We start from the raw sequence: 55209 nt of genomic DNA, 5'->3' as shown, positions 1-55209 counted from the left end.
CCCCCACCAGCTCCTCGAGCAGGTCCTCGAGGGTGACGATCCCGTCGGTCCCGCCGTACTCGTCGACGACCACGGCGATCTGCTGGGCCTGGGCCCGCATCCGGTTGAGGGCTCGCAGCACCTCGACGGTGCCGGGGATGTGCTCGATGGGCCGGGCCAGGTCCCGCAGGCGCACGGCGCTCGGGTCGTCCACCAGCATCATGTCGCGCACGTGGGCGAAGCCCAGCACGTCGTCCACGTCCTCCCCGGTGACCGGGTAACGGGAGTAGCTGGTGGAGCGGATCTCCTCGCGCACCTCGGCCACGGTGTCGCCGCCGTTCAGGAAGTGCACCTGCGGGCGCGGCCGCATCACCTCCACCACGGTGCGCTCGGAGGCGTCGAACACATCGGCCAGCACCCGCGACTCGGCCTGGTCCAGGGCGTCGGAGGTGCGCACCATGGAGCGGATCTCCTCGGCGGAGACGGCCTCGCGGTCGGCATCCGGGTCACCGCCCAGGATCCGCACCACCAGGTTGGTGGAGGCCGACAGCAGCCAGATCACCGGGCGCATCAGCCTGCCGAACACGCTCAGCGGCGGGCCCACGATCCGGGTCATCGCCAGGGCGTTCTGCATGGCCAGCCGCTTGGGCACCAGTTCCCCGAACACCAGCGACAGGAACGCGATCACCAGCGTCATGCCGATCAGGGCGACCGTGCTCGCGGTGGATTCGCTCAGGCCCGCGCCCACCAGGGGCGGCACCAGGGAGGGGGCGATGGTGGAGGCGCCGTAGGCGGAGGAGAAGAATCCGGCCACCGTCACGCCGATCTGCACGGCGGAGAGGAACAGGTTGGGGTTGCGCACCAGGCGGGCGGTGCCCTCCCCGCGCGGACCGCTCTCCTCCAGCTGCTTGATCTGCGATTCGCGCAGGTTCACGATCGCCATCTCGGTGCCGGCGAACACGCCGCCGATCACCACGAACAGCAGCACGAGGGCGAAGTTGGCGAGAGCGGACCAGTCCATGCCTCAACCGTAGTCCCGTCGGATCCGTGCTCCCTCCAGGATCACCCCTTGATCGCCCCGAAGATGACGCCCTTGGTGAAGTGCTTCTGCACGAACGGGTAGACCATCAGGATCGGCACCAGCGCGAAGACCACGATCGCCATCTTCACCGCGAGGCTGGAGGGACGCTGCGCACTGCCCACACCGGCCGGGGTGAGCTCGGAGCCGGGCAGCTCCACGCCCTCCAGCACGTAGGAGCGCAGCACCATCTGCAGGGGCCACTTGCCGCTGTCCTGCAGGTACAGCATGGCGCTGAAGAACGCGTTCCAGTAGCCCACGCCGTAGAACAGCGCCACCACGGCGATCACGGCGGTGGACATGGGCAGCACGATGGTGGCGAGGATGCGGAACTCGCCCGCACCGTCGATGCGCGCGGCCTCCAGGATCCCGGGGTCGATGCCCATGAAGAAGGCACGCAGGATCAGGATGTTGAAGGCCGAGACCGCGCCGGGCAGGATCAGCGCCAGGTAGGAGTCGATGAGCCCCAGGCCCGAGACCACCAGGTAGGTGGGGATCATGCCGGCCGAGAAGAACATCGTGATGATGAACAGGAACAGGATCGGCCGGTGAAGCAGGGAGTCGGTGCGGCTGAGCCCGTAGGCCGCCATCACCGAGACCACGGTGGACAGCAGGGTGCCGACGGTGGTCACGCCGATGCTCACCAGGATCGACTTGGTGACCACCCCGCCGGAGAGGATGGAGCTGTAGGCCGCGAGGGTGAGCTCCCCGGGGATCAGCACCATGCCGCCGGCCTGGTTGATGGTGGCATCGCTGGACAGGGACGTGAGCACCACGGTGTACAGCGGCAGCAGCACGGCCAGCACGATCAGCCCCAGGACCAGTACCTTCCCGGCCTTCTCCAGGATCGTGGGCTCCTCGTCCCAGGCGGGGCGCAGCGCCTTGCCGGGACCCTTCTTCAGGGGGCCGCCACGCCGTCCCAGCCAGCCACCCGTGGTGGGCGCGGTGGTACGGCCGTCGGCCTCCTGTGCGAGAGGCGGGGACTGGTCGGCGAAGCCGGAACCGGGCGAGGTGGCGGTCATTTCGTCTCCCTCCGGTAGACGCCCGCCTCGCCGAAGGCGTGGGCGAGCTTGTTGGCACCCAGCACCAGCAGCAGCGAGACGACGCCCTTGATCAGGCCGGCGGCAGCCGCGTAGGACCAGTCACCGCCGATGACGCCCTGGTAGTACACGTAGGTGTCCAGCACCTCGGCCGCTCCGGGGCCGACGGCGCCGCGCTGGAGGATCAGCTGCTCGAAGCCGACGGTGAGGGCATCGCCCAGGCGCAGGATCAGCAGCAGGATGATGGTGGGCCGGATGGCGGGCAAGGTGATCGACCACATGCGGCGCCACTTGCCCGCGCCGTCCACCGCAGCCGCCTCGTACTGCGAGGGGTCGATGGTGCTGAGCGCGGCCAGGAAGATGATCATGCCCCAGCCGGCGTCCTTCCACACGGCCTGGGAGGTGACCAGCAGCAGGAAGGTGTCCGGGTTGGTCATGATCTCGATCGGCTCCATGCCGTTGGCGCGCAGGAGCCGGTTGATCAGGCCCGCCCCGCCGAGGATCTGCTGGAAGATCGTCACCACCAGCACCCACGAGAAGAAGTGGGGCAGGTACACGATGGACTGGATGGTGGTGCGGATCCACGGGGTCAGCACCGAGTTCAGCAGCAGGGCCAGAGCGATCGGCACCGGGAAGAAGAAGACCAGCTGGAAGCCGGTGATCATCAGGGTGTTGACCACCGCGTCCCAGAAGGCGGGGGTGCGGAACACGCGCGCGAAGTTGTCCCAGCCCGCCCAGGGGTTCTCGAACAGCGCCACGTACGGCGAGTAATGCTGCCAGGCGATGATGTTGCCGAACATCGGCACATACATGAACACGACCATCAGCGCGACGGCGGGCAGCACCATCATCAGCAGCGGCCAGTCCCGTCGCAGCCGCTTGGACAGCGGGATCTTCCGACGCTCCACCCCGCTGGAGGCCCCGCGGCGCCCCGAGCCGCGGCCGCCGCTGGCGGCTCGGCCGGGACTCGCCCCGCCGGGCCCCGGCGGGGCGGCCCCCGCCGAGGCACCGTGCGCGGTGCTCACTTGTCCAGCTCGTCGTAGACGCCCTGGTAGTACTCGCGCATCCGGTCACCACCGCTGCTGCGCCAGGTCTCCACCGCGGCGTCGAAGTCGTCCATGGTCTTGCGGCCGCGCACGATGTCCTTCTCCAGGTCGTACATCGGCTGGTCCAGGGAGGCGTACTCGGCGGGCTTGGGCACCTGGTGGCCGTAGAAGGGTCCCTCGACCATGTACTGGGTCTCGCCCTTCATCCACTCGCAGTACTCCTCCACGTGCCCCGGATCGGCGAAGTCGTACTTCGCGAGCGGCCCGGTGACCAGGGTGGACAGCACGCCGGGGTGCTCGGCGGCGAGCGCCTCGGTGGGCTCGGGGACCCCGCCGTCGCCCCGGTTGAAGTGGGTGCCCTCCACGCCGAAGTTCACCAGCTCCCACTCCTTCGTGCCGAAGGGGGCGGCCAGGTAGTTGGCGATGCCCAACAGCTCCTCGATGCGGGCCTCGTCGTCGGACTTCTTGAGGAAGCTGAAGAAGTTGGCGGCGCTGCCGGTGTAGCGGATCGGGTCCCCGCCCTTGGCGGACAGCCCGCTCATCGGCACCTGCCGGTAGTCGGGGTTGGAGGCCTGGACGCGCTTGGTGGCCTCACCCCACGCGCCGACGCCGTCGTAGTGGATGGCCACCTGGCCGGATTCGAAGCGCTGCTTGGCGTCCCCGGTGTCGGCGGCGACGTCCGGGTGGACCAGGCCCTTCTCGAACAGCTGGATCTGGAACTCCAGCGCATCACGGTACTCCTGGGTCTCCCAGCGGTAGATGAGCTGGCCGTCATCGACGCGCCAGTCCGGCGGGGCACCGAACATCAGGTTCGGGGCGCCGGTGTTGAGGTCGTTGGTGGCCCAGCGATTGGCACCGGGATCGGTGAGCTCCTCGCACACCGCCAGGAACTCCTCGGCGTTGGTGGGCGCCTCCAGGCCCAGCTCCTCGAAGATGTCACCGCGGTAGAAGATCGCGTCGGTGACAATCTCGCCGGGCACCGGGATGCCGTAGAGCTTGCCCTTGAACACGCCGAACTGCCAGGCGGCGGTGGGGAGGTTGGCGAGGTTCTTCCACTTGGAGATCTTGTCCCCGCCGATGAAGGGCGTCAGGTCCTGGAACACGGACTCGACGGCCTGGTCGAACCGGGCCGGGGGGTTCCAGCCGAACACCGAGACCCAGTCGGCCACGTCGTCCGGGGAGGCGAACACCGCGGCCTGCTTGTCGCGGTAGTCGTTGCCGGTGGTCATCTGGTACTCGAGCTTCGACCCGAGCGCTTCGTCCAGGGCCTGCGTGTACGCGTTGTTCAGCCCCGACTGCACCGCACTCCAAGTGGGCACCATCAGGGTGAAGGTGTTGCCGGAGCCCGGGGGCGCATCGACCGTCTGCGGGAGATCCTCCGGATAGGAGGTGTAGCCCGGGGTGGAGCCGTTCTCACCGGGTATGTCGGGCTCGACGGCCGTCTGCTCGGTGTAGGTGGGCAGCTCAACCTCGGCGTTGGAGGCGACGTCCTCCGCCGCCTTCTCCGCCGGGTCGCCGCCACCGCAGGCCGCGAGCGCGGGGAACGCCGCCGAGACGCCGAGGGCCCCCAGGAGCGCGCGACGCGACGGGGCGAATCGTTCAGGGTCGACCAGATGGTTCATGGGAAGCTCCTCCGTCACAGTCGCGGAACGGGCAACTCCGCCCGCTCCGGAGACCAGCAGAAACGCGGGGATGGGAACCCCCGCAGGTCACACCGTTGTTTACCGGTCCACGACTTCGTAGGCTAGGCGCAGGGCACACGGATGGTCAAGGATGGGCCTACCGGGGGGTCGAGCGGCGCCACCCCCGGGGCCGATGGGAGGGACCAGCCCCATGAGCAGCATTCGCGATGTGGCGGCGGCCGCGGGCGTGAGCCGGATGACCGTGTCCAATGTGATCAACGGTCGTCACCACAAGGCCTCCGCGGAGACGGTGGCCCGGGTGCTGAGGGCCATCGAGGAGCTCGACTACGTGCCGGACGCCCCGGCCCGCTCCCTGGCCGCCAACCGTTCCCGCATGATCGGCCTGGTGCTCCACCACCCCGGCCAGTCGCGCGCTCTGCTGGAGAACCCGCACGACGCCCTGCTGCTGGGGGCGGTGGGCCAGGCCGTGACCCGGGCGGGGTTCTCGTTCATCCCGGCAGCCAGCAGGGACGTGGTCCGGGCCGCCCGGCGATTGGGCTCGTGGCGGGTGGACGGGCTGATCGTCTACGGCTCGGTGGCCGACGAGATCAACGACCTCACCCGCACCCATCCCCGGCCGCTGGTGTTCCTGGACAACTACTCGCGCCGTTCCGAGGTCCCGGTGGTGGGAGTGGACGACGCGGGCGGGGGTCTCGCGGTGGGGCGGCACTTGATCGAGCACGGTCACCGGGCGATCGCCTTCGCAGGCCCGTTGACCGATGCCCCGGGCGTGGTGGCGCGCCGCTACGAGGGTGTGCAGCGGGCGATCCTGGAGCACGCCGCGACGGGCGACGGGCTGCAGGGCGCCGCCCATCTGATCGCGGTCCACGCCGACCACCACCCGGGCTCCGCGGTACGCGCGGTGGATGAGATCCTCGCGCATCCGGAGCGGCCCACGGCCGTCGTGGCCTCCAGCGACGTGCTCGCGGCGGAGATCCTGGGCGAGCTGCTGGACCGCGGCATCGCCGTGCCGGGTCAGATGTCGGTGGCGGGTTTCGACGACTCCCCCGTCACCCGGTGGGTGAGGCCGCAGCTGACCAGCGTCGCCCAGGACATCGAAGCCAAGGCGAGGGCAGCGGTGGCGATGCTGACGCGTCTGATCGACGGGGAGCAGGGTGAGCGCCCCGGCGGGGGGCCTCCCATGGTGGAGCGACTGCCCATGCAGCTGATGGCACGGGAGAGCACGGGACCGGCGCCGCGCCGCTGACCCCGCTCAGCAGCGCGTCACATATCCCCGCTCACAGCAGCGGCAGCAGTTCCTCCCACACGGCCCGCAGGATCTCGGAGCCGGGCTTGCCCTCGAGGTGCGAGGTGATCGCCACGCAGGCCTCCTGCTCCGGCAGCACCACCAGGAACTGGCCGAAGGCGCCGTCGGCCCGCCAGGACTCCCCCACCGAGCACTTCCACACCCCGAAGCCGTACTTCCCGCCCTCGGGGTCCGCCTCGCCGGTGGGGACCCAGGCGTCGGCGGCGTGCATGGCGCGGATCCACTCCCCGGGCACCAGGCGCGTGCCCGGCTCGGCGGCCCCCTCGGGGGCGATGCCCTCACCCAGCAGCAGCCCGCCGATCCGGGCCACCTGCGCGCTGGTCAGGTGCAGGCCGGTGGCGCCCCAGGTGAATCCCTGGCGGTCGGTGAACCACTGGGGGTTGAGGATCCCCAGCGGCTCGAACAGACGCGGCATCAGCCAGTCGCGCAGGCTCTGCCCGGTGCGCTCGCTGATCACGCGGGCCAGCATGAAGGTGGAGCCGTTGGAGTAGACGAAGCCGTCCCCGGGCTGGGCGGAGAGGTCGGTGCCCAGGAAGTGATCGGTGAGGCCGGGGTGCTCGCGCTCCTCGTCGGTGAAGGCGGTGACCGGGGAGCCCGAGGTCATGGTGAGCAGGTGCCGCAGGCGCACCTGGTCGATCCCCTCGCCGTACCCGCGGGTGGCGGCCCCGTCCGGCCCGGTGCCTCCGGTGGGGGCCGGCAGGTGGTCGACGAGCCGGTCGTCCAGATCCAGCAGACCCTCATCCCGGGCCAGGCCCACGGCCAGGGCGGTGACCGCCTTGGAGATCGAGTAGAGGTTCTCCGGGGCGTCGGACCGGAACAGGTGGGTGACGTCGGGCCTGCCCGGGCGGATCACGTGGAGGGCACGCACGCCCAGCTGCTGCTCGACGATGCGCTGGCGCAGCGGCAGCAGCAGCAGCGGATCGGGCACGGAGTCGGAGGAGCTCATGGATACGAGACTAGGGCGCAATCACGGACCGTGGTACGGCAAGGAGCGCACGAACTCCCTACCTCGGTCGGATGACCAGCGCCCCGCCACCGGCCACACTGTCCTCAGCGCAGCTATGTGCACCCTTTTCCGTTCGGCGGCGTCGAGATGCGCCCCCGTCCTGATCGAAAGGCCGCGATGGAATCCGTTCGCCGCTATGTCTTCCCCATCGTGTGGATGCTGATCTTCGCCGTGATAGCCCTGGCGCTGGCGAAACTGGCGTTCTTCCCCGCGAACGCCGAGGCCGGCGAGGGGGACGAGCTCTACCCGACCGCCGAGTTCGACCAGTACGCGACCGTGGTCCCCGAGACCGGCGACATCACCTCGACGATGGCCCTGGACGCGATCGTCCAGCCCGACGCCGGAACCCCGGTGCTCGCCAAGGCCTCCGGTGAGATCACCAAGATCTGGGTGAAGAACGGCGACACCGTCGCCAAGGGCGACCGGATTCTGCAGGTGCGGGTGCCGCAGGATCCGGTCGCGGTGGAGTCCGCGTCGGGGGACCCGGCGGCACCGGGGCCCGACGGAGAGCCCCTGCCCGCCCCGGCGCCGGACCCGGCTCCCGCCCAGGAGTACCTCTACCTGAACCTCACCGCCCCCGAGGCCGGCCGGATCACCGGGCTCACCCTGGCGGAGTGGCAGAGCACCACCGCGGGCCAGACGGTGGCGACCCTGTCGCCGGGCACCTACTCGATCGTCGCCGGTCTCAGCCCGGAGGAGCAGCTGCAGCTGCTGGACCTGGACATCGAGGCCACGGCGGAGCTTCCCACCGCGGCGGAGCCGGTGCCCTGCACAGCCCCGACGATCACCGAGGACGCCACCGTGCAGGAGCCCACGTCGCCCTCGGAGCCCGAGGCACCCCCGGGTGTCTTCGAGGAGTACCCCGGGATGGAGCAGGAGCAGAGCTCGGGCACCTCCGCGGCCCAGCTGCGCTGTCCCGTCCCCGAGGGAATCAAGATCGTGCCCGGGTTGTCGGTGAAGGTGTCGGTGGACCTGGGCTCCGCCAGCGGTGTGATGACCGTGCCGACCACGGCAGTGGAGGGCAACGGCACCGACGGCACCGTGTACGTGTTCGATGAGGCCACGGGCGAGCCCACCCCGGTTCCGGTCACGCTAGGCCTGCGTGGCGAGGGCGTGGTGGAGATCGTCGAGGGCCTGGAGGAGGGCCAGGAGATCCTGCAATTCGTCCCGGGGGTGGACAATCCCGAGGGCGCCATGGTCGGCGGTGAGATGTGGTGACCGCACCCCACGAGGGACGCATACCGCTGCTGGAGCTGCGGGACCTGACCCGCTCGGTGCGCCTGCCCAGCCGGGACATGCTGCACATCCTCCAGGGCATCGACCTGACAGTGGAGGCCGGGGACCATGTGGCCGTCGTCGGTCGCTCCGGGTCCGGCAAGACGACCCTGCTGAACCTGCTGGGACTGATCGACCGCCAGACCGGCGGCGAGCTGCTGTTCGACGGCAAGGACGTCTCCCGGTTGTCCGACGCCCGCCGTGCCCGCCTGCGCGGGGCCTACATCGGGTTTGTGTTCCAGCAGTTCAACCTGCTGGAGCGGCGCACCGCGCTGGAGAACGTGATGATGCCGATGATGTACGGCACCGCCCGGCAGTTCTGGCGCCGCGAGCGTTCGGCGATGGAGATGCTGGACCGGGTGGGTCTGGCCGACCGCGCCCACCAGCTGCCCACCCGGCTCTCCGGCGGTGAGCAGCAGCGGGTGGCGGTGGCCCGAGCGCTGGTGCGCCGGCCGCGCCTGATCCTGGCCGATGAGCCCACCGGCGCGCTCGACGTCACGACCGGCGAGGCCGTGATGGCGCTGCTGGACGAGATCGCCCGCGACTCCGATGCCGCCCTGGTCACCATCACCCATGACCTGCAGGTCGCCGCGCTCTCCCAGCGCGCGTACCTGCTGGACGAGGGCGTGCTGCACCCGGTCACCAGCAACCATGCCCGCGAGGCACTGTCGGCCACCGTGGGCATCCGCTCCGGCCGCCGCGAGGTGGAGGACCTGGCCGAAGCGGGTGTCGGAGCGTCGGCCCCAGCGAGCGCCGGGACGTCAGCCCCTGCCGTCGAGGCCAGCCCGCGCGCGAGCGGTGACGCGGCATGACCGGTCTGATCGCCCCCATCGTCGAGGCCTACGGCGAACTGCGGGTCAACAAGGGCCGCATCATGCTGGCGCTGATCGGCGTGGCGCTGTCGGTGTTCATCCTGACCGGCGTGATGGGCGCCGGCGGCATGCTGGGCAGCGCCCTGGAGCAATCGGTGGAGAAGTCTGCCGGCCGTGCCTCCGTGGTGGGTGTGTACCACGTGGGAGGAGGTGGGCCGGAACTCACGGCCGACGAGCGTGACGAGATCGTGCTGGAGCAGATCGACCGCCTGGGGATCGAGCACCGTACCCGCGTCATCAACACCCTCGTAAGGGCACAGACCCGCCAGGGCGTGCAGACGATCGAGCTGCAAGGCGTGGACCCGGACTACGCCGACATCTACCGGGTGCGCCCCAAGTCCGGACGGTGGATCGCCGACTCGGACCAGAACCGTCTGGCCCCCGCGATCGTGGTCAACCAGCCGGCGTATGAGCTGCTGGGCCGCCCCGCCATGGGAACCGAGCCCATCACCCTCTATGGGCAGGCAGGGAACCAGCAGGCCGTGCAGGCGGTGGTGATCGGGGTGCTCCCCGCTGATCCCACCACGGACTGGGGCCCCACCGCCTACACCGCTGCGGGCAGCATCGACGAGATGCCGGGGATGGACCAGCCTGGGGCCATCACCGCGGAGTACCGGGCATGGGTGCCCCCGGAGCAGGCCCAGGCCGTGTCGAACCGGCTCTCCCAGGTGCTGGCCGACACCCCGGCGGGGAGCTTCGAGGCGGCCCAGTACTCCGCCCCCATGGAGGGTTTCGAGGTGCTGCAGCAGGCGCTGATCGCGGTGGCGCTGGCGATCCTGGTGCTGGGCGCGGTGGGCCTGGTGAACATCTCTCTGGTGACCGTGCGGTACCGGGTGCGGGAGATCGGCATCCGCCGTTCCTACGGCGCGACCGGCGGGCGGATCTTCTTCGGGGTGCTGATGGAGTCGGTGGTGGCCACTGTGGTGGCCGGTGCGATCGGCGTGATGGGGGCCGTGGCCCTGGTCAAGGCCCCCTTCGTCACCGACTACTTCCGAGGCATCGGCCTGGTGGACCTGCCGCCGTTCCCCGTGGGCGCGGTGGTGGCCGGTCTTGCGGCGGCGACCCTGGTGGGCGTCCTGGCCGGTGCCCTGCCCGCGATCATCGCCACCCGCATCAAGGTGATCGACGCGATCCGGAGCTGAGGCGATCCCCCGCTGAGCTATGCCGCCACGTCGTACCGAGGCGGGGCCGAGAGCCGAGGCCCCGGGCCCATGACGGGCAACGGGCGACGGGCGACGGGCGATAAATCATGTGGCCGTGACGGCCACAGCTGGCTACGGTCAACGCATGGCGAACTCCCTGATGGTCCGTGAGCACAGGGCCGATCCGACGGAACTGGTCCACCTGCCCCAGCCGGTCGACCTTCGCGAGCTTCGGGAGCAGGACCTCGACGCGGCCGCAGAGGCATACTGGCTCAGCCATCACGGCTCCTCGTCCCAGATGACGATCGAAGAGGCCACAGCCGACGTGCGCGCTGCCTGGCAGGGGGAGTACGGGCTGTGGTTGCCGGACGCCTCGCTCGGGGCGTGGCGCGGGGACGAACTGCTCGGCGCGGTCCTCACCGTCAGGGACGCCCCCTGGGACGATGCACCACCCGGGCCGTTCATCATCGACCTGTTCGTGATTCCCGCCGTGCGTCGACAGGGGATTGCCCGTGCTCTCGTCACTGCCGCTGTCGGTGCCGTACGCGAGCCGGTGGCCCTCCGAGTGGACGACACCGCGCCCGCAGCGCGTGCCCTCTACCTGGACCTCGGGTTCCGCGAGGTGGGGTGAGGCTGCGCGTCCGTGGGGCGACGACGCGCGCCCCGGCGCAGTTCGGCCGGGCCGGCTCAGACCGCGACGATCGGCGGCAGCGGCTCGTCGGCCGCTCGGGTGACCGGCTCGGCGAGGGTGAGCCCGTCGCGTCGGCCGATGAGCACGCAGGCCACCGCGGTGCCCACGACCAGGGCCACGGCCCCAGCGATTCCACCGGCGAGCGCCGCGGAGGCGGGCGCGCCGCCGGCCAGGGCCGCGTTCGAACTGCCCGGGGCGGCTGACGCCGCGACCATCGCCGCGGCGCCCGAACCGATACCGGTGCCCACCGCGAGGCCGGAGGTGAGGATACCGACGACGGTCGTCGTGAGGGTGAGCAAGAAGGGCAGTTCGAGGCCGCCGCTCTTCCAGGCGAGGATGCCGGCGCAGGCGGCCAGGGTGAGGGCGGGAATCAGCACGGCGGCGCTCCATTCACGCCCGATCAGCACGATGCCCATCGCCGCGAGGATCGGGAGGACGGGGCTGCGCAGCCAGGTGCCGAGGGCCTGCATCACCAGTCCGCGCATCGTCAGTTCCAGGCCCGCCACCTGCAGGGGCGCAAGCACGGCGGTGACCAGTACCAGTGCGAGCACGGCACCGGTCGACGGGCCGGGCGCGTCAGGGCCCGCCTCCACCGGTGCGAGGGACCCGGCCAGCGCGGCCACGCCCACCGTGATCACGCCACCGGCGATGACGGCCAACGCTGCAGGGGTCGAAAGGACGCTGCGGCGGTGGGCGGCCACCGAGAACGCGGTGGCGATGGGACGCCACCCGCCCGCGCGCACGCCGATCAGACCGGCCGGCAGCCACAGCGCACCCATCGCCAGAGCGAGGCCCACGTCCAGCGGGCTGGCGGGGTCACCGCTGGTCACACCCAGGGCGACGTTGACCCCGGGCACCAGGGCCAGCAGCAGCACCACGGTGACCAGCAGCGCGGACGCCATGATCACGTACGACGCGAAGGCGGCGAACACGGTCAGCAAAGGCTTGGACCATGCCGACCAGGGCTCGCGCAGGGTGGCCATGCGGTGGTACGCGGTCATGCTGCGCGCCGCGATGCGAGACGCCGGGCGAGACGCTGGCGGCGCTGCTCGTGCTCGCGGGCCTGGGCCGCGTGCGCCTGGGAGGCCGCGGCCGACAGGCCGAGGTCATCGATGGTGAGCGCCTGGGCCAGCGGCCCGAAGGGACGCTCGCTGGTCATGGTCGCGCCGGGGCCGACGTGGATCAGCTCGCCCGGGTCCATCAGGCGCCAGCCTGCGTCGTCGTCCATCGGCTCGCTGGCGATCACCACGGAGCGCACGTCCTGCAGGTCCTCGCTGTCCACGCGCAGGGAGTCGGAGGACTGCTCGAGGGGCTCTCGGGGATCAGCCGCGGTGGCGGAGCGTTCCAGCACCCACAGCTCGTTGGTGGCGGGAAGCCGCACGGCGATCAGTTCGTCCCCGCGCATGGCGAGCAGGTTCACGGAGTACACGGGCACGTTGCGGGCGATCCAGTCCAGCGCTGCCACCACCCCGTCGTGCAGGTCGTCGCCGTGGGCGGCGACCTCGCCGGTGACCAGGGCGGCCATCCATTCGCTGTCGGTGGTGCCGTGCACGTGGTGGGCCGTGCCCAGCTGCCGCACGCGCTGCTTCATGCCGGAGGTGACCTCGAGGACCCCGTTGTGCGCGGAGACGATGCCGTCCTGCACGAAGGGGTGGGTGTTCTCAGTGGTGTGCTGGGTGCCGCTGGACAGTCGCACGTGCGCGATCATCGAACGGGTGCGCACCTGCTGCGCGATCCGGCCGAAGCGCTCGGAGCGGTAGGCGGCGATGGGCCGCTTCCTGACCTGCACCTGCCCCGTTGCCTCGTCCACCCAGGCGAGACCGGTGCCGTCGGCGTTGAAGCGGGACTGGGTCACCAGGGAGTAGGGGGCATCCATCAGCCACATCTGGGCGGTGACGGGCTGGTCGGCGTGGAGAGCGAAGAGTCGGCACATGTCGGCGTCGAGTGTAGGCCGGGTGGCGGCGATCTGCAGTGGCCCGTGAGACAGACGGGACGAAGTGCCTCACAGGTCACGTGGGCACCCGGGCCATCCAGGCTGCACCTCCGTTGCCCCGCACCGATGCCCCTGACCACCTCGCCCACACCGACACCCCTCGCTGACGCATCACACCCGGGAAGGAACCGGGGCCGGCGCACGTTGAGCACTGGTCGTGAGCAAGAGAATCCACCGCACCATCGGCATCCTGGGGGCGGGCAAGGTCGGCACCGTCCTGGCACGCCTGGCCGTCGCCGCAGGCCATGACGTCCTCATCGCCGGCTCCGGTGACCCCGGGAAGATCGAGCTGATCGTGCAGATCCTGGCCCCGGGAGCGCGCGCCACCACCGCCCGGGAGGCCGCCGCCCAGGCCGACATCGTGGTCCTGGCCCTGCCCCTGGGCAAGCACGCCACCATCCCGGCCGACGCCCTGGACGGCAAGCTCGTCATCGACGCCATGAACTACTGGTGGGAGACGGACGGCGAACACGAGGAGTTCTCCGCCCCCGCCGCCTCCACCAGCGAGTTCATCCAGGGCCAGCTGCCGGGTGCCACCGTGGTGAAGGCGCTGAACCACATGGGCTACCACGATCTGGAGGACCTGGCTCGGCCGCGCGGTGGGAGGGTTCCAGGTGCGGGCGGTGCGACCCCGCGCGCTGCCATCGCGATCGCAGGTCCCTCGCCGCAGGTGGATGAGGTCGCGGAGTTCGTCGACGAGCTGGGCTTCGACCCGGTGCTGATCGGGGGTCTGTCCGACGGGGTGCGCCTGCAGCCGTTCACCGAGGCCTTCGGCGCGACCATCGATGCTGCGGAGCTGCGCGCCATGGTGGCGCGATTCCCGGAGACGGACCGCGGCCGCGAGGTGCTCGCGGCACGCGAAGCCCGCACCGACAGCCCGAGGCGCGCTGCCGTTCACGAGGCCGCCGACTGATCCGGTGCCTCGGGAAGCGATCCCCTGGCGGTTCAGTCCCCTGATCCGGCACGGGCCCGCCCTGATCCGCGCAGTCGCTGACCGGTGCCCCTGGCCGGTTCCCACAGCCCCAGACCCTCGCGGCGGGAGTACCACCACCACAGTCCGGCGGTGATCAGCACCGTGGGCAGGGTCGAGGTGAGCAGCGCGATCGGCGGGACGGCGCCCTGCTCGAGCGGGCTCACCATCGTCGGTGCCAGCAGGAACAGGGACCAGTTGTTGGCCGCGTGCAGCAGGAAGGCGTACTCCTCGCCCGGCCTTCATCGGCCCCTCCCGCAGTCTCGCGTCGAGGTCAGCCGAACGGCCGATCCCGTTCGCCGTCGGTATCCCTACGCTGGCCCCATGCCCGTCCCCACCCGCGCCGGTGCCCCGGTCGCCCAGCCCGACGCCCCCATGTCGGCGGCACCTGTCCCCGATGCACCCACGCCCGGTGCGACCGCGGCACCCGCCTCCGCCATGGCGGTGGCACCGGCCCCCGCGTCACCCGGACCGGGCGCAACGGCACCCGGACCGGGCGCAACGGCACCCGGCGCGGCATCCCCCTCCCCGGGTCGGCCACGAGCCTGGCTGATCGCGGCAGGTGAATCCCTCGGCTGCGTGGCGACAGGACTGTTCATCCTGCTGATCACCTTCGGCATGGTGCTGACGGAGTTCAATGACCAGCCACCGACGGCGCTGGTGCTGCTGACAGGTGTCGATCTGCTGGTGGGTGCCCTGGCCGCGCTGGTGATCGGTCCATTGCGGTTCCTCTCTGCCACCCGCGTCGGGACGGTCCTCAACCTGGTCATCGCGACCCTGGCAGGTTTCAGCACGTGCGGGATCCCGGCAGGGCTCATCGCCCTGCATCGCCTGGGTAGGAAGCGACGGACAGGGCTGGACCTGCTGGCCGTCGGACTGCTCACCGGCGCCGCCATCGGCCTGATGGCCCTGGACGCCGCCGCTCGGTCAGCCTCGCCTGACTTCTCGTGGGTGGTGGCCGTGGTGCTAACGCTGGCCGTGAGCACCACCGCGCTGGTGCTGGGGCGTCTGTCCGGTACCAGGACAGCGCTGCTGGCATCCCTGCGCAGCCAGGCCGAGGCCGCCGACCGCGAGCGCATCGCCGCTGATCGCGAGCGCACCGCCGCCGAACAGGCACGTAAATCCGCTGAGCTCGCACGGGCCTCGGCCGAACGGGCACGAGAGGCTGCGGAGCAGGCCCGGGCATCGGCTGAGGCGCGGGTCCGAGCAGAGGAGCGCACCGCGATCGCCCGCGACATGCACGACAGCGTCTCCCACCACCTGGCCGCGATCGCCATGCATGCCGGGGCCATGAGCTACCGGGAGGACCTGCCGCCCGAGCAGCTGCAGCACATCGCCGGCACCGTGCGCGATGCTGCACAGAAGGCCAACGGGGAGCTGCGGCAGGTGCTGCTGGCACTGCGCTCCACGGACGGGCCCCAGCCGCTCCCCACTGCTCCCGCGCTGCAGGAGATCGTGGACGACGCCCGCGCCAGGGGTCAGGATGTGTCGCTGACCTGGGAGGGCACCGACTCCAGTGAGCTGGACCAGCGGGGCCGCTCCACGGTGGTGGCGCTGTCCCGGATGCTCGGCGAGATGGTCACCAACGCCGCGAAGCACTCCCCCGGTGCACCGCTGACCCTCACCCTGGCCCGTCGCCAGCAGCGCCTTGTGCTCACCGCGCGGAACCCACTGAGCGACGAGCACCCGGGCGGGGACCAGGAGGGGGCCGTGCCGTCGACCGGTCACGGACTCATCGGCCTGCAGGAACGCGCGCGACTGCTGGGCGGTGATGCCCGCTCCGGCTGCGATCACGACAGCTTCGAGGTGGAAGCATGGATCCCATGGTGAGCATCTCCGAGACCGGCAGCGACACCAGCGGCACAGGCGACGGGATCACCGACCAGCAGTCCCGCACCCGAGTGCTTCTGGTCGACGACGAGGCCCTGATGCGGGCCGGTCTGCGCCTGATGATCGACGGGGCACGCGGGATCGACGTCGTCGGCGAGGCGGCCGACGGCCGGTCGGGCCTGGACCAGGCCCGCGCCCTGGAACCGGACGTGATCCTGATGGACGTGCGGATGCCGCACATGGACGGGATCGCGGCCGTGCGAGCGCTGCGCGAGGAGGGCTCCCCAGCCCGGGTCGTGATGCTGACCGCCTTCGACACCGACGAGTTCCTGCTGGATGCGCTGCGCGCCGGCGCGGTCTCGTTCCTGCTCAAGGACTCCCCGCCGCAGCAGGTGGTCGAGGCCGTGCTCGATGCCCCCCAGGACCGGGCGCGCTTCTCCCCGGAGGTGCTGGCGCGCCTGGTGCGGCTGGCATCCGACGGGCAGGGCACCGGGCCCACCGATGCTGGTACCACCGGCACGGGTCCTGGCCGCGCCGCTCCTGCCGAGGCGCCGAGCACAGCCCCCACGGGCATCACCGAGCGGGAGTGGGAGGTGGGACGCCTGGTGGCGCGCGGCTTGACCAACCAGGAGATCGGCCAGCAGCTGTTCCTCAGCCTCGCCACCGTGAAGACCCACCTGGGGCGCCTGTTCGACAAGCTGCAGGTCACCAACCGGGTGCAGCTGGCCATCAGGGTGCTGGAGCTGGGAGGCTGAGGCCATGACCCCCAGTCCGTCCATGGACCTCGATGCCGCCCTGAGCCGCGCCCGGATGCTGTTCTCGATGCTCTCCTCCCCGAAGCTGCGCGCCGCCCTCGGTGCACGGCTCACCGGACGGGAGCAGATCGACATCGCGGATCGTGCCACCGGTGCGGAGCATCGCAACGGCACCAGGGATGCCGCCCACACGCGGAGCAGCAGCACCGATGCTCCTCTGGACCGCATCGACTGGTTGCGGGCCGACGGTCAGGTCGATGCCCCGATGCTGCGCGAGGTGGTCGATGCCCTCAGCCTGATGCGCTCCTCGGACGCCATCCTGGAGGTGCCCCGGCTGGAATCTCTCCCTCCACGGGAGGTCGACCGGATCGCAGCCTCGGGCCGCATCGCCCGCATGGTGTTCGAGCGACTCGGAGCCGACGGTGCACTCAGCGAGGCGGAGCTGAACGCAGGGATCTCGATGATCGCGCCGGACCCGGCGCTGGTGCGGCGGGATGCGGTGGACTCCGGGGTGCTGGAGCGGACGGCCGACGGGAGCCGCTACCGCCTCGCGCAGTTCCTGCAGCCCCCGGTCCCCCTGCCCCCGGGGAGCCCGGCCCTCACCAGCCCAGGGGCTCGCTGAACGCCTTCGCCAGGGCGATCATCCGCCCGTGGAAGTGCGCCGCGGCGGGGAACTGCGCAGCCCATACGGCGTTCACGGTGAGTCGCACCAGCGTCCAGGCCTGAACCCGGTCCAGGTCGAGGCCGGCCTCATCGGCCACCACCTCGGCCCGCAGCCGCACATGGGTGCGGAAGGAGTGGGCGCGTTCGGCCGCGTCCTCGCGGTTCCACACGATCGGCGCCACCGCATACGCCCATTCACCTGCCACGGGCTTGGGGTCGATGGCGAGCCAGTCCCCTCGTTGCGGATCGAGAGGGGCGAGCACGTTCATGTCGTGCAGGTCCTCGTGCACCATCCGGGCCTGCGGAGCATCGACCAGCAGGTCATCGAGGACGGACAGGGCCTGCTCGGTGAGCCGGCGCGGCACTGTGGGCCGGGCCTGCGCGAGCTCCCCGCGCCACTGCTCCGCCTTGGCTGCGACGGTGTCCAGCTGCGGCAGCGCCGGATGGCCCAGCACCCTGAACAGGCGGCCGATCTCCTCGCACGCCTCGAGTATCGGGACGGTGGTGAGGTCGCGGTCGCCGTCCAGTCGCTCCAGCAGCAGTGCACGGTCTGCGGGGGATGCGGCCAGCATCCTGACGGCGCCGCGCCCGGCCCAGGCCCGCAGCGCCAGGTGCTCGGTGGTGGCCTCACGGTGCGGCCAGGTGAGCTTCAGTGCGGCCCGCTCGTCGTCGTGCCGGCGGACCGGGATGACCAGCGCGTTCTCCCCGTACCAGGAGTCGCCGTCGAGTCGCAGGTCCCAGCTGTCCAGGCAGCGGTCGACCAGGGCCGGCAGGTGGGCGAGCCACGTGTCCCCGTCGACGCCGTCGGAGCCGCTGCGGTCATCGGCCGGGCGTCGAGCGATGCGGGTGCTGAAGCCTTCGGGGATGCGCATGATCGGCCCAGCCTACGGGCTCGTCATCGGGCCACGGTCGGGAGCTAACCCCCTTGGGGCTCGCCGTTCAGCGCGCGGGGCAGGCGTTTCTCATCGACGGAGGGAGCGCAGGATGGACCGCACCATCTTCACCACGGTGGTGACCACGAAGACGCCGAAGACCAGGATGAAGACCGAGGGGGCGCCACCGACCCCGCCCGACGTGCCCAGGATGCCGAAGAAGGTGATCGCGACGTAGCCCAGGACCACCAGTGAGATCACACTGGTGACGATCCCCCCGATGGAGGTGGCCCCGCCCCGGGATCGACCCTCCTCGGCATCGGCAGTGCCGAAGCTGCGTCGCCAGTCGGTGCTGGGCCCGGACTTCGCACCGGAGCCGAACTGCGGGCCGAACGACGAGGGATCCCGGCCCGCGTCCCGCGGGACGTCCGCAGGTTCACCATGGTCGAAGTCGGCGGACCACCCCTCGCCCCTGCCGCCGGCGCCACCGGTTCCAGCGTTGCCGGGGTCGTCCCACCGTCGGTCGCTCCCGCGGTCGTCCGCGCCCCGCATCCAGGACGGGTCCCCCTGCGGTCCGTGCGCTCCGGACCCGAATACCCCGCTCATGGTGCCGAGTGTAGGGGCAGCGGCAGGAGCGGACACGTTACCGTCGAGGCATGATCCATCTGCGCGACGACCAGGTCCGTGACCTCCTGCCCTCCCCCACGGACGCTGTGGCCCTCATGCGCGAGACGCTGCTCGCGCTCGCCGACGGCTCGGCCTCGGTGACCCCGAAGTCGCAGGTGGTGCACGAGGAGGGCGGCTTCGCCAACGCCATGCCCGCCGCCTGGCCGGAGCGCGGCCTGCTGGGCATCAAGTGGGTGACGATCACCCCCTCGAACCGTGCGCACGGCAAGGAGATGATCGACGGCCTGATGGTGCTCTCGGGCGCTGACGGCTCCACCCGCGCCGTGATGGACGCCGCCGAGCTGACCGCTCTTCGCACCGCCGCCGTCACCGGTGCCTCCCTGGCGCTGGACAACCGCCCGATCGCCTTCCTGGGAACCGGGGTGCAGGCGCGCTCGCACGCCCGCGTCATCGAGGCGCTGGGACGTGGCCCGCTCTCCGTGTGGGGGCGCCGGGCCGGGGCACTCGAGGACCTGGTCACCTGGGGCAGGGTCAACACGCCAAACCTGGAGATCCGCACCGCCACGGACCGTGCTGAGGCCCTGGCCGGTGCGGGAGTGGTGATCAGCGGCCTGCCGATCGGGCTGAGTGGCAGCGAGCTCGCACCGGGTGAGGTCACCGCCGATGCAACCCTGCTGCCGCTGGACTACGCCTCGGTGGCCGGTGCCGAGCTGGCCCGCACCGGCACCGTGGTGGCCGACGACCCCGAGCAGTACGAGATGCTGCGTCCCCTCAAGCACGGCCAGGACTACCCGCGCGCCACCGGGGCCACCGGTGACCTGCTGCGCGAGGGGCGCCCGGATGGCCTGGTGGTCGCTCAGAACCTGGGGAGCGGACTGGGGGACGTGGTCCTCGCCGATGCCGTGGTGCGCGCCGCAGGCTGCTGATCAGGGCTCGGCGGTCTGCGGCCGCTCAGGAGCACTTCCGGATGCCTCCCCTCGTATCCACGGAACTCTGATCTGCACGTGGTCTACTTCCCCGCATGTCCAGATCCATCGCAGTGCCGCTCAGCTGCTCCGTCGTGGTCCCGGTGAAGGACGATGCCGAGGAGCTGGGCGGGCTGCTCAAGGCGCTCGGCCGCCAGACCGAGCCACCGCTGGAGATCATCGTGGTGGACAACGGATCGAGCGACGACAGCGCCCGCATCGCCGCCGGGGCCGGCTGCCGCGTGCTGCACGAACCCGTTGCCGGCATCCCCGCTGCGGTCGCGGCCGGCTACGACGCGGCTGTGGGCGACCTGATCCTGCGCTGCGACGCGGACTCCCGACCCCGCCCCACCTGGGTGGCCGCTCACCGCCGGGCCCATGCCACCGCTGCACAGGCCACCGGGGGCACATCCGTCTGCACCAGTCCCCGGGTCGTGGCGGTCACCGGTCCGGCGAGATTCCGACTGCCCGCGCCGCTGGACCTGGTCACCTCGGCGATGTACCTGGGCGGGTACGTACTGGCCGTGGGTTCGGCCCTCGGGCACCCGCCGCTGTTCGGCACCACCATGTCCCTGCGCCGCGAGTGGTGGCAGGACGTGCGCGACAGCGTCTCCCGCAGCGCCGACGTGCACGACGACATGGACCTCTCCTTCAGCGTGCTCCCCCACCAGACAGTCCGCGTCACCTGGGACGTCGCCGTGGACATGTCGCCGCGGGCCCTGCGCTGGGGCCGCCCGGCGGACGTCCGTGCGCGTCGTGCGTTCGTCACCCTGGCCCGAGCCTGGCAGCGGCAGGCCCCGTGGGACCGCTGGGCCGACCGGCTCGCCCACCGCGGCCTGGACCCGAGACGGCTCGGCCGACGACGGCAGGAGACCGGGCATCGGACCAGCGCGCGCAAGACCGAAGCCAGGCCTGCGCCGCACACCTCCTCGGAGCAACCGCGGTGAGGGCAGTCGGGCGTGCCGTGCTGCGCCTGGCCGTGCGCTGGTCGGGCCTGCTGATGGCGGCCGGGCTCGCCCTGGCCGGACTGTGGGTCGAGGCGGCCGTGGCGATGCTCGTCGCACTGGGGCAGGTGCTGGCCTGGCGGATGCGACTGCCCCGGGCCTGGGAGGCAGCGGCATCGATCACCGCCATGGCCGCGGCCGTCAGCTCCTACCTGCACCTGTACGAAAGATGGACCTGGTGGGACCTGCCGGTCCACGCCGCCCTGACCGCGGTGGTCTCCGTGATGGCGGCCTGGATGGTCGATGTGCGGTGGCGTCGGCGCGCCTCCCCCCGCCCCTGGCTAATGGTCATCAGCGGTTTCCTGCTGGCCCTGGTGTGGGAGGTGCTGGAGTGGTGGGGGCACCAGGTGGTGGATCCGCGCGTGCACATCGCTCCGGCCGACACCGCCGGCGACGTGATCGCCGGGTTGCTCGGTGCCTCCGCGGCCGCGTGGTGGTGGCACCGTCGGTCGGCTGCGGGACCGTCCGGGCCGGTCCGATCGCCGTCCCGGTCTGCCCGGGCCTCGTCAGACTCTGCGTCGACCCGCCTCGAGGCCGGCAGGTCCGTACGATGAACCCATGGATCCCCGTCGACTGCTGATCTTCCGCACCGTGGTGCGCAACGGCTCCATCGGCGCCGGTGCGCGGGAGCTGGGGTGGACGCAGCCCGCGGTCTCCCAGCATCTGGCCGCGCTCGAGAAGGAAGTGGGCACCCAGCTGCTGCTGCGCTCCTCCTCCGGTGTGACCACCACCGAGGCCGGCACGCGCCTGGCCGCCCACGCCGAGGCGGTCGCCGCCCAGCTGCACGCCGCCGAGGAGGAGCTGGCCGACATCACCGCGCTGCGCCGCGGCACCGTGCGCTTCGCGACGTTCCCCTCGGCCGCCGCCGTGCTGCTGCCGCCCGCCCTCGCCCTCCTGCACCGCACCAGCCCGGACCTCGACGTCACCTTCTCCGAGCTGGAACCGCCGGATGCGGTGGCGGCCGTGCGCGAGGGGGAGGTGGACCTGGCCCTGGTGTTCCGGTACCCCGGGTCCGACGTCGACGCCGAGGGCACGCTGGAGTGGACCGGTCTGATGGAGGACCGCGTGCTCGCTGTACTGCCCAAGGACCATCCGCGGGCAGACGACCCCGACCTCCGCCTCGCGGATCTCGCTGAGGAGCAGTGGATCGCGGGTTGCGAGCGGTGCCGGGCGAACCTCCTGGCCAACGCACGCCGCGCCGGGTACGAACCGCGGGTGCGGCACTCCACCGACGACGCCACCGTGGTGCAGCGCCTGATCGTGCACGGGGCAGGGGTGGCCCTGCTGCCGGAGACGGCACTGGAGGCGCACCCCTCCGACGACGTGGTCTCCCGTGCCTTGCCGGATCTGGACGACCGCACCATCGGCATGATCAACCGCAACGGCGCCCAGTCGATCCCTGCGGTCGCAGCGTTGCGCGATGCGCTGGTGTCCGTGGCCGACGAGCGCTCCGTCTGCGCCGTGCACATCTGAGCCGGGCCCGTCCGATCAGTGCCAGGCGGGGCTCCCCCCGAACCCACCGTGCACATCTGATGCGCCCCCGGGGGTCCCGCCGGGCTCGCTTTCGGTCAGCTCCGCCGAGCGAACTCCCCGATCACCACGTTCCAGGTGCGCATCGTGGCCTCGGCGATCAGTCCTTCCCGGCGGAAGGGGTCGTCGGCCAGCACGCCCTGGGCGTCCTGAACGTCATCACCGCGCACGATCAGCAGGGCGCCCGGGTCACCGTCGGCCAGCGGCCCGGACAGCAGCAGGCGGCCGGCCTCGTACTGCTCCCGCAGGAAGGCGCGGTGCTCGGGCCGGACCTCGTCGAGACGGGCGGCATCGTCGACGTAGCGGTAGGTGACGGCGTAGGTGGCCATGGATGCTCCTTCACTGGGATGCGGGACAACGACGTGGGGTACGGAACTCACGACCGACGCTACCTGCTCCTGGGTGGGTGCGCCGGGCTGGGCCTGGCCGGAGATCGCCCTCACGGCCGCCGATCAGCTGCGCCTGATGCACCGCCTGGCCGGTCAGAGACGCAGTGGGAAGGGCGGCTTCGATCCGCTGCCGCTGCTGGCCTTGGAACCAGGCCCCGGCCTCACCGGGCCCCGTATCCTGACCCGGCCAGCACACCTGCAGCCCGAACGGCCCCGGGCCGCCCTTCCTGAAAGGCCTGCCATGCCGCGCATCAATGCCCCCTCCGTGGCAGAGCATCGCGCCGCCCAGGAGCGGGCTCTGCTCGATGCCGCTCACGCGATCCTCGAGGAGACCGGAGAGGCACCCACCATGGCGCAGGTGGCTGCGCGTGCGGGCCTGGCCCGCCCCAGCGTCTACCAGTACTTCTCCTCCCACAAGGCGCTGCTGCAGGCACTGGTGCGGGACGTGTTCCCCCGCTGGACCGAACGGATCGCCGCCGCCATGCGCACCGCCCCCACGCCGGGTGATCGGATCCTCGCGTACGCAGCCGCGAACATCGAGCTGGTCGCTGAGGGCTCCCACGCCATCGGCTCCGCGCTGGCCGCCATGGCCCCGGGTGAGGGCGTGGGCGAACATGCCGATCAGATGCACCGTGCGGTGCAGGAGCCGCTGGTGGCGACGCTGGTGGAGATCGGTGTCCCCGCACCGGAGGACGTGGCCGAGCTGATCAACGCAATGATCCACAGCGGCACCCGCATGCTCGATGCCGGCCAGAGCGCCCCGCAGGTCATCGCCCACCTGGAGACCGTGCTGCGCCCCTTGGCGGAGGCGTACCAGTCCCCAGCACGGTGACACCGCCCGCCTGAGGCAGTCCCCACCCGGCCACACCCGTGATGGGGGAAAGAAGGGTCGGGACGCGCTAGCTGGCTTCCTGGGTGCGGCTACCGTCGGAGGGGGCGAGGGCGCGATGGATGGTCGACTTGCTGACCTCGAGGGCACTGGCAATCTGTGCGAGGCTCTGGCCGCTATTACGTAGGCGCATGGCGGCCTCGATCTTCTCGGGGGTCATGGCCGGCGGCCGGCCGGAGGGGGTTGTGGATCGTTCACGGTTTCGGAACAGGTTCTGCGACGGGTGCTCCGGTGGCTTCGTTCGCTTGGTGGCGGGGTTTTTGCAGCGCTCCGTGGCGGTCTCGTTGCCGCGATCACGCAGGACTGGCTGCAGGTAGGTGTCGCGGTCTGAACCGAGAGGGGTGCGCCCGGTTGGGGGCCGTTTGGATCGCTGCCGCTACGTCAGAGTCCGAAGGCTCCGCCGCTGACGAGGATCACGATGCCGAGGCCGATGAGAACGATGGGGAAGAGGATGTCCTCCCAGCGTTCGAGCACTTCGGCGATCGGGGGGCGGGTGGCGACGAACTTTGCCAGGGCCACCAGGACCGCGACGAGCGCGAGGAAGACGATGCAGTAGGCGACTACTGCGAGAGGTTCCACGCTGAGGAAGACAGGGGTGTAGACGCCGATGTTGTCGCCGCCGTTGGCAAGGGTGACGCCAGCGACTGTCCACACGCCGACCTTCTTGCCGGCAACCTTGGCCTCGTCGTCATCGTCGTCATCGTCTCCGCGCCAGGCCTGCCATGCGGCCCAGAGGCCGAGGCCCAGAGGGATGAGACCGAAGTACGGGATGGCTGCCGAGGGCAGGAATGCTCCGGCGCCGATGGTCACCAGGACCGCGGCACCGAGGATGCCGGCGAATCCGAGGTACTGGCCGGCCAGAATGCGGGCGGTAGTGCCGCGCTGGCCTGCCCCTCGCGCGAAGAAGAGGGAGAGCACGATGATGTCGTCGATGTTGGTCGCTGCGAACAGGCCCATCGCCTGCAAGACCGAGGTGAGGATCATGCGCCCTCCCCAGCTGCGTCGCATCCGGGAAGCGAGCAGGCGGGATCGATGCACGGGGCGTCTTCGTCCACTGCCAGGGTGGCATCGACCAGTGCCGTCAGCGCCTGCGCCAGGTGCGAATCGGCGATCTCATATCGTGTCCGACGACCCTCGGGCTCGGAGACGACGATCCCGCAATCGCGCAGGCATGCCAGGTGGTTGGACACGTTCGGGCGTGTCAGGTCCAGATCTCGGGCCAGTTCCGCCGGGTAAGCGGGATGGTCGAGCAGGGTCAAGATGATCCGGGATCGAGTGGGGTCGGCCAGTGCACGACCCAGGCGGTTCATCACGTCGAGACGCGAAGCAATAGTCAGCATGCACTGAACTATACAGCGTGCACTGAACGCTCTGTCACAGGCGTCAGACCAGATCGCATGCCCGTAAGGGGATCCTCCACCGTACGTCGAGCGAGCTCAGTCCTCGACGACTTCTTGCGAGTGATCGCCAGGGACTGGTGCACGGGTAGGTGACACATCATCTGTGGCGCTGAGGAGCGTCGCAGGGAAGGATGTGCATCATGCCTGCTCCCTACCCCCAGGAGTTCCGCGACGACGTCGTGCGCGTCGCGAGGAACCGTGAACCTGGCCAGAAGCTCTCCCAGATCGCGCGGGACTTCGGGATCTCCGAGTCGTGCCTGACGAACTGGATGCGCCAGGCCGACGTCGAGGACGGAAACCGACCCGGCAAGACCCGGGAAGAGTCGACCGAACTGCGCGAGCTTCGTCGCCGGAACCGGCTGCTCGAGCAGGAGAACGAGGTCCTCCGCCGTGCCGCTGCCTACCTCTCCCAGGCGAACCTGCCGGGAAAAGGTACTACCCGCTCGTGAGCGAGCTCGCCGCCGACGGGATCCCCGTCGCGGTGTCCCTGCGGGTCCTGAAGCTCTCTCGCCAGCCCTACTACCGCTGGCGGAAACAACAGGTCACTGCGGCCGAGCTGGTCGAGGCCTACCGGGCCAACGCCCTGTTCGACGCGCACCGCGACGATGACACCTTCGGCTACCGACTGCTGGCCGACGAGGCTGCCGACGCCGGGGAGGTGATGTGTCGGCGGACTGCGTGGCGGATCTGCCGAGACAACCAGTGGTTCTCCGCTTTCGGGAAGAAGCGGGGAAAGAACGGGAAGCGGTCCGGCCCGGCCGTGCATGACGACCTGGTCCAGCGGGACTTCACCGCCGATGACGTCAACGAACTCTGGCTGACCGATATCACCGAGCATCCCACCGACGAGGGAAAGCTCTACCTCTGCGCGATCAAGGACGTGTTCTCGAACCGGATCGTGGGTTACTCCATGGACTCCAGGATGAAGTCCCGACTCGCGGTGAACGCCCTGGACAACGCCGTGATCCGCCGCAGCGACACGGCCGGTTGTATCGTCCATTCGGATCGAGGGTCGCAGTTTCGAGCCAGGAAGTTCGTGCGTGCTCTGCACCGCCATCACCTCATCGGATCAATGGGCCAGGTCGGTGCCGCCGGCGACAACGCCGCGATGGAGTCCTTCTTCGCGCTGCTGCAGAAGAACGTCCTGGACCGCAAGCGGTGGCGCACCCGAGAAGAGCTCCGGATCGCGATAACCACCTGGATCGAACGGACCTACCACCGCCGCCGCCGACAAGATGGCCTGCGCCGGTTGACCCCCATCGAATACGAGACCATCATGAACCCGACCGTCACACTGGCGGCCTAACCCCAGCTGTCACCCAACCGTGCACCAGTCCCCCATGTACGCAAGACCCGTACGGTGACATGGGCGGTGAGGGGAGGGTAACTGCAACAATGGGGACATGCATGTTGGCTACGCGCGCGTCTCGACTCTCGAGCGAGACCTTTCCGCCCAACAGGAAGCACTCGAGCGCCTTGGAGTCGAGAAAAAGGACATCTACTTCGACCACGGCCTAACGGGAACGAACCGCGCCCGGCCCGGGCTGCGCGAGGCACTGGCCGCGACCCGGGAGGGCGACACCCTGGTGGTGACCAAGCTCGACCGGCTGGCCCGCTCGCTCCCGGACGCGAGGGACATCGCCGACGAGCTCACCATCAAGGGAGTCGCACTCAGCCTCGGCGGCAGCGTCTACGACCCCAACGACGCCGTCGGCCGGCTGCTCTTCAACGTGCTCGGCATGGTGGCCGAATTCGAGGCCGACCTCATCCGCCTACGCACCCGCGAGGGCATGGCCATCGCCAGATCCAAGGGCAAACTCAAAGGCAAGAAGCCCAAGCTCTCGCCCTCTCAGCACAAGCACCTGCTGACGTTGTACACGGCCGGCGAACACACCCAAGCCGAGCTCGCCGAGCTGTTCAACGTCTCCCGCACCACCATCTACCGCGAGCTGCGCCGCACCACGGCCGACACCTGACCGCGCCTGCACCGCCACTGAGTGATCCCAGAAACCCGCCACCAAGCCATCACATCCACACTCTATGCACTGGATGACCGTGGTGTTACGGTTTTCCGTAGAAACGTAATCCAGGGTGGGTGCGATGCATGCCGTCGCTCCGGGAGGTGGGACATGAGCGGTGAGCAGACCCCGACCGCGGTCGAGGACCTCGCCTCACGCGTGGCCCGGCTCGAGCAGCAGGTAGCCGCGCTCTTGTCGGCGGCGGGGGCCGACGCCGTGCCCGGCCCATCCGGACCCGATGGCCCCCAGCCTGCGCCGGCCCCCGGCGCTCGTGCGGCCTCGACCACGCCGGCGTCCCCTGCCGACGAGGACCCGTTCTGGGCCCTGCGCGGCCAGCAGGCCCGCGTCCCTGCCCCCGGTGGCGTCACCTACGCGGGAAGCGTCGACGTGGGCATGGGGCACGTCGACTACCAGTGGGGCCGCACCACCGAGCACCTGCTGGAGGCCGACTGGGCCGAGCACGCCGAGGCGGTCACCGCGCTGGGGCATCCGCTGCGCCTGACGATCCTGCGTCGCCTGCTGGATGCCGAGCACACCGTCGCGCAGCTGGTCGACGAACTGGACCTGGCCTCGACGGGTGTGGCCTACCACCACCTCTCCGCGCTCCAGAACGGCGGCTGGGTGGCGTCCCCGCGCCGCGGCACCTGGACCATCCCCGTCTCCCGGATCATCCCCCTGCTGACCATCATCACCGCACTCGAGAAGGTATGAGCATGTCCGATGGACACGATCGTCATGACACCGACGAGCCCGGCCCCGTCCCCCGCCGCACCGTGCTGGCGGCCGGCATCCCGCAGCCGGCACGCTGCTGGGCATGACCGCCCTCACCGCACCCCGCCCCGCCGGCCTCGGCGAGCCCCGGGGACGAGCAGATCACCTCCGCCCTCGCCGAGCACCTCGACGGGCATCGCGCCGTTTCGATCGTCCTGCTGGAGCCCGGCTCCGAGCCCCGTTTCGCCGGCTTCGGCGCCGACCCGGAGCGACGCTTCGAGATCGGCTCGGTCTCCAAGACATTCACCGGTGCCCTGCTGGCCGACGCGGTGGACCGCGGCGAAGTGACCTACGAGACCACCGTGGCGGACGTGCTGGGCTCCCAGGCCGACGGCAGCGACATCGCCGACGTGTCCCTCGCCGAGCTCGCGTCCCACACAGCAGGTATCCCCTCGGTCGCCACCCGCTGGCTGCCCCGATTTTTCGCATCCAGCTTCCTGCGCCACGACCCCTACAGCGCCCGGGGCGCCGAGCAGGTCATCGCCGACGCCCTCGCGGTCTCCCCCACCGGCCGCGGTGAGATGTCCTACTCCAACCACGGGGTGGCCCTCGAAGGGCAGCTGGTGGCGAAGGCTGCCGGTATCCCGTACGAGCAGCTGCTGGCCGAGCGCGTGGCCGAACCTTTGGGCCTGACCAGTACGTACGCGCCGATCCTGCCGGGGAAACTCCACCAGGACGCGCATCGTGGGCACACCAGGGCAGGTCTCAAGGCCGCGCCGTGGACCATGAACGGCGCGGCACCGGCCGGCGGCATCTGGTCCACGGGGGCCGACATGGCGCTCTACATGCAGGCGGTGATGGACGGAAGCGGACCGGGAGGTGACTTCTCCCGGCATCTGCTGCATGAAGGGCCCGACGACGGCCGCAGCGTGGCCGTGAACTGGATGCACGACCCCATCGACGAGCGAGATCCCACGATCTGGCACAACGGCATGACCAGCGGCTACGCGTCATTCGTCGGCTGGCACGAGGGGACCGGTCGGGGGATCGTCATGCTGAGCGACACCGCGCGATCTCTCGATGCGATCGCCCTCCAGGTCCTCACCGGGGCGGTGGAGCTGTGAACACCCTCCGCGAACTGGCCCCGCTCCTGGTCCCGATCGTCGTCGGGATCATGATCCTCAGCGCCGCCTACCGCCTGTGGCGCTACCACCACCATCCGCGACGAATCCTCTCCGAGGGCCTCTCCTGCGCGACCCTGATCGGGATCATGGGCCTGGTGGGCCTGGTGGACTCCTCGCTGTGGTGGGCGGTGTGGCTGCTGGCCCTTGCCCTGCTCAGCGGCATCGCAGTGGCGTCCTGGCGGGCGTCGAGCACCGCCCCTCCCGCAGAGCAGACGAAGAAGCAGGCCCGCCTGCTCAGCCCACCCGGCGTGGCCGGACTGATCGGCGAAGCAATGTTCTACGCACTGCTGCTGGCACTGGCCCTCCTGGGCGGCTGAGCGCCAGGCACGCTCTACCGGTAGCCCTCACCCTCGTCGAAACCGTCCTCGTCCGCGTCATCGTCGAGATGGTCGGCGGCACCGCGCACCGAGGACAGCACGGCCTCGTCATCGCGGCGCATCCCGGCGATGCACTCCAGCAGCCCGGCACCGGACGGGTCCCGGTGGTCCCGGGCCGCAGCGAGCACCTCGCGGCGCACCACCTCGCGGATCCATGCACCGCTGGCACCATCGGTGGCTTCCGCGGCGGCCAGCAGGTCCGCCGACGGCAGGTCCAGCGGTGCACCGTAGAGGGCGAACAGCTTCTCGCGGGCCTCGACGTCCGGCAGGGGCACCTCGACCTGCAGGTCGATGCGGCCGGGCCGATGGTTCAGGGACGGCAGCAGCGCGGCGGGGTCGTTCGTGCTCAGCACCACCGCGATGTCCGCGTCCGCGCCCAGGCCGTCCAGCTCCTCCAGCAGGGCATGCATTTCGAAGCCGTGGGGACCCTCGCCCAGCAGCAGGTCGGTGTCCTCGACCACCAGCAGTGCCGGCTGCGCGGAGCGGGCCAGTTCCATCGCGGCCCGCATCTGCCCGTTCTCCAGGGTGCGCAGCACGACCGCGGTCACGTCCGGGCGGGACATGAGATGCCTGATCATGAGGGTCTTGCCGGTTCCGGGCGGTCCGTACAGCAGCACGCCGCGGCGCAGGTGCTGACCGGCCTCTCGCAGGGTGGAGGCCGCGTCGTGGATGCCGTGCACGTGGTCGGTGACCCGCTCCAGGAGTCCCTCGGGCAGGACGATCTGGTCGGTCGTGACCTCGGGGCGCGGCAGCAGCGTGAGTGCGGAGTGCGTGCCATGGATGTCGTCGAAGTCGAGGTGCAGCTCCACCACCTGGCCGGAGAGCAGCGAGCTCGCGGCCATCGCCTCGCGGACCGCGGCGAGTGTGGCGTCGGCCCCGTCGCCCAGCACCGTGAGGATCCCGCGCTCCTGGTCCTGGGCCGCCGAGAACAGGATCGCCTGCGGGGCACCGTCCCGCATGGCGAGGGCGACGGCGACGATGGGCGTGCGCACGACGGACCCGCCCGGAAAGGTCAGGGTGGTGTAGGTGGGGCCCGTCAGCGGGAAGCTCGGGTACGTGAAATCGGCATGGACCAGGCTGCGCAGGGAGCTCAGACCGCCCCCGTTCTCGTCGCCCAGTCCCCATACGGCGGCGTCATCGCCCTCGAGGTCCAGAAGTGCCGAGACGGCGGCCCACACCTCGTCGGCCCGCACGGCGGCGAAGCGGAACGTTTCCTCCGGTGCCGCGGTCCACGTCTCGCCGAGGTGTGCGGGGACGACGACCGACATCCGCTCGGTCTGCGGTCGACGATCCGCCTGCTGTGCCAGCTCCACCACTTCGTTGAGGGTGTGCAGCAGCTGCGTGAGGTCGGGGCTGAGCGGAGTTGCCTGAGCGTCGTTCCTGGTCATGTGCTCATCGTACAGACGGCAGCGGCCCGCAGCACCGGATGTGTTCGGTCCGCAGCCGATGGGCGAGGGTCGAGGTGGGGCAGGCGGTCGACGAGGATGGGCGGCGATCCACAGGGCGGGGTGGCGGTTCACCGGGCGCGGGTGGGCAGCCAGTCCAGTACGTCGCGGATGCCCTCGTCCCAGAAATCCCAGGTGTGCGCACCGGGCCGCAGGCGCGAGGTGAGGTCGTGACCGCGTTCCCCGGCGAGCGCGATGAACTTCCGGTTGCCATCCACCAGCGAGTCCTCGGTCCCGCAATCCAGAAACAGCGGCGGTATGTGCCCGGGGTGGGCAGCACGCAGCAGCCCCAGCAGGTCGTCCTCGGTGCCGGCGATGTCGCGGCCATCCCAGATGCGCCGGGCCATGCTGCCCGCGTGCTCGGACAGGTCCAGGCCCGCCAGGTCCATCACCCCGGACAGACTCGCGGCAGCAGCGAACTGCCCCGGCCGGTTCAGCGCCAGCTTGAACGCCCCGAAGCCGCCCATCGACAGGCCCGCCACGAAGGTGTCCTCCCTGGCGGTGGAGACACGAAAGGTGCGCGCGATGAGCTGCGGCAGCTCGTCGGCCACCCAGGTCCAGTACTTCTCGCCCACGGCCTCGTCGGTGTAGAAGGAGCGGCGCACCTCCGGCATCACCACGGCGATGCCCTTCTCGCCGGCGTAGCGCTCGATCGAGGTGCGGCGCTCCCAGCTGGTGCAGTCGCCACTGAGGCCGTGCAGCAGGTACAGCACCGGCACCCCGTCCGAGGCACCGCCGTCGCGGTCACGCCCGCCGGGCCCTGACGTGACCCCCGCCCCCGCCCCGGGCGCATCGGTGCCGTTCATGCCGATCTCGGCGGCGGCCTGCGGCATCAGCACCACCGCCGAGGTGCTCATCTGGAGCGACTCGGCGAACAGGTCCATGCGCATGCGGATCATCGTGGGCTCCTCAGGCGAGGTAGGAATCGGAGAAGAGGGTATCGGCCTGGCGCTTGAACACGTCGTCCTCCGTGAGCTCACGAAGCATCCGCAGCTGGGCGGTGACCCCACGGTGGCAGCTGGTGGGAGCGCCCCAGGTGGTGCGCCCCCACGGCGCGATCGCACACATGGAGGGCTTGCCTGGCCTGCGGTACGCATCGCCTTGGGGAGAGGCGACATGGCCAGTATGGCAAGTGAGCACACTCGGCTCTCGCGCGACATACGCTCGGACCATGAACATCTCGCGACGCAGCTCCCGCACCCCGTCCCTGCCCCACACCGGCCCGAACACCGTGGCCCTCAAGCCCGCCGAGAAGGTGAGCACCGCGCCCGTGGTCGCGGTGGGCCTGATCGGTGGCTGGCTCACCGCGCGCGAGACCGGGATCCGACCGCTGGGCGGCGTGGTGCTGGCCGCGGCCGGGATCTGGGCCGGCCGCACGTGGCTGACCCGCCGCGGCCCCGCCACCACCGCGGTACTGGGTGCCACCTACCTGCTCGGCTTCGGCCTGTCCCACCCGCTGGCCAAGAAGATCGGGGCCTGGCCTGCGGTGCTCACCGTGGCCGGGGTGTCCGCCGGGGCGTCGGCGCTGCTGTCCGACGCGGCCTACAGCGAATGGGAGCCGGCCGAGGACTGATCTCTCCCCCCGCCTGCTCCGTCACGGCCCTGACGATCCGCGGGACGCCTGCGGGGCACCGACGACGAATCCGGGCATTCGACCACCGATCCGTCCCGGCGTTCGTCATCGGAGTGCGCACCGAGGCACAGGGAGGCGGGACAGCCCTGTGAATCGATCCGATCTTTGACTAGGCTGGGTTCTCGTCCCGACGGCCGGTCCCCGATCGGCCTCGCCCGCCCCGGGACCACCCCCACTACTTTCCCCGAGGATCCCTCACCCCCATGTTCGCGACCATGAGCCGCCTCTGGCAGACGGTCCGTCCCATCCGCTTCCGCCTCTACCTGGGCCTGCTCAGCGCCCTGACCGCCTCCATCGTGGCTCTGCTGATCCCGCAGGTGCTCGAGTTCGTGGTCAACCGCCTGGAGACCTCCGCCGTGGCCGCCACCGTATGGACCGGCGGCGCGATCGTGATGGCCCTGGGTGTCCTCGAGGCCGCTCTGATCTACCTGCGGCGCGTGTTCGCCGTGGCCCCCTCCACCGCGGTCGAGAAGCAGATCCGGGTGCGGTTCTACGCGAAGGTCCAGCACATGCCGGTGTCCTTCCACGACAACTGGGGCTCCGGCCAGCTGCTCTCGCGCATGATGGGCGACATCAACACCATCCGCCGCTGGATCGCCTTCGGCATGATCATGGCCGTGACCAGCGCCGTCACCATCATCGTGGGCATGATCCTGCTGATGCGCTCCTCGGTGCTGCTGGCGCTGGTGTTCATCGTGGCGGCGATCCCGGTCAGCGTCATCGCCTACCGCTTCCACCGCGAGTACTCGGTGCTCTCCCGCCTCTCGCAGGACCAGAACGGCGACCTGGCCACCACCATCGAGCAGTCCGTGCAGGGCATCCGCGTGCTGAAGGCCTTCGGCCGCGGCCCCTCTGCCCTGGAGGGCTTCACCGAGCAGGCCGAGGAGCTGCGCCGCACCGAGGTGCGCAAGGCCACCGCGATCGCCCGCTTCGACATGTTCATGTTCATGCTGCCGGAGCTGGCCCTCGGCGTGGCCCTGTTCCTCGGTCTGCACCTCACCGCCCGCGGTGACATGAACGTGGGCCAGCTGGCCTCCTACTTCGCCACCGCCACCCTGGTGGTGGGCCCCGTGCGGATGCTGGGCATGCTGTTCGGCCAGGCCGTCAACGCCACCACCGCCCTGGACCGCCACTACGAAGTGATGGACGAGGAGAACACCATCGTCTCGCCCGAGCAGCCCCGCCGCGTCGACCCCGCGGATGCCCGCGGCGAGGTGCGCATGGAGGGCGTGCACTTCCGGTACGCGGACGCCCCTGACCACGTCCAGGACGTGCTGGACGGCGTTGATCTCGAGGTGCGTCCCGGCGAGACCATGGCCCTGGTCGGCGTGACCGGCTCCGGCAAGTCCACTCTGCTGCAGCTGGTGCCGCGCCTGTACGACGTGACGGCCGGCTCCATCAGCATCGACGGTGTGGACGTGCGCGACATGGACCTGACCGAACTGCGCACCCTCACCGCCGTGGCCTTCGAGGACGCCACACTGTTCTCCGACTCGGTGCGGGAGAACGTGCTGCTGGGCGCCGACGCCTCTCTCAGCGAGGAGGAGTCCGAGGCGCTGCTGCGGCTCGCACTGGACACGGCCGACGCGGGCTTCGCCCATGACCTTCCCGAGGGTGTGGACACCCGCATCGGCGAAGAGGGGATGAGCCTGTCCGGCGGGCAGCGCCAGCGCCTGGCCCTGGCCAGGGCGATCGCGGCCCGACCCGCCGTGCTGCTGCTGGACGATCCGCTCTCCGCCCTGGACACCCGCACCGAGGAGACCGTGACCGGTCGCCTGCGGGAGGTGCTGAAGGGCACAACCACCCTGATCGTCGCCCATCGCACCTCCACCGTGGCCCTCGCCGACCGGGTGGCGCTGCTGGACGACGGGGCGGTGGTGGCCGTCGGCACCCATGCCGAGCTGATGGAGAGCTCTCCCCGCTACCGCTGGGTGATCGCCAACCAGGAGGAGGAGGCCCGGCGCGACCGTGACATCGAGACGATGACCGGCGAGCTGGACCTGCGCGGGCTGTGGACGGAGTCCAAGCGATGAGCGCCACCGCCACCGCCCGCCGCCCCGATGACCACGGTGACGACCAGGGGGCCCTGACCGACGCCGAGGCCAAGGCCTCCCGGCAGCGCTCCTTCACCCTGCTGATGGAGCTGTTGCGCCCCGTCAAGGCCCAGTTCGTGCTGATGGCGGTGATGGTGGTGGTCGCGCAGGCGGCCGTGGTGGCCGGGCCCGCGATCATCGCCTGGGGCATCGACGAGGGCCTGCCCGCCCTGCTGGAGGGTGACGGCACCAAGGTGCTGCAGGCCACGATCCTCCACATGACCGCCGCCCTCATCGGCGGCGTGCTCACCTTCGGGTACGTGCGGCAGTCCGTGGTGGTGGGGCAGAAGATGCTGCTCACGCTGCGGCGCCGCGTGTTCCGCTTCACCCAGAAGCAGGATCTCGAGTTCCACGAGCACTACACCTCGGGCCGCATCGTCTCCCGCCAGACCTCCGACATGGAGGCCCTGCGAGAGCTGCTGGACTCCGGCGTGAACATCATGGTGGGCTCCTCGCTGTCCATGGTGTTCACGATCGTGTTGATCGTGGGCATGGACTGGGTGACCGGCCTGGTGATGCTGCTGATGCTGGTGCCCGGCGTGTGGCTCACCGTGTGGTTCCAGCGCCGCTCCAGCCGGGAGTACCGCGCGATCCGCACCCACTCCGCGCGACTGATCGTGCACTTCGTGGAGGCCATGAGCGGCATCCGCGCCGTGAAGGCCTTCCGCAAGCAGGACCGCAACCAGGCCGAGTTCGACCGCCTGGCCCAGGACTACCGCGATGCGTCGATGCGCTCGATCCAGGTGTTCGGCATCTACCAGCCGGCGCTGCGCATCCTGGCCAACGTCACCATTGCAGCGGTGCTGGTGGTGGGTGGTTTCCGGGTGCTCTCCGGTGACCTGCAGGTGGGCGTGCTGGTGGCACTGGTGCTGTACTCACGGCGCTTCTTCCAGCCGGTCGACGAGATCGCCAACTTCTACAACGCCTTCCAGTCCGCCGTCGCGGCGCTGGAGAAGATCGCGAACCTGCTGGCCGAGCAGCCCCACGTGAAGGAGTCCGCCCAGCCCACGCCGCTACCGGCCTCCACCGGCCGCATCGATTTCGAGGGCGTCTCCTTCCGGTACACGGAGGACGGCCCCCTGGTGCTCAAGCCCCTGGACCTGCACATCCCCGCGGGCCAGACCGTCGCCCTGGTGGGACAGACGGGCGCCGGGAAGTCCACGGTCGCCAAGCTGATCTCCCGCTTCTACGATCCCAGCGAGGGCGCGGTGCGGCTGGACGGCGTGGACCTGCGGGACATCTCCATGCACGACCTCACCGACAACATCGTGATGGTCGCCCAGGAGGCGTACCTGTTCTCCGGCACCGTGGCCGACAACATCGCGCTGGGCAAGCCCGGGGCGAGCCGCGAGGAGATCCGGGCGGCGGCCGCCGCGATCGGGGCCGACGAGTTCATCGAGAAGCTGCCCTACGGCTACGACACCGACGTGAACAAGCGCGGTGGGCGGGTCTCGGCCGGTCAGCGGCAGCTGATCTCCTTCGCCCGCGCCTTCCTGGCAGACCCGAAGGTGCTGATCCTGGACGAGGCCACCAGCTCGCTGGACATCCCCTCCGAGCGGATGGTACAGGAGGGCCTCACGAAGCTGCTGGGGCACCGCACCTCGTTGATCATCGCCCACCGCCTCACCACCGTGATGATCGCCGACCGGGTGCTGGTGGTGCACGGCGGTGAGGTGGTCGAGGACGGCTCCCCGCAGGAGCTGGTGGCCGCGGGTGGGCGCTTCGCCGCGCTGTACCAGGCGTGGCAGGACTCGATGTAGCGGACCGGCGCTCCATGTGAGAGCCCTGTCCGCCCCCGGAACGCACCGAGCCGCGGATTCTGGGGCTTATCCGTGCGGATAGGCCTCATGATCCGCGGCTCGGTGGAGCTGACCGACTCAGACCTGCGGGAAGTCCTTCAGCGCGGTATCGGCGATCTTCTCGAGCGCGCGTCGGTCGCCCCAGGCGCCGATGACACCGCCCAGGCCGGGGATAGCCTTGCCGAACAGTCTGGTCGAGCGCAGCCCGAAGCGGCGCACGACCCGCCCGCCGATGGCCCGGGCCACCGCGGTGGACGGCGAGGCCGGCAGGCGCTTGGTGAGCTGACGGGTGGCAGCACCGGCCACGGGCCCCAGGCCCACGCTGGCGAGGATGTCGTCGGACTCCTCGCCCACCAGGGCGGCCAGCACGCGCGTGCGGACCTCCTCGTCCTCCAGGTCATATCCGCGCACAGCGGCGATGGCACCCACCATGCGGGTGGCCTGCACGTAGAACTCGAACACGTTCGCCGGCAGCAGCGCAACCAGGGTGAACACACCACCCAGGCCGGTCGCGAAACCGCCCACGGTCACGCCGCGGCGGTGCGAGCGAATGATCTGGCGCGCGGCCTTCTCGGGGTTCTTGCGGCTTCGCTTGAGGGCGCGGTTTGCCACCGCCTGCGCGGAGGAGAAGTTCAGCTTCCCGTCCAGGCCGATGTCGCGGAAGGACTCGACCATCCGCTGCAGCGCACCACCGGACTCCTGCTCGACCTCCGCCTTCTTCTTGCCGCGGCCCTTGGCGGCCTTGCCCCTGCGAACCTCTTTCATGGCCGAGCGGGTGGTCTTGGTGCCTTCGTCACGACGCATGAAGCCGAAGATGCCCATGTCGCCTCCGTCCTGTCGATGGGACCGCGGGCGCGGCAGTCACGATCGCTGCCTCGCAGCTCTGGCGACCCGCCGCACCCTGCGGCGTACCTGTCGATCATCTCTGGTCGCCTACGCTCGCGCCACCCCGGGATCGTGCATTCGGTCGGATGCGCCCGGTCAGAAGTCCTGCACGCGCGGGCCGACCGGCCTTATGCTGAGATCTCCGGGCTCGACCAGGCCTCTGCCGGTCCCCACCGTGCGGCCTCGGACGACGAAGCGAGCCACCGATGATGGTGGCAGCGCCGAGCGCCCGGTCGCCATCCGTCGTCCCCCGCACCATCCGGAGATTCCCATGCGCGTATCCCTGCGTACCCGTATCACCCCTGCTCTGGCGGCCCTGGCCCTGTTGGCCGTCCCTCTTGCGGGCATGCCCGCGGCGCAGGCTGCCGTAGTCAAGCCCCTGGACATCGTCAAGATCCACTACGACCCGCCCGGCACCGACAAGGCCAACAACGCCGGCTACAACCAGGAGTACATCCAGGTCAAGAACGTCGGAAAGACCACCCTGAACCTCACGGGGTACAAGGTGCGCGACGACGGGCCGCAGGTGTTCACCTTCCCGAAGAACTACAAACTGGCTGCCGGTAAGACGGTCACCATCCGCTCCGGCAAGGGCACCAACTCTGCCACCACCCTGTACTGGGGCAAGGCCAGCTACATCTGGAACAACACCGGCGACACCGCACGTACCTTCAATGCCGCGGGCAAGCTGCTGGAGTCCTGCAAGTACCCCCGCGGTGGTTCCACCAAGACCTGCTGAAGCCTGACCTGCCCACCCGGCGCCACGTCGACCCGCACGCCGACACCGCGCCGTGCGGGCAGGGGCCGACGGCGGCTGTCAGTCTCCCTCGGTCGGCGTCCTGTCTTCGGACCGGGGCTCGGGCCGCCGACGGAACGCGAGGGCCACGCCCACGACGACCAGGGGGGCCAGGACCGCGATCCAGGGCGAGAGCAGCCCGCTCACTTCTTTACCCAGCCGTCGGCCACGAAAGCATCCCGGTCGCGGCCACGCTGGGTGTCCAGCAGCTTCTTCCCGCCACCGGCGGCCCGCACCTGGATGCGGCCCACCCAGACACCGAGGCCCCGGGTGAGACCGTCGGTGGCGGCGGCAAGGCGCAGCTGCACCTCGCCGGTGAGCGGTGATCCACCTGCCACCAGCGGGAACGTGGCGTCCCACCGGGCTCGCCGGCCCCATCCTGTCAGGGAGCCGGTGGGGGCGCCGATGGTGCCGGAATCCTTCGAGGTGAGGGTGCCGGCCAGGGGCGTCCAGGTGCTGCCATCATCGGCCGAGGCCTCCACGGTGAGCAGGTCATAGGCCTCCTCGAGGTGGTAGAACAGCTCGGCGGTGAGCTCGGTGGCGCTGCCGTCGAGATCCACGGCGACCTCCAGGGTGGCGGTGGCGGCGTCCTGATTTCCGGCGTGCCAGCCATCGCGCACCTTCTTCGGGACGATGCCGAGTGCGTGGGCAACGCAGGTGGAGACCTCACGCCGGGTCACCGAGGTGGTGGACCATTCGCGGGTGGGGTGCACCGAGTTGGCCAGCATGATCACGATGGTGTCGGTGAGCGGGTCGATCACCAGGGAGGTCCCGGTGAAACCGGTGTGCGCACCGCTGTAGGGGCTGGTGAGGCCGGCGTGGTAGTACCAGGCGGCCAGCTCCGGGCCCAGGCCGCGGCGAGCACCGCCGGCCCCGGTGACCTCGGCGATGCGGTCGGTGAACATGTCCTGGACGGTGCTCGTCTGGAGCACCCGGGCCCCGCCGTAGGTGCCGCCGTTGAGGAACATCTGGGCGAAGACGGCCAGGTCCCGGGCGGTGGAGAACACCCCGGCGTGACCGGCCACCCCGCCGAGTGAGTAGGCGTTCTCGTCGTGCACATGGCCGCGCACCAGCTCGCCGGTGACGGTCATGTACTCGGTGGCAGCGATACGGTCCAGCAGCTCCGCGGGCGGGTTGTACATGGTCTCGGTCATGCCCAGTGGTGCAGTGATGTTCTCCTGCACGAACACGTCCAGGCTCTGCCCGGAGATCACCTCGACCACCTGCCCGAGGGCGATCAGGCCGAGGTCGCTGTACACGTACTTCGTGCCCGGTGCGGCGGTGGGCTTCACCGTCAGAGCCGCGTCGATGCGGGAGGGCACATCCGGGTAGGCCTGCCGCAGGTTGATGAAGGGCGGCAGCCCTCCCACGTGGGTGAGCAGGTGCTGGATGGTCACCTGCTCCTTGCCGTTCTCGCCGAAGCGCGGCAGATGGGAGGCGACGGTGTCCTCGAGCGAGAGCTGCCCGCGCTCCACGAGCTGCATCACCGCGGTGGCGGTGAACAGCTTGGAGATGGAGGCCAGATCGTAGATGGTGTCCTGCCGCGCGGGGACCCACTGGTCCTCGGGCAGCTGCTCGGTGGGGTTCTTCCAGCGCAGGGCGTAGCCGTCGGCATGCTCGTAGGCGATGCGGCCCTGGGACGCCACCAGCAGGGAGGTCCCGGAGAAGCGCGGTGGGTCGTTGCCGAGGCCGGCGCGGATGATGCCGGGCAGCTGGTCCAGCACATCCGGGTCCAGTCCCACGGAGCGGGGGTTGCCCTCGCGCACAGGGCGGTCGTTGGGGCCGGAGCGATCCCACGGATCGGGCAGGTCGCCGCCGTTCGCGCCCTGCCCGTCGGTGCCAGCGCCTTTCTTCGCGCGGTCGTTGCGCGGGGTGGGCTTGTCGCGGCCGCTGCCCTTCTCCGCGGGGTCGGCGAGCGCGGCGGGGATGGCAGCTCCGACGCCGAACGTGATCGCGGTCCCGGCCACTGCTGCTCGGCGGGTCAGGGGATGGGGGGTGTGACCGGACATCATCGTCTCCTCGTGCTAGTGGCCCGCGTCACGTTACATGATGTCCGGGCACATCCGTGGCCCCATCCCGCCTCCCGAAATCCGTACCACCCCGGGCCCTACCGCTCCGGCGGCCATAGCGGCGCTCCATGCGTGGCGGGCACTTGCACATGGTCCCCTTACGGCCTCCGGTCAGAGGGATTGGTACGCAACCGCATCAGACCGGTGATCGCGAGCCCGATGGAGACCAGAGCCCCGAGCCCTCGCAGCACCGTCATGCCGATCGCCACGGCCTGCGGCAGTCCATCCCCTGAAGCACCGCTGGTGACGGCACCGGAGGCGACGGCCCCGGCGGTGACCAGCAGCAGGGCGCCGGTGCGGGCCCTACCGGGCGGCAGCCGCACGAAGGCGACGATTGCCACGATCATGCAGGCCAGTGCTACTCCGAGGGTTGTCAGCAGGATGACTACGTAGACCAGCGACAGTCCCAGCGCTATCCACTGTCCCGGGCTGCTCTCCACCAGGCGTGGCAGCAGCCATACCGCCCCCTTCAAGAGAGCACCCACCAGCAGGAGCACCACCAGGATGGCCGCCAGGCGGGACAGTGCCGTCACCGGTGCCGACTTCTCGACCGGTGGCGGAGTGCGCCCGTGCCACTGGCCCGCGTACTGCTGCTGCGGGCCGTGGCCCGGGGAGGGCGGCGGGCCGTAGCTCGGTTGAGGGTCGTGGCCAGGGCTGGGCGGCGGGGACGAGTACTGGCTCATGCGCTGGTCCTCAGCTCGAGCACCGGCACGTCCAGGGGGCTGAAGCCCAGCACCTGCCCGTAGAACGACAGCGCCGCCTCGGTGGCGCGGATGATGCTGGAGGCCTTGCGGAAGCCGTGCTGCTCCCCCTCGAACAGGATGTACGCGTGCGGGATGCCCTTGGCGGCGAGCGCATCGCGCACCATCTCGGACTGGCTGGGCGGGACGATGCGGTCCTCGTCGCCCTGCATCAGCAGCACCGGCACCTCGAGCTCGTCCACATGGCTGAGCGGTGCGCGCTCCACGTACAGGTCGCGCCGCTCCGGGTACGGACCCACCAGCTGGTCGATGTAGCGGGACTCGAAGTCGTGGGTGTCCAGGCGGAACTGCTCCAGTTCGGCCACACCGAAGCTGGACACCCCAGCGGCGAAGGCGCTGGTCCGGGTCAGGCACGCCAGAGTGGTCCAGCCTCCCGCGCTGCCGCCCTCGATCGCCAGGCGCTTCCCGTCGGCGATGCCCTGGGCCACCAGGTGGTCCATGACAGCGACGGTGTCGGCCACGTCCACCACGCCCCACTGGCCCTTGAGGCGGTCGCGGTAGGCGCGCCCGTAGCCGGTGGAGCCGCCGTAGTTGACCTCCACCACGCCCAGGCCACGCGAGGTGTAGTAGGCGACCGGCAGGCTCAGCACCGGGGGCACGTGGCCGGTGGGGCCGCCGTGGACGCGGGCGATGAACGGGGGCAGCTCGTCCTCGGGGCCGGTGAAGCGCTCGTGGCGGGGGCGGTACACGATCGCGTGGACCACACCACCGCCCGGCAGGGGCACTTCGATGGCCTCACCGCGGGGCAGCACCGCCTCCTCGGGCGCGTCGGAGCGGGAGGAGCGCAGCAGCTCCAGGGCCGACAGCGAGGCCTCCGGGCCGTCGAGCCGTGCCAGATGGAGGGCGGGGAACTCGGTGGGCGAGGCCCCGAGCAGCACCACCAGGCCGTCCTCGCGCCGCCGTACGGCATCGAACGAGGTCAGCGGGCATTCCAGGGCGCGCAGCTTGCCGGTGGAGACGGTGAGCACAGCGAGGCCGGTGGCGGCCCGACCGTACTGGACCAGGGCATGGTCGGTGTCGATCACCTGGTAGGACGTCGCTCCGATGCTCCACATCGGCTCGGCGAACTCCTGCTCCACCTCCAGCACCTGACGGGCGCCGTCGTCGGCGGACCACACCCACGGGTTCCACCAGCCGGACCGGTCGGAGATGAACATGAGGTGCCCGTCGTCGAGCCATTCGGGCTGCAGCACGGAGGTGGCGGTGTCCCCAGCGATCACCTCACCGGTACCGGCACTGCCGCTGATCAGTGGTGCCACGTGAAGCTCGGTGCCGTCCCACGGCATCTGCGGGTGCTCCCAGCTGATCCACGCCACGTGGGTGCCATCGGGGCTGAGCCGGGGGTGGGCCACGAAGCGGGCGGCGGGCCTGACGCGGCGGATCGCCGAGGGGTCCGCGCCGCCGGAGCCGTCCAGGGGCACCGCGGCGATGTAGCGCTCGATGTGCGGGGCGCCGTCCTCACCGGCCCTGGGGCCCTGCTCGCCGCCCGTGTGGTCCTCGCACACCCACCACACCTCCACGGTGCCGTCGGCGAGCGTGACCGGAATGGGGTCGGCCCAGCGCAGGGACGGGCCGTGGGCGCTGGGCACCTCGGGGCCGATGGGGGTGAGCGGGCGTGGCTCCTCGCCCTCGATGAACGAGTACGCGCTGATCGACGAAGTTCACGAACACCACGACGGGGCGGTGCTCGGGGTCGTGGGGGTTGTCGGAGCCGTCAGCGACGAGGTCGACCGCGGTGAGGGCCAGCCACGCGGCCCCGCCGTACTCGTGCACCCGGGAGCGGGCGCTGTACGGGGCGGGGAGCACGGTAACCGGTGCGGGGGCTTCTGCAGCGAGGGATTCTGCGACGGGGGCTTCGACGGCAGCCTCGCCCCCCGCAACTCCCTCGACGCCCCCACCAACGCCCGGAAGCGCCAGCGGACCAGGGGTGCGCACGATCGCTGTGCGTCCTTCCTCGGTGGCGATCCCCTCGGTCCACCAGACCTCGTTGCCCACCAGCCGGGGGGAGCCGAGCCGCGTACCGCCTGTAGCGAGCAGCTCAGCGCTGATCGGGGAGGGCCAGGAACCGTGGGGCAGAGTCGTCACCATGGCGACCAGGGTAGGTGACCTGAGCCACCCCGGCCGCATCTCCAGCCCCGCATGGCGGGCCATCAACCCTGCCTGGAACCTCGACCCCGACGTGTAGCATCCTGGGTTTCGTTCCGCTTCTGCCTGGAGTACCTGACCTGCGAGGAGCGGAACAGGTCGTCGGCCCCGAGAACGCCGCGCCCACGCATGATCACGTGTCCCGCTCCCCGCACCACTTGATGGACAAGGCCCACGAGCACTGCTTGCCGGCTCATCCTCGCGGAGCGAACCAGGCCCGGCCTCAGCGATCCTCGCTGTGCGGCACCTGGTCGCCCTCGCCGGGCGCGCGGGCCAGGTCCTGGGGGGCCGTGCGCGGATCCACCGGTGCGCCCGAGAGGTACGCGGCGCGGGCCAGCACGTTCGATGCGATCGAGGACACGATGATCAGGGCGACCACCGTGAACAGCGTTTTCATTAGCGTCGCCACATCGAAACCATCCACCCGGGTGTGCTCCAGGAAGGTGCCCAGCACGATCATGGGCAGCCCCAGCCCGGTGGCAGGCGAGAGCACGTTGACCCGGCTCAGGGAGTCGCGGGCGTGGAACATGGACAGCGCCGAGGTGAGCATCCAGAACGCGCCGCCCAGCAGCAGCACCGCCACCAGCACCGCGAGCACGATATCGAGCGCGGAGTTCATCGGCGCCCCCTGGTGAGAATGCGGGCCAGGGCCACGGTGGCGAGGATTCCCAGCACCGAGGCGATCAAGGTGGCATCGACCGACACTGCCGACTCGTGGACCAGACCGATCACCGCGATGATGCCAATGGCGGAGAAGAACACCAGATCACCGACCACGGCGCGGCTGGCGGCATCGGGAGCGGTGGCAACGCGGAACAGGCCCACCAGGATCGCAGCGCTCAGGATGGCAATGGTCAGCCACAGGATGACGGTCATCGCTCCTCCTCTCCGACGACGGGTTCGCTGGGGGCGACCTCGCGGTGCGGCCCCTCGTCGATGCGGCGGGCCGCTCGCCCGTCGGCATGGTCGGGGTCGGTGGTGCCGCCGGAGCCGCGCGCCGGGTCGTCCTGGGCGCCGGCGCGGCCGCGGGTGACGCGCAGCAGGCGGTCCTCCATGTCGGTGAGGTCAGCGAGCACCTGCTCCCGGGACTCGGCGAACAGTGCGTGGACGAACAGGCTGGGGTGCTCCGCCTCGGTGCCGTGGGCGGTGCCCACCACCAGCGTGCCCGGGGTGATGGTGATCGAGGAGGCCATCGCGATGATCTCGGCGTCGGTGGTGCATCGCAGCGGGAACTCCACGATCGCCGGGGAGGACTTCGTGCCGCGGCTGTAGGCGCCCTTGGCGACGTCCATGGAGCCCTTGACGATCTCCACCACGATCCACAGCACGTAGGTCAGGCCGTACCACAAGCGAATCATCCGCCCATCACCGCCTCCACATAGGTGCGGGCGTCCATCAGGTCGTGGGCGCCGGCGTCCACCGCGGGCAACAGTGCGCCGATGCCCACGAAGATGGCCAGGGACAGCGCGATCATCGCGGCACCGGGCAGCAGCATCCGCAGCGGGATGCGGTGGTCCGCGGGCAGCTCGACGGGGTTGCCGCGGCCGCGGGCGGGATCGTCGGGACGGTACACGGTCATGTCCTCGCCCCAGGCCATGCCGCGCCACATCCGCTGCAGGCCCAGCAGGGAGCCGACGGAGGCCAGCACGATCGCGATCAGCGCCGCCCAGCCCAGCACGATGTCACCGGCGGTGGCCTGCTCCGCAGAGGCCCGCATCAGGCCCACCTTGCCCCACAGGCCGGAAGTGGGTGGCAGGCCCACAAGGCTGAACAGGCCCACGGCCATCACGGCCATCACCCACGGGTCGCGGCGGGCCAGGCCCGAGATGTGGTCCAAGCGGCCGCAGCCGTAGGTGTGCTCGATCGCGCCCGTGGTCAGCAGCAGGCCCGACATGGTGATCACGTGGTGGACCAGGTACAGGATGCCGGCGGCGAAGGAGACCTCGGTCAGCAGCACCAGGCCCAGCAGGATGTGGCCCACGCCGGCGACCATCTGATGGCCGAGGGCGGTGCGGATGCGGTTCGATCCCGCCGTGGAGAAGGCGCCCACCAGGATGGTGGCGATCACCAGCACCACCAGCACCGACAGGAACGGCAGCCCGTCCGAGAAGGTGACCGCGGTGATGCGGAACATCGCGTACAGGGCGACCTTGGTGTGCAGCGCGGAGAACAGCGCCATGATGCCGGCCGAGGTGGCGGGGTAGGCGCGCGGCAGCCAGGAGTGCACGGGCACCATGCCGCCCTTGACGGCCAGCGCCAGCAGCACCACCGCGAGCGCCGCGGCGGTCACGGGGTCCTCACTGCCGGCGCCCTCCAGGGCCGCGATGTTCACGGTCCCCGCGGTGCCGTACACGAAGCCCACGCCGATCACCAGGACGGTGGAGGTGAGCAGGTTGACCAGCACGAACATGCGGCCGATGCCGAGCCTGCGCCAGGTGCCGGTCACGGCGATCAGGGCGTAGGAGGGCATCAGCATGACCTCGACCCACACGAACAGGTTGAACAGGTCGCCGGTCAGCAGGGCACCGTTGACGCCGGCGGTCAGCAGCAGCACCAGGGGCGGCACGAAGCGGTAGCGGGACTCCCCCGACAGCACCAGGAACACGCTGGCGGCCAGCGTGGCGATGCCAGTGACCAGCAGCATCAGGGCGCTCAGGGAGTCCGAGACGAAGGGGATCGCCAGGACGTCGGCGAAGCCGCCGACGGCGTGGGACAGCGGCGGCTCGGTGCGGTGGAACAGCAGCAGCCACAGGGCGCCCAGGATCATCACCACGGGCACTGTGAGCAGCGCGGCCACCTCGACGGCGTGGCGGCGCGCGACCACCAGCAGGCCGGCCCCCAGCAGGGGGATGACCACGAACAGGGGCAGCAGGGAGGGAGCGACAGCAGGGATCATGAGTCTCGCGTCTCCCCCGTCTCGGGGTGCTCGGCCATGTCGTCGTCACGGCCCAGCACGGCCAGGGTCAGCATGAAGATGGTGACCGCCATGGTGATCACGATGGCCGTGAGCACGAAGGCCTGCGGCAGCGGGTCGGCCATCTCGGGGCGGCCGGACACGTCGGTGAGCGGCTCGGCGCGCCAGCCGGGCACCCCGGCGGAGAGCAGGATGAAGTTGGCGGCATGGCTCAGCAGCGTCATGCCGAACACCACGCGCACCATGCTGCGCTGCAGCAGCAGGTACACACCGCCGGTCACCAGCACGGCCACGGTCAGGGAGATGATCATCGTCGTCCGACCTCCTTCGGCCTGATGCCGGAGGTGAGGTGGGAGGTGCGCACACCGACCCGGCGACGATCCGGCAGCGCCTCGCCACGGGTGGTCTCCAGAGGCCCTGGCAGCTCGCCCTCGACGGCCTCGTCGACACGCTCACGGGTGCCCTCCACGGCGTCCTCGGCGCGGGTGCCGCTGTCCACGCCCGATGGAGTGGTGGACGGGGACCCGCTGACGCCCAGCAGGTTGACCGCGATCATGACCAGGCCCAGCACTGCGAGGTACACGCCCACGTCGAAGATCATCGAGGTGGTCAGGTGCACGCCGAACAGGTATCCGTGCAGCGGCTCCAGGAACCCGCCCTTGAGATACCCGAGGAACCCGGCACCCAGGGCCACCACGATGCCGCCGCCGATCAGGTGCAGCGGTACGCGGGGCGGGCCGATCTGACGGTCCGAGGAGGTGGACAGGTACAGCAGCGCCACGATCGCCGAGCCCACCAGGGCGGCGATGAAGCCGCCACCGGGGGCGTTGTGGCCGCGCCAGAACAGCAGGGCGGAGATGACCGCGAGGATCGGGGCCACCACCCTCACCATCAGCTGCAGGGCGGCGGAGTTGCTCCAGGCGGAGGAGATGGCGCGGTGCGCGGCAGTGCCCGCCTCACGCAGCACGGGCTCGCGGTCGTGCTCGGCGCGCTCCACCGCATCGGCGTCGGGCGCGGGCGGCTCGACGGTGCCGGGATCGATGAACCTGTCGCGCACGCTGGAGAGCACCGCGACGATGGCCACCCCGGCCATGCCCAGCACGGACAGCTCGCCCAGGGTGTCCAGTGCACGGAACTCCACCAGGATCACGTTGACGATGTTGTGCCCGCCGGTGATCTCCTCGGCGTTGGCGATGTAGTACTCGGCGACCTCGCTGCGACCGCGGCGGCCCATGAACATGAACGTGCCTGCGCCGGCGGCCAGGCCCACCAGCACGGCGGGCACCAGGGCGCCGCGACGGCCGGAGCGGCCCGGGGCCACGAAGGTGCGCGGCAGGCGCTGCAGCACCAGCATGATCACGATGATGGTCAGCGACTCGACCAGCAGCTGGGTCAGCGTCACGTCGGGGGCGCCCAGCGAGAGGATCTGCACGGTGGCGAGGATGCCCACGGCCGACAGCGACACGGCCGCGCCGATCCGGTCCCGTCGCGTGCACACCACGAGCACGGCGGCGGTGATCAGCACCAGCAGCACCGCGTCGATCGGGCGGTTCAGGTTCGGCTGCAGGGGGGCGAGGTCGTCGAGCACCACGGCCAGGGAGCCCAGCAGCACCGTAGCGAAGGCGATCACGATCGCGGCCAGGTGGCGCATCGGGTCGTCGGAGGCGATGGGCCGCACCAGCACGGCCGCCAGCTTCTCCACGGCGCGATCCACCGCACCCAGCACCCGGGCGCCGTCGTACGGGAAGGGGCGATCCTCGAGGGCGGGGAGGATGCGGCGGCGGCCCAGTGCGATCAGGGTGCCCAGCACGATCACGCCGGCAGTGAGGGCCAGTTCCGGGGTCAGGCCGTGCCAGAAGGCCAGGTGGGGCTCCGCGCCCTCGATGCCCAGGGCGGATTCCACGGCCCGGCCGACGGGGGTGTCCAGCACCCCGACCACCAGCGCGAGCGGCAGGCCCACCAGGATCGGCAGGGCGGCGGGCCACAGCAGCAGCGGCTCGGGGCGGTGCACGTCGGCCGCACGGACGACGGCACCGGTCTCGTCGGCCCGGGCGTCGTCGGCGGGGTCGAGGGCGGGGTCGCGGCCGTCGACGAAGGCGCCCAGCACGATCTTGGCGCAGTAGGCGAAGGTGATCACGCTGGCACCGGCGATGCCGAGGGCCACCACCCAGCCGGTCCAGGCGGCGCCGGGGGCATCGAGCGCGCCGGTAAGCAGGGACTCCTTGGAGACGAAACCCAGCATCGGCGGCAGCCCGGCCATGGACATGCAGCCCAGAACGGTGACCACGAAGGTGGCGGGCAGGGCGCGCCACATCGCCGGCATGCGGCGCAGTTCGCGGGTGTGCACGGAGTGGTCGATGACGCCGACCATCATGAACAGGCCCGACTTGAACAGGGCGTGGGCGATGGTGTGCACGATGGCGGCGAGGATGGCCAGCTCGGTGCCCACCCCGATCACGGTGACGATCAGGCCCAGCTGGCTGACGGTCGAGTAGGCCATCAGCTTCTTCAGGTCCGACTGCTGGAGGGCCAGGAAGCCGCCCACGAACGCGGTGATCAGGCCCGCGACGATGAGGACCACGTTCCAGGCCGTCACGTCGTGGAAGGCGGGGCTGAAGCGCAGTAGCAGGAAGATGCCCGCCTTCACCACCGCGGCGGCGTGCAGGTAGGCGGAGACGGGGGTGGCGGCGGCCATCGCGTCGGGCAGCCACACATGGAAGGGGAACTGGGCGGACTTGGTGCAGGCCGCGAAGGCGACCAGCAGGGCGATCAGGGTGGTGAAGCCGTCTCCGGGCGCCCACACGTCCGAGGCGAGCACCTCGGAGACCGACGTGGTGCCCAGGCGCCACACCATCAGCGACACCGCGGTCAGCAGCGAGAGCCCGCCCAGGAAGGTGATCAGCAGGGTGCGCATGGAGGCCGCCTGGCCTGCTCCCCCGCTGCGGGCGATCAAAAGGAACGACGCGATCGAGGTGAGCTCCCAGGTGATGAACAGCAGAACCAGGTCGTCGGCCAGCACCAGGGTGACCATCGACAGGGTGAACAGGGCCATCACCAGCGAGAAGCTGAGCTGCCGCCCGGGGTCGAGGTAGCGGGCCGAGTACACGAGCACCACCGCGCCGATCACCAGCGCGATCATCGAGAACACGATGCCCACGCCGTCGGCCTGCAGAGCGAAGTCGGCCCCCCATGCGGGTGCCCAGGGGACGGAGAAGGCGGTGGTCGGATCATCGGTGCCGGCCAGCACGGCGGCGGAGGCGGGGATCAGCGCGCCGGCGGCGACGAGGTAGAGGGCGGCCAGCACGTAGCAGGCGGCGCGGCCCATCAGCTTGTCGAGCACCGGGGTGAGCGCCACCGTGGCGCCCAGGATCAGCACCGTCCACAGCACGGACACCATCACCACCCCCGAACAGGGCAGGAGGTGGCATCGTGGCGGGACATGGCCAGGATCTTATCGACAGGTCACGACCTGCCCCAAGACTTCTCCCAGTGATGAGGGGCACCGACGGTCAGGGCCTGTCTCGCGTGCGCGCGCGAGAGAAATAAGCCTCGGGGGCGGTGCGGGGACGGTGCGGGCGCCTTGTCGAGCCACGGGGTGGGCGACGCGGGGGTGGTGAGGATCACTGCCTGGCGCACGCCCCCGGGACGGTCTCGCGGCGGGATCCCGGGGGACACGCCCTCAGGATCCGGGCAGCGCAGGGTTACGACAGGACCTCGCGGCACGGACCACCTCAGCACCCCTCGTCACGCGAGTGGAGCAGTTCGGTTGTTTCCAGCGTCGGGAAGCGACCGAACTGCTCCACTCATGACGGCGCGGGGTGGGTCAGCCCCGACCGTTCCCCTTGCCGTTGCCCTTCCCCTTGCCGTTCCCGTTCCCGTTGCCGCGCCCCTTGCCCTTGCCGGGCTTGGAGGGCATCACCTGGACCACCGAGGGCTTGGGGCCGGTGCCGTCGTAGTCGGGGAAGTACGAGGTGTGAGCGCCCCACTCGCCATCCTCCCCCGGGTGCTGCACGGAGACGAAGGCGGTGCGGTCCCGGTCGCGCACGATCGGCCCGCAGGTCTCGCCGTCGCGGGGGACGGACAGGAACTGCTCGACGCGGCCGCGGGCCTCGCCGTCCAGGGTCACGCGGAACAGGCCGTCGTTGTAGCCGATGCCGGAGGGCTGGCCATCGGTGGAGATCCACAGGTTGCCCACCGAGTCGAAGGCCAGGTTGTCGGGGCAGGAGATCGGGGAGACCTGATCCTCGGGGAAGCCACCGAAGTAGGTGCCCTGATCGGTCTCCGGATCGCCGCACACCAGCAGCAGGTTCCAGGCGAAGGAGGTGGAGGTCTGGTCGCCCAGCTCGTCGATCTCGATCACATGGCCGTCGCGGTTGGCGGTGCGGGGGTTGGCCTCATCGGGGCCGGCGTTGGCGCCCACGCCGCGGTTGGAGTTGTTGGTGCAGGCCACGTACACGCGCCGGGTGTGGACAGAGGGCTCGACGTCCTCGCAGCGGTCCATCTTGGTGGGGCCCACGGCGTCGGCCGCGAGGCGGGTGTGGACCAGCACCTGCTCCACGGTGAAGCCGGGCACCTGGGAGGCCCCGTCCAGCACCAGGGGAAGCCACTGGCCGGTGCCGTCGAACGCACCGTCGGAGGGCAGGTCCCCGGAGCCGTCGATCTCGGCGGCCGGGGAGTTGCCGTCGAAGCGGGCGACGTACAGGTCGCCCTCCTCCAGCAGGGTCATGTTGTGCGCGCGATCGCCCTCGACGTACTTCTTGGCGGAGACGAACTTGTACAGGTAGTCGAAGCGCTCGTCGTCGCCGGAGTAGGCGACCACGCGGCCGTCCTCGGCGATGATCACGTTGGCGCCCTCGTGCTTGAAGCGGCCCAGGGCGGTGTGCTTCTTCGGCGTGGAGGTGGGGTCCCAGGGATCCACCTCGACGATGTAGCCGAAGCGGTTGGCCTCGTTCCGGTAGCCCTCGTTGCGGGTATCGAAGCGCTCGTGGGCGTTCTCCCAGCCGCGGGCGGTGGGGGCGTCGGCCAGCCCGTAGCGCTTCTCCTCGGCGGTGGTGCCGGGTGCGCGGAAGTAGGAGTGGAAGTTCTCCTCGCCCGAGAGCAGGGTGCCCCACGGGGTGAGACCGCCGGCGCAGTTGCCCAGGGTGCCCAGCACGTGGCGGCCCTCGGGGTCCTCGATGGTGGTGACCAGGTCGGAGCCGGCGGCGGCGCCGGTCAGCTCGAAGGTGTCCGACAGCAGGATGCGGCGGTTCAGCTCGGCCCCGCGCACGTACCGGTACGGGAAGTTGTGGTTCCTGCGCTCCAGCTCCACCACGGTCAGGCCGTGGGCCGCCATGCCCACCTCGATGACCTCCTCGGCGCCCATGGTGGGCGGGAACATGATGTTCTCGTTGGTGTACTCGTGGTTCACGAACATCACCGCGCGGCGACCGTTCGTGCCGGGCACCTCCTGGATCTCGGTGTAGTCGTTGTTGTAGCCGAACTGAAGGTTCTGCGCCTCGGCGCTCTGGGCGTGCCAGTCGAACTCCGGTGCGTCCTCGAAGATCGGGTCGCCCCAGCGGATGATCGGGTGCCAGGTGAAGCCCTCGGGAACGGTGAACTCGTCGGCCGCGGCGTCCACGGGTGCGATCGGGGCGAACACCAGCTCGGAGCCGTTCGGGGCGGCGTCGGGCCTGCCGCCCTTGCCCTTCCCGTTCCCCTTCCCGGGCTTGGCGGCGGCGGGGCCGTCCGCGAGGGCTCCCTGGGTGCCGGCCACGGCGATGGCGATCGCACCGGTGCCGCCGCCGATGAGCGCACGACGGGACAGGGCACCGGCGGCGATGTCGCGGAAGTAGGCGTTGGTGGAGGTGTTGCAGTCGGCACCGATGCACTGGTTGCCGCATTTGAGTGCGCAGGTCGCCGCGGAGCGCTTGCCGCGGGTGTGGCCGTCCATGAGCAGGGGGAGGTTCAGACGGGGCATGGGAGGAGCCTTCGTGAGGAGAGAGCGCGACCGTGGCGGGCGCGCTGTGGGGCGCGGCCGACGGTCCTCCTCGAAGATGACGGGTGCCTCACGCGACCGTGACAGGGACGTGAACGTCCGGTCTGGAGCCGGCAATGAGTCAGGAACCGGACGGCATGCTCGGACACAGGGGCATCCGGCCTCCCTCGCTCGCTCCGGGCCGCGCGGGCGCGACAAAGCTGGGCGGCGCGCTCCACGGGAGGGGCCGGCCTCGGCGGCCCTCCCCTGCATGCGTTCCGCTCTCAGGCGGCCGGGACGGAGGTGGAGTGCCGCGAGGACCGGGAGGGCAGGCGCGGGGTCTGCACCCACAGTCGGGAGGCGTCCGAGGTGATCGCCATGACGCCGAGCGCGGAGGCGCCGGCACCCACCAGCAGGGCATGGGCGGCGTCGCTCCCGGCGGTGGAGGCCACCAGCAGGCGCAGCACCGCATCGGCGGTGAACAGCGCCATCAGGCCCACGCGGGCCCAGCGGCTGCGTCGGAACACCCCGATCATCAGCGCGACGAGCGCTCCCACGAACACCGAGACCTGGATCAGCTCCGCCGGCTCGGGGAACACCAGGAAGGCGTCGGCGAACAGCATCGAGAGGTCCTCCCCCAGTGCCCGGGCCACCCATTGGGCGATCACCGGGATCGTCTGCAGCAGCACCAGGGCGGCGGTGAAGACGACGGTGGGTGGCGGCAGGTGATGGTCGGCCGCGCCGGAGATGGTCTCGTGCAGGTCGTCGAGGGTCTCGTGCCAGGAACCGGCCAGGTCGGGGCGGGTGGCAGGCTGCCGCCCGCTCGCGTCGGAGCGCAGCCGCAGTGCCCTGTGGGCGGAGGAGACGGCGCGGGCCCGCCATACGCTGGTGCCGGTGGGCCGGTGCCGCTGCAGCATCATCGCGGTGGCGCCGTCGGAGCGCGCAGCGGCCCCGGCCACGTCGATGATCGGCAGGTCGCCGTCGGTGCGGATCCGGTCGCCCTGGCCGTTGCGGTGGTGGTAGGCGGCGGAGAACTCACGGATCACCTCCACCTGCACCCGGGGGTCGGCGTAGCGAACGGTGTCGATCACGTAGTCGCGCTCCACGTCGATGTTCTCGTCGATGCGGTGGGTGAACTGGAGGGTGAAGAAGGAGAAGCCGACGGCGCGGTCGTAGGTGCCGGCGGCCAGCCAGTCGGCCCGGTACCCGCCGGGCAGGGAGAAGCTGCGCGGCATCCTCCAGAAGCGCACGTGGTGGCGCTTGGCGGTGGTGCCGCCCACCTCCTGCTGGTACGTGAAGTCGTGCCGCCGCCCCATCAGGAACAGGTCCGAGACGGGCGCCTCCGGGTAGGAGCGGCGCAGCAGCGTGGCCCGCACCATGTCCCAGGCCGAGCCCACGGTGCGCTCCTCGGCGAGCACCCAGCCGGCCCGGCGCATGGCCACGTGCAGATCGGCCTCGTCACCGTCGAAGGCCAGGTTGATCGGGTCCGACAGCACGCCCTCGACGGTGCGGGTGCGGCCGATGAAGTAGTCCGGCAGGTAGATCCAGGTCATCAGCTGGTGCAGTCGGGGCAGCGCGATGTACGTCAGCAGCAGCCAGAAGCCCACCAGGTACAGCATCCGCACCGGGGTGAGCGAGAAGCCCTCCAGCAGGTACAGGCCGGCCAGCCACACCGACAGCACCAGGCCCGCCACGATGAACAGGGTGTCCAGCAGCCCGTACAGCTCGAAGCCGCCCCGGATCGGGGCGTGGCCGCGCTGGTGGTCGTAGTGCGGCTGCTCGGCGGGGACGGGCCGGTCCAGCGGCGCCAGCCGCGGCTGCCGGGCCGGGGTCATCGCGCCGCCCCCGGGCGGGCCGGATGCGCCGCCGCCTGGGCACCGGTTCGGATCATGGGGCCATCGTAGGGTGGTCCGCAGCGCTCGAGGATCCGGAGGAGACCATGCCCGCCAGCCCCACTCTCACCTTCCACGACGGCGGTTCCATCCCCCAGCTGGGCTACGGCGTCTACAAGGTCGACTCCGACGTATCGAGGCCACCGGGGTGGTCCCGGTGATCCACCAGATCGAGCTGCACCCCTACTTCCAGCAGCGGGAGCTGCGCGCCTTCCACGACGAGCACCGGATCCTCACGCAGGCCTGGGGGCCTCTGGGGCAGGGCAGGAGCGATCTGCTGGAGAACGAGGCGATCACCGCGATCGCCCAGGCGCACGGCGCCACCCCCGCCCAGGTGGTGCTGGCCTGGCACCTGGCGCGCGGGATCGTGGCGATACCGAAGTCCGTCACCCCCTCGCGGATCGTGGAGAACCTGGGATCGGTGCAGCTGCGCCTGGCCGAGGACGAGCTGGTGCGGATCGACGAGCTCGACCGGGCGGACGGCCGCGCCGGCCGCGACCCTGCTGACTCAGGGCACTGAGACCCTGCCCTGTCAGGCAGCTCCGCTCGAGCGAGGCGGCCGCTCGCGCCTGTCCCAGCGGCGGCGGCCTCAGTAGTACACGGCCAGCGGCCCGTTGGGTCCCTCGACCACTTGCACGGGGGTGTTGAACACGCGCGAGAGCACGGCGCCGTCCATGATCGTCTCCACCGGGCCGTGCTCGACCACGGCGCCGTCCTTCATCGCGATGATGTGGTCGGCGTAGTGCGCGGCGAAGTTGATGTCGTGAAGCACCACCACGATGGTGCGGCCCAGCTCGCGGGCGGCATCGCGCAGGCGGCCCATCATCTGCACGCTGTGCTGCATGTCGAGGTTGTTCAGCGGCTCGTCCAGCAGCACGTACTCGGTGTCCTGGGCCAGCACCATGGCCACGTACGCGCGCTGCCGCTGGCCGCCGGAGAGCTGGTCGAGGTAGCGGTCCTCGAGCTCCTCGAGGTTCAGGAAGTCGATGGCCTCGCTGATCTTCTGCTCGTCCAGGGCGGTCAGGCGCCCCTTCGAGTAGGGGAAGCGGCCGACCCCCACCAGCTGCCGCACGGTGAGGCGGGTGATGAAGTGGTTCTCCTGGCGCAGCACCGAGAGCACCTTGGCGAGGTCCTTGGAGGCGGTGGAGGACACGTCGTACCCGGCCACCTCGATCGCGCCCTCGTCGATGCCGAGCAGGCGCCCCACCATGGTGAGCAAGGTGGACTTGCCGGCACCGTTGGGCCCCACCAGGGCGGTCACGCCGCCCGAGGGGATCTCGATGGAGACCGGGCCGATCTCCACGGTGCCCGAGCTGGAGACGTACCGCTTGCGCACGGTGTCGATGGTGATCACAGGCGCCCCTTCCGCATGATGACGGCGAGGAACACGGTCCCGCCGACGAGCTCGATGATGATGGAGACGACTCCCTGGGCGTAGAACACGTGGTTCATCACGAAGTACGCCCCGGCCAGCACCACGAAGCCCATCAGCACGCCCACGGGCAGCAGGCGGCGGTGGTCGTGGGTGCCGGCGGCCTGGTAGGTGAGGGTGGCGACCAGGAAGCCGAA

The 55209-nt window shown here is 70.6% G+C and carries 53 protein-coding genes and 2 pseudogenes (2 of these 55 running past the window's edge); 24 read left to right on the top strand and 31 right to left on the bottom strand.

The genetic code is table 11. The features are described from left to right. The 4 genes in view from IOE58_RS03985 to IOE58_RS03970 are tightly spaced (at most 41 nt apart) and all read right to left on the bottom strand, a layout consistent with a single transcriptional unit that may run on beyond the window. Positions 1 to 1000 carry the 5' portion of a hemolysin family protein gene (locus IOE58_RS03985; protein WP_193865120.1) on the bottom strand. It extends 356 nt beyond the left edge of the window, so 1000 of the gene's 1356 nt are visible here — the first part of the coding sequence; it begins with the start codon at positions 998 to 1000; the stop codon falls past the left edge of the window. A 41-nt stretch (positions 1001 to 1041) separates the two neighbouring features. Then, positions 1042 to 2079, bottom strand: a complete 1038-nt coding sequence (locus IOE58_RS03980) for a carbohydrate ABC transporter permease (protein WP_193865119.1) — start codon at positions 2077 to 2079, stop codon at positions 1042 to 1044. Beyond that, entirely contained in the window at positions 2076 to 3122 is a 1047-nt protein-coding gene (locus tag IOE58_RS03975; protein ID WP_431831691.1) for an ABC transporter permease, read from the bottom strand. Before IOE58_RS03975 ends, IOE58_RS03980 begins: the two co-directional genes overlap by 4 nt. Further along, entirely contained in the window at positions 3119 to 4765 is a 1647-nt protein-coding gene (locus IOE58_RS03970) for a type 2 periplasmic-binding domain-containing protein (protein ID WP_193865118.1), read from the bottom strand. Before IOE58_RS03970 ends, IOE58_RS03975 begins: the two co-directional genes overlap by 4 nt. A 211-nt stretch (positions 4766 to 4976) precedes the next feature. Here IOE58_RS03970 and IOE58_RS03965 point away from each other — a divergent pair, with 211 nt between their 5' ends. Then, positions 4977 to 6032 (top strand): LacI family DNA-binding transcriptional regulator, encoded by a 1056-nt coding sequence (locus tag IOE58_RS03965; protein WP_193865117.1) that lies wholly within the window; start codon positions 4977 to 4979, stop codon positions 6030 to 6032. Positions 6033 to 6063: 31 nt separating this feature from the next. Here IOE58_RS03965 and IOE58_RS03960 read toward each other — a convergent pair whose 3' ends face one another. Next, entirely contained in the window at positions 6064 to 7038 is a 975-nt protein-coding gene (locus IOE58_RS03960; protein ID WP_193865116.1) for a serine hydrolase domain-containing protein, read from the bottom strand. 177 nt (positions 7039 to 7215) lie between these two features. Between IOE58_RS03960 and IOE58_RS03955 the strand changes: the two genes are divergently transcribed. From IOE58_RS03955 to IOE58_RS03940, 4 genes are all read left to right on the top strand, one after another. Continuing rightward, positions 7216 to 8316 (top strand): efflux RND transporter periplasmic adaptor subunit, encoded by a 1101-nt coding sequence (locus IOE58_RS03955; RefSeq protein ID WP_193865115.1) that lies wholly within the window; start codon positions 7216 to 7218, stop codon positions 8314 to 8316. Beyond that, complete coding sequence (locus IOE58_RS03950; protein ID WP_396121464.1) at positions 8313 to 9185, top strand: ABC transporter ATP-binding protein; 873 nt, start codon at positions 8313 to 8315, stop codon at positions 9183 to 9185. The genes IOE58_RS03955 and IOE58_RS03950 overlap by 4 nt, the downstream gene beginning before the upstream one ends. Next, a complete protein-coding gene (locus tag IOE58_RS03945; protein ID WP_193865113.1) occupies positions 9182 to 10387 on the top strand; it encodes an ABC transporter permease in 1206 nt (401 codons plus the stop codon). The genes IOE58_RS03950 and IOE58_RS03945 overlap by 4 nt, the downstream gene beginning before the upstream one ends. Positions 10388 to 10532: 145 nt before the next feature. After that, positions 10533 to 11018, top strand: a complete 486-nt coding sequence (locus tag IOE58_RS03940; RefSeq protein ID WP_193865112.1) for a GNAT family N-acetyltransferase — start codon at positions 10533 to 10535, stop codon at positions 11016 to 11018. 56 nt (positions 11019 to 11074) lie between these two features. On the opposite strand, the gene IOE58_RS03935 is transcribed toward IOE58_RS03940, so the two are convergent. Together IOE58_RS03935 and IOE58_RS03930 are read right to left on the bottom strand one after the other, a co-directional pair. After that, a complete protein-coding gene (locus IOE58_RS03935) occupies positions 11075 to 12079 on the bottom strand; it encodes a CAAX protease (RefSeq protein WP_193865111.1) in 1005 nt (334 codons plus the stop codon). Further along, positions 12076 to 13011, bottom strand: a complete 936-nt coding sequence (locus IOE58_RS03930; protein ID WP_193865110.1) for a class II glutamine amidotransferase — start codon at positions 13009 to 13011, stop codon at positions 12076 to 12078. Before IOE58_RS03930 ends, IOE58_RS03935 begins: the two co-directional genes overlap by 4 nt. A 217-nt stretch (positions 13012 to 13228) precedes the next feature. Between IOE58_RS03930 and IOE58_RS03925 the strand changes: the two genes are divergently transcribed. Further along, entirely contained in the window at positions 13229 to 13984 is a 756-nt protein-coding gene (locus IOE58_RS03925) for an NADPH-dependent F420 reductase (RefSeq protein WP_259890211.1), read from the top strand. A 32-nt stretch (positions 13985 to 14016) separates the two neighbouring features. On the opposite strand, the gene IOE58_RS03920 is transcribed toward IOE58_RS03925, so the two are convergent. Beyond that, the gene (locus IOE58_RS03920) at positions 14017 to 14208 is read right to left on the bottom strand and encodes a hypothetical protein (RefSeq protein WP_193865109.1); all 192 of its coding nucleotides are present in this window, start codon (positions 14206 to 14208) and stop codon (positions 14017 to 14019) included. 412 nt (positions 14209 to 14620) lie between these two features. Here IOE58_RS03920 and IOE58_RS14625 point away from each other — a divergent pair, with 412 nt between their 5' ends. Genes IOE58_RS14625 through IOE58_RS03905 form a run of 3 tightly spaced genes read left to right on the top strand, consistent with a single transcriptional unit; the run spans position 14621 to position 17248 of the window. Beyond that, the gene (locus IOE58_RS14625; RefSeq protein WP_193865108.1) at positions 14621 to 15871 is read left to right on the top strand and encodes a sensor histidine kinase; all 1251 of its coding nucleotides are present in this window, start codon (positions 14621 to 14623) and stop codon (positions 15869 to 15871) included. After that, complete coding sequence (locus IOE58_RS03910) at positions 15865 to 16626, top strand: response regulator (RefSeq protein ID WP_193865187.1); 762 nt, start codon at positions 15865 to 15867, stop codon at positions 16624 to 16626. The genes IOE58_RS14625 and IOE58_RS03910 overlap by 7 nt, the downstream gene beginning before the upstream one ends. A 4-nt stretch (positions 16627 to 16630) precedes the next feature. After that, the gene (locus IOE58_RS03905) at positions 16631 to 17248 is read left to right on the top strand and encodes a DUF2087 domain-containing protein (RefSeq protein WP_193865107.1); all 618 of its coding nucleotides are present in this window, start codon (positions 16631 to 16633) and stop codon (positions 17246 to 17248) included. Here the strand turns inward: IOE58_RS03905 and IOE58_RS03900 are convergent. Together IOE58_RS03900 and IOE58_RS03895 are read right to left on the bottom strand one after the other, a co-directional pair. Beyond that, a complete protein-coding gene (locus IOE58_RS03900; RefSeq protein ID WP_228018785.1) occupies positions 17226 to 18161 on the bottom strand; it encodes an aminoglycoside phosphotransferase family protein in 936 nt (311 codons plus the stop codon). The genes IOE58_RS03905 and IOE58_RS03900 overlap by 23 nt on opposite strands. Before the next feature lie 90 nt (positions 18162 to 18251). Then, entirely contained in the window at positions 18252 to 18767 is a 516-nt protein-coding gene (locus IOE58_RS03895; RefSeq protein ID WP_193865106.1) for a hypothetical protein, read from the bottom strand. A gap of 50 nt (positions 18768 to 18817) precedes the next feature. On the opposite strand from IOE58_RS03895, the gene IOE58_RS03890 reads away from it, so the two are divergent. The 4 genes from IOE58_RS03890 to IOE58_RS03875 all read left to right on the top strand — a co-directional run bounded on the left by IOE58_RS03890 (position 18818) and on the right by IOE58_RS03875 (position 22230). Continuing rightward, positions 18818 to 19714, top strand: a complete 897-nt coding sequence (locus IOE58_RS03890) for an ornithine cyclodeaminase (protein ID WP_193865105.1) — start codon at positions 18818 to 18820, stop codon at positions 19712 to 19714. Between the two features lie 95 nt (positions 19715 to 19809). Beyond that, entirely contained in the window at positions 19810 to 20700 is an 891-nt protein-coding gene (locus IOE58_RS03885) for a glycosyltransferase family A protein (protein WP_193865104.1), read from the top strand. Continuing rightward, positions 20697 to 21311 (top strand): DUF2238 domain-containing protein, encoded by a 615-nt coding sequence (locus IOE58_RS03880; RefSeq protein ID WP_193865103.1) that lies wholly within the window; start codon positions 20697 to 20699, stop codon positions 21309 to 21311. Before IOE58_RS03885 ends, IOE58_RS03880 begins: the two co-directional genes overlap by 4 nt. Before the next feature lie 4 nt (positions 21312 to 21315). Continuing rightward, positions 21316 to 22230 carry a LysR family transcriptional regulator gene (locus IOE58_RS03875; protein WP_193865102.1) on the top strand — a complete coding sequence of 305 codons (915 nt, stop codon included), beginning with the start codon at positions 21316 to 21318 and terminating at the stop codon, positions 22228 to 22230. Between the two features lie 95 nt (positions 22231 to 22325). Here IOE58_RS03875 and IOE58_RS03870 read toward each other — a convergent pair whose 3' ends face one another. Beyond that, the gene (locus IOE58_RS03870) at positions 22326 to 22616 is read right to left on the bottom strand and encodes a YciI family protein (RefSeq protein ID WP_193865101.1); all 291 of its coding nucleotides are present in this window, start codon (positions 22614 to 22616) and stop codon (positions 22326 to 22328) included. 73 nt (positions 22617 to 22689) lie between these two features. On the opposite strand from IOE58_RS03870, the gene IOE58_RS03865 reads away from it, so the two are divergent. Beyond that, positions 22690 to 23508: a TetR/AcrR family transcriptional regulator gene (locus IOE58_RS03865; RefSeq protein WP_259890200.1), complete on the top strand. Its 819-nt coding sequence runs from the start codon at positions 22690 to 22692 to the stop codon at positions 23506 to 23508. A 67-nt stretch (positions 23509 to 23575) separates the two neighbouring features. On the opposite strand, the gene IOE58_RS14845 is transcribed toward IOE58_RS03865, so the two are convergent. The 3 genes from IOE58_RS14845 to cmtR all read right to left on the bottom strand — a co-directional run bounded on the left by IOE58_RS14845 (position 23576) and on the right by cmtR (position 24905). Next, positions 23576 to 23776, bottom strand: coding sequence for a helix-turn-helix domain-containing protein (locus tag IOE58_RS14845; RefSeq protein ID WP_396121467.1), 201 nt, complete (start codon positions 23774 to 23776; stop codon positions 23576 to 23578). 170 nt (positions 23777 to 23946) lie between these two features. Beyond that, entirely contained in the window at positions 23947 to 24549 is a 603-nt protein-coding gene (locus IOE58_RS03855; RefSeq protein WP_193865099.1) for a cadmium resistance transporter, read from the bottom strand. Then, positions 24546 to 24905 carry a Cd(II)/Pb(II)-sensing metalloregulatory transcriptional regulator CmtR gene (gene cmtR / locus IOE58_RS03850; RefSeq protein ID WP_006590980.1) on the bottom strand — a complete coding sequence of 120 codons (360 nt, stop codon included), beginning with the start codon at positions 24903 to 24905 and terminating at the stop codon, positions 24546 to 24548. Before cmtR ends, IOE58_RS03855 begins: the two co-directional genes overlap by 4 nt. A 200-nt stretch (positions 24906 to 25105) precedes the next feature. Here cmtR and IOE58_RS03845 point away from each other — a divergent pair. From IOE58_RS03845 to IOE58_RS03825, 5 genes are all read left to right on the top strand, one after another. Then, positions 25106 to 26271 (top strand): IS3 family transposase gene (locus tag IOE58_RS03845; protein ID WP_228018783.1). Its coding sequence is split into 2 segments (ribosomal slippage): positions 25106 to 25390 and positions 25393 to 26271, totalling 1164 coding nucleotides; the frame shifts between segments, so codons are not numbered across the junction. 97 nt (positions 26272 to 26368) lie between these two features. Next, complete coding sequence (locus IOE58_RS03840) at positions 26369 to 26941, top strand: recombinase family protein (RefSeq protein WP_193865098.1); 573 nt, start codon at positions 26369 to 26371, stop codon at positions 26939 to 26941. A gap of 153 nt (positions 26942 to 27094) precedes the next feature. Continuing rightward, positions 27095 to 27694 (top strand): helix-turn-helix domain-containing protein, encoded by a 600-nt coding sequence (locus IOE58_RS03835; RefSeq protein ID WP_193865097.1) that lies wholly within the window; start codon positions 27095 to 27097, stop codon positions 27692 to 27694. A 161-nt stretch (positions 27695 to 27855) separates the two neighbouring features. Beyond that, a complete protein-coding gene (locus IOE58_RS03830) occupies positions 27856 to 28818 on the top strand; it encodes a serine hydrolase (protein ID WP_193865184.1) in 963 nt (320 codons plus the stop codon). Continuing rightward, on the top strand, positions 28815 to 29195 hold the full coding sequence (locus IOE58_RS03825) for a hypothetical protein (RefSeq protein WP_193865096.1): 381 nt from the start codon (positions 28815 to 28817) through the stop codon (positions 29193 to 29195). The genes IOE58_RS03830 and IOE58_RS03825 overlap by 4 nt, the downstream gene beginning before the upstream one ends. 14 nt (positions 29196 to 29209) lie before the next feature. On the opposite strand, the gene IOE58_RS03820 is transcribed toward IOE58_RS03825, so the two are convergent. The 3 genes from IOE58_RS03820 to IOE58_RS03810 all read right to left on the bottom strand — a co-directional run bounded on the left by IOE58_RS03820 (position 29210) and on the right by IOE58_RS03810 (position 31768). Then, positions 29210 to 30643 carry an AAA family ATPase gene (locus tag IOE58_RS03820; protein ID WP_193865095.1) on the bottom strand — a complete coding sequence of 478 codons (1434 nt, stop codon included), beginning with the start codon at positions 30641 to 30643 and terminating at the stop codon, positions 29210 to 29212. A gap of 128 nt (positions 30644 to 30771) precedes the next feature. After that, positions 30772 to 31599, bottom strand: coding sequence for an alpha/beta hydrolase (locus tag IOE58_RS03815; protein WP_193865094.1), 828 nt, complete (start codon positions 31597 to 31599; stop codon positions 30772 to 30774). A gap of 10 nt (positions 31600 to 31609) precedes the next feature. Then, positions 31610 to 31768, bottom strand: a complete 159-nt coding sequence (locus IOE58_RS03810; RefSeq protein ID WP_193865093.1) for a hypothetical protein — start codon at positions 31766 to 31768, stop codon at positions 31610 to 31612. A 103-nt stretch (positions 31769 to 31871) separates the two neighbouring features. On the opposite strand from IOE58_RS03810, the gene IOE58_RS03805 reads away from it, so the two are divergent. The 3 genes from IOE58_RS03805 to IOE58_RS03795 all read left to right on the top strand — a co-directional run bounded on the left by IOE58_RS03805 (position 31872) and on the right by IOE58_RS03795 (position 36186). Further along, positions 31872 to 32273 carry a hypothetical protein gene (locus tag IOE58_RS03805; protein ID WP_228018781.1) on the top strand — a complete coding sequence of 134 codons (402 nt, stop codon included), beginning with the start codon at positions 31872 to 31874 and terminating at the stop codon, positions 32271 to 32273. A gap of 263 nt (positions 32274 to 32536) precedes the next feature. Then, on the top strand, positions 32537 to 34366 hold the full coding sequence (locus tag IOE58_RS03800) for an ABC transporter ATP-binding protein (protein WP_193865092.1): 1830 nt from the start codon (positions 32537 to 32539) through the stop codon (positions 34364 to 34366). Next, positions 34363 to 36186, top strand: coding sequence for an ABC transporter ATP-binding protein (locus IOE58_RS03795; protein WP_193865091.1), 1824 nt, complete (start codon positions 34363 to 34365; stop codon positions 36184 to 36186). The genes IOE58_RS03800 and IOE58_RS03795 overlap by 4 nt, the downstream gene beginning before the upstream one ends. A 117-nt stretch (positions 36187 to 36303) precedes the next feature. On the opposite strand, the gene IOE58_RS03790 is transcribed toward IOE58_RS03795, so the two are convergent. Continuing rightward, entirely contained in the window at positions 36304 to 37047 is a 744-nt protein-coding gene (locus IOE58_RS03790; protein ID WP_193865090.1) for an EcsC family protein, read from the bottom strand. Between the two features lie 334 nt (positions 37048 to 37381). On the opposite strand from IOE58_RS03790, the gene IOE58_RS03785 reads away from it, so the two are divergent. Then, on the top strand, positions 37382 to 37849 hold the full coding sequence (locus IOE58_RS03785) for a lamin tail domain-containing protein (RefSeq protein ID WP_193865089.1): 468 nt from the start codon (positions 37382 to 37384) through the stop codon (positions 37847 to 37849). A gap of 200 nt (positions 37850 to 38049) precedes the next feature. Here IOE58_RS03785 and IOE58_RS03780 read toward each other — a convergent pair whose 3' ends face one another. From IOE58_RS03780 to IOE58_RS03730, 11 genes and pseudogenes are all read right to left on the bottom strand, one after another. Then, positions 38050 to 39915 (bottom strand): serine hydrolase domain-containing protein, encoded by a 1866-nt coding sequence (locus IOE58_RS03780; protein ID WP_193865088.1) that lies wholly within the window; start codon positions 39913 to 39915, stop codon positions 38050 to 38052. Between the two features lie 158 nt (positions 39916 to 40073). Then, positions 40074 to 40658, bottom strand: a complete 585-nt coding sequence (locus IOE58_RS03775) for a hypothetical protein (RefSeq protein ID WP_193865087.1) — start codon at positions 40656 to 40658, stop codon at positions 40074 to 40076. Beyond that, positions 40655 to 42824: pseudogene (locus IOE58_RS14185) on the bottom strand (prolyl oligopeptidase family serine peptidase). Before IOE58_RS14185 ends, IOE58_RS03775 begins: the two are co-directional and overlap by 4 nt. 280 nt (positions 42825 to 43104) lie before the next feature. Further along, positions 43105 to 43500 carry a cation:proton antiporter gene (locus tag IOE58_RS03765; protein WP_193865086.1) on the bottom strand — a complete coding sequence of 132 codons (396 nt, stop codon included), beginning with the start codon at positions 43498 to 43500 and terminating at the stop codon, positions 43105 to 43107. Next, positions 43497 to 43757 (bottom strand): monovalent cation/H+ antiporter complex subunit F, encoded by a 261-nt coding sequence (locus IOE58_RS03760; RefSeq protein WP_193865085.1) that lies wholly within the window; start codon positions 43755 to 43757, stop codon positions 43497 to 43499. The genes IOE58_RS03765 and IOE58_RS03760 overlap by 4 nt, the downstream gene beginning before the upstream one ends. Then, a complete protein-coding gene (locus IOE58_RS03755; protein WP_193865084.1) occupies positions 43754 to 44239 on the bottom strand; it encodes a Na+/H+ antiporter subunit E in 486 nt (161 codons plus the stop codon). Before IOE58_RS03755 ends, IOE58_RS03760 begins: the two co-directional genes overlap by 4 nt. Continuing rightward, positions 44236 to 45777 (bottom strand): monovalent cation/H+ antiporter subunit D family protein, encoded by a 1542-nt coding sequence (locus tag IOE58_RS03750; RefSeq protein ID WP_193865083.1) that lies wholly within the window; start codon positions 45775 to 45777, stop codon positions 44236 to 44238. The genes IOE58_RS03755 and IOE58_RS03750 overlap by 4 nt, the downstream gene beginning before the upstream one ends. After that, the gene (locus IOE58_RS03745) at positions 45774 to 46106 is read right to left on the bottom strand and encodes a Na+/H+ antiporter subunit C (protein WP_017823398.1); all 333 of its coding nucleotides are present in this window, start codon (positions 46104 to 46106) and stop codon (positions 45774 to 45776) included. Before IOE58_RS03745 ends, IOE58_RS03750 begins: the two co-directional genes overlap by 4 nt. Then, positions 46103 to 49192 carry a DUF4040 family protein gene (locus tag IOE58_RS03740; protein WP_228018876.1) on the bottom strand — a complete coding sequence of 1030 codons (3090 nt, stop codon included), beginning with the start codon at positions 49190 to 49192 and terminating at the stop codon, positions 46103 to 46105. Before IOE58_RS03740 ends, IOE58_RS03745 begins: the two co-directional genes overlap by 4 nt. A gap of 426 nt (positions 49193 to 49618) precedes the next feature. After that, positions 49619 to 51751: a PhoX family protein gene (locus IOE58_RS03735; RefSeq protein ID WP_193865081.1), complete on the bottom strand. Its 2133-nt coding sequence runs from the start codon at positions 51749 to 51751 to the stop codon at positions 49619 to 49621. A 281-nt stretch (positions 51752 to 52032) separates the two neighbouring features. Further along, entirely contained in the window at positions 52033 to 53583 is a 1551-nt protein-coding gene (locus IOE58_RS03730) for an LssY C-terminal domain-containing protein (protein ID WP_193865080.1), read from the bottom strand. 190 nt (positions 53584 to 53773) lie between these two features. On the opposite strand from IOE58_RS03730, the pseudogene IOE58_RS03725 reads away from it, so the two are divergent. Beyond that, positions 53774 to 54160, top strand: a pseudogene (locus IOE58_RS03725) (aldo/keto reductase); the annotation flags it as partial. A gap of 69 nt (positions 54161 to 54229) precedes the next feature. Here the strand turns inward: IOE58_RS03725 and IOE58_RS03720 are convergent. After that, on the bottom strand, positions 54230 to 54994 hold the full coding sequence (locus tag IOE58_RS03720; protein WP_193865079.1) for an ATP-binding cassette domain-containing protein: 765 nt from the start codon (positions 54992 to 54994) through the stop codon (positions 54230 to 54232). After that, positions 54991 to 55209, bottom strand: partial view of an iron chelate uptake ABC transporter family permease subunit gene (locus IOE58_RS03715; protein WP_228018874.1) — the 3' end only. The gene runs 981 nt beyond the window's last position; only the last 219 of its 1200 coding nucleotides appear in the window; its start codon lies beyond the right edge, outside the window — the gene reads right to left on this strand; its stop codon occupies positions 54991 to 54993. The genes IOE58_RS03720 and IOE58_RS03715 overlap by 4 nt, the downstream gene beginning before the upstream one ends.

Source organism: Brachybacterium epidermidis (assembly GCF_015209585.1).
Classification (GTDB): domain Bacteria; phylum Actinomycetota; class Actinomycetes; order Actinomycetales; family Dermabacteraceae; genus Brachybacterium; species Brachybacterium epidermidis.
Note: the sequence above shows the minus strand (reverse complement) of the source record. Positions and strands in the feature narration are given on the sequence as shown.

What these genes read in the sequence shown, in the direction of transcription:
- IOE58_RS03980 (WP_193865119.1), bottom strand. Translation starts at nt 2,079, where the DNA reads ATGACCGCCACCTCGCCCGGTTCCGGCTTCGCCGACCAGTCCCCGCCT.
- IOE58_RS03970 (WP_193865118.1), bottom strand. Translation starts at nt 4,765, where the DNA reads ATGAACCATCTGGTCGACCCTGAACGATTCGCCCCGTCGCGTCGCGCG.
- IOE58_RS03965 (WP_193865117.1), top strand. Translation starts at nt 4,977, where the DNA reads ATGAGCAGCATTCGCGATGTGGCGGCGGCCGCGGGCGTGAGCCGGATG.
- IOE58_RS03960 (WP_193865116.1), bottom strand. Translation starts at nt 7,038, where the DNA reads ATGAGCTCCTCCGACTCCGTGCCCGATCCGCTGCTGCTGCTGCCGCTG.
- IOE58_RS03955 (WP_193865115.1), top strand. Translation starts at nt 7,216, where the DNA reads ATGGAATCCGTTCGCCGCTATGTCTTCCCCATCGTGTGGATGCTGATC.
- IOE58_RS03945 (WP_193865113.1), top strand. Translation starts at nt 9,182, where the DNA reads ATGACCGGTCTGATCGCCCCCATCGTCGAGGCCTACGGCGAACTGCGG.
- IOE58_RS03940 (WP_193865112.1), top strand. Translation starts at nt 10,533, where the DNA reads ATGGCGAACTCCCTGATGGTCCGTGAGCACAGGGCCGATCCGACGGAA.
- IOE58_RS03935 (WP_193865111.1), bottom strand. Translation starts at nt 12,079, where the DNA reads ATGACCGCGTACCACCGCATGGCCACCCTGCGCGAGCCCTGGTCGGCA.
- IOE58_RS03930 (WP_193865110.1), bottom strand. Translation starts at nt 13,011, where the DNA reads ATGTGCCGACTCTTCGCTCTCCACGCCGACCAGCCCGTCACCGCCCAG.
- IOE58_RS03910 (WP_193865187.1), top strand. Translation starts at nt 15,865, where the DNA reads ATGGTGAGCATCTCCGAGACCGGCAGCGACACCAGCGGCACAGGCGAC.
- IOE58_RS03905 (WP_193865107.1), top strand. Translation starts at nt 16,631, where the DNA reads ATGACCCCCAGTCCGTCCATGGACCTCGATGCCGCCCTGAGCCGCGCC.
- IOE58_RS03900 (WP_228018785.1), bottom strand. Translation starts at nt 18,161, where the DNA reads ATGCGCATCCCCGAAGGCTTCAGCACCCGCATCGCTCGACGCCCGGCC.
- IOE58_RS03895 (WP_193865106.1), bottom strand. Translation starts at nt 18,767, where the DNA reads ATGAGCGGGGTATTCGGGTCCGGAGCGCACGGACCGCAGGGGGACCCG.
- IOE58_RS03890 (WP_193865105.1), top strand. Translation starts at nt 18,818, where the DNA reads ATGATCCATCTGCGCGACGACCAGGTCCGTGACCTCCTGCCCTCCCCC.
- IOE58_RS03885 (WP_193865104.1), top strand. Translation starts at nt 19,810, where the DNA reads ATGTCCAGATCCATCGCAGTGCCGCTCAGCTGCTCCGTCGTGGTCCCG.
- IOE58_RS03875 (WP_193865102.1), top strand. Translation starts at nt 21,316, where the DNA reads ATGGATCCCCGTCGACTGCTGATCTTCCGCACCGTGGTGCGCAACGGC.
- IOE58_RS03870 (WP_193865101.1), bottom strand. Translation starts at nt 22,616, where the DNA reads ATGGCCACCTACGCCGTCACCTACCGCTACGTCGACGATGCCGCCCGT.
- IOE58_RS03855 (WP_193865099.1), bottom strand. Translation starts at nt 24,549, where the DNA reads ATGATCCTCACCTCGGTCTTGCAGGCGATGGGCCTGTTCGCAGCGACC.
- cmtR (WP_006590980.1), bottom strand. Translation starts at nt 24,905, where the DNA reads ATGCTGACTATTGCTTCGCGTCTCGACGTGATGAACCGCCTGGGTCGT.
- IOE58_RS03840 (WP_193865098.1), top strand. Translation starts at nt 26,369, where the DNA reads ATGCATGTTGGCTACGCGCGCGTCTCGACTCTCGAGCGAGACCTTTCC.
- IOE58_RS03835 (WP_193865097.1), top strand. Translation starts at nt 27,095, where the DNA reads ATGAGCGGTGAGCAGACCCCGACCGCGGTCGAGGACCTCGCCTCACGC.
- IOE58_RS03820 (WP_193865095.1), bottom strand. Translation starts at nt 30,643, where the DNA reads ATGACCAGGAACGACGCTCAGGCAACTCCGCTCAGCCCCGACCTCACG.
- IOE58_RS03815 (WP_193865094.1), bottom strand. Translation starts at nt 31,599, where the DNA reads ATGATCCGCATGCGCATGGACCTGTTCGCCGAGTCGCTCCAGATGAGC.
- IOE58_RS03810 (WP_193865093.1), bottom strand. Translation starts at nt 31,768, where the DNA reads ATGTGTGCGATCGCGCCGTGGGGGCGCACCACCTGGGGCGCTCCCACC.
- IOE58_RS03805 (WP_228018781.1), top strand. Translation starts at nt 31,872, where the DNA reads ATGAACATCTCGCGACGCAGCTCCCGCACCCCGTCCCTGCCCCACACC.
- IOE58_RS03800 (WP_193865092.1), top strand. Translation starts at nt 32,537, where the DNA reads ATGTTCGCGACCATGAGCCGCCTCTGGCAGACGGTCCGTCCCATCCGC.
- IOE58_RS03795 (WP_193865091.1), top strand. Translation starts at nt 34,363, where the DNA reads ATGAGCGCCACCGCCACCGCCCGCCGCCCCGATGACCACGGTGACGAC.
- IOE58_RS03790 (WP_193865090.1), bottom strand. Translation starts at nt 37,047, where the DNA reads ATGGGCATCTTCGGCTTCATGCGTCGTGACGAAGGCACCAAGACCACC.
- IOE58_RS03785 (WP_193865089.1), top strand. Translation starts at nt 37,382, where the DNA reads ATGCGCGTATCCCTGCGTACCCGTATCACCCCTGCTCTGGCGGCCCTG.
- IOE58_RS03780 (WP_193865088.1), bottom strand. Translation starts at nt 39,915, where the DNA reads ATGTCCGGTCACACCCCCCATCCCCTGACCCGCCGAGCAGCAGTGGCC.
- IOE58_RS03775 (WP_193865087.1), bottom strand. Translation starts at nt 40,658, where the DNA reads ATGAGCCAGTACTCGTCCCCGCCGCCCAGCCCTGGCCACGACCCTCAA.
- IOE58_RS03765 (WP_193865086.1), bottom strand. Translation starts at nt 43,500, where the DNA reads ATGAACTCCGCGCTCGATATCGTGCTCGCGGTGCTGGTGGCGGTGCTG.
- IOE58_RS03760 (WP_193865085.1), bottom strand. Translation starts at nt 43,757, where the DNA reads ATGACCGTCATCCTGTGGCTGACCATTGCCATCCTGAGCGCTGCGATC.
- IOE58_RS03755 (WP_193865084.1), bottom strand. Translation starts at nt 44,239, where the DNA reads ATGATTCGCTTGTGGTACGGCCTGACCTACGTGCTGTGGATCGTGGTG.
- IOE58_RS03750 (WP_193865083.1), bottom strand. Translation starts at nt 45,777, where the DNA reads ATGATCCCTGCTGTCGCTCCCTCCCTGCTGCCCCTGTTCGTGGTCATC.
- IOE58_RS03745 (WP_017823398.1), bottom strand. Translation starts at nt 46,106, where the DNA reads ATGATCATCTCCCTGACCGTGGCCGTGCTGGTGACCGGCGGTGTGTAC.
- IOE58_RS03740 (WP_228018876.1), bottom strand. Translation starts at nt 49,192, where the DNA reads ATGGTGTCCGTGCTGTGGACGGTGCTGATCCTGGGCGCCACGGTGGCG.
- IOE58_RS03735 (WP_193865081.1), bottom strand. Translation starts at nt 51,751, where the DNA reads ATGCCCCGTCTGAACCTCCCCCTGCTCATGGACGGCCACACCCGCGGC.
- IOE58_RS03730 (WP_193865080.1), bottom strand. Translation starts at nt 53,583, where the DNA reads ATGACCCCGGCCCGGCAGCCGCGGCTGGCGCCGCTGGACCGGCCCGTC.